General features: G+C 66.6%; 60 protein-coding genes and 1 pseudogene (2 of these 61 running past the window's edge). 27 read left to right on the forward strand and 34 right to left on the reverse strand.

The window, feature by feature from the left end; translation table 11 throughout:
- Positions 1 to 380, forward strand: partial view of a TolB family protein gene (locus FA90_RS02680; RefSeq protein ID WP_036165659.1) — the 3' end only. The gene continues 1,162 nt to the left of window position 1, outside the view; only the last 380 of its 1,542 coding nucleotides appear in the window; its start codon lies off the left edge, out of view; it ends in the stop codon at positions 378 to 380.
- 22 nt (positions 381 to 402) lie between these two features.
- Here FA90_RS02680 and FA90_RS02685 read toward each other — a convergent pair whose 3' ends face one another.
- Both FA90_RS02685 and FA90_RS02690 read right to left on the reverse strand, forming a co-directional pair.
- Entirely contained in the window at positions 403 to 1,467 is a 1,065-nt protein-coding gene (locus FA90_RS02685; RefSeq protein ID WP_081933594.1) for an acyltransferase, read from the reverse strand.
- 142 nt (positions 1,468 to 1,609) lie between these two features.
- Entirely contained in the window at positions 1,610 to 3,112 is a 1,503-nt protein-coding gene (locus tag FA90_RS02690) for an amidase (protein ID WP_036165666.1), read from the reverse strand.
- 94 nt (positions 3,113 to 3,206) lie between these two features.
- On the opposite strand from FA90_RS02690, the gene FA90_RS02695 reads away from it, so the two are divergent.
- The 3 genes from FA90_RS02695 to FA90_RS02705 all read left to right on the forward strand — a co-directional run bounded on the left by FA90_RS02695 (position 3,207) and on the right by FA90_RS02705 (position 5,867).
- Positions 3,207 to 3,938: a helix-turn-helix transcriptional regulator gene (locus tag FA90_RS02695; protein ID WP_036165670.1), complete on the forward strand. Its 732-nt coding sequence runs from the start codon at positions 3,207 to 3,209 to the stop codon at positions 3,936 to 3,938.
- 359 nt (positions 3,939 to 4,297) lie between these two features.
- Positions 4,298 to 5,359, forward strand: coding sequence for a porin (locus tag FA90_RS02700; protein ID WP_036165673.1), 1,062 nt, complete (start codon positions 4,298 to 4,300; stop codon positions 5,357 to 5,359).
- 70 nt (positions 5,360 to 5,429) lie between these two features.
- On the forward strand, positions 5,430 to 5,867 hold the full coding sequence (locus FA90_RS02705) for a hypothetical protein (RefSeq protein WP_036165675.1): 438 nt from the start codon (positions 5,430 to 5,432) through the stop codon (positions 5,865 to 5,867).
- Positions 5,868 to 6,025: 158 nt separating this feature from the next.
- On the opposite strand, the gene FA90_RS02710 is transcribed toward FA90_RS02705, so the two are convergent.
- The 3 genes from FA90_RS02710 to FA90_RS02720 form a co-directional block, all read right to left on the reverse strand.
- Entirely contained in the window at positions 6,026 to 7,063 is a 1,038-nt protein-coding gene (locus tag FA90_RS02710) for an SDR family oxidoreductase (RefSeq protein ID WP_036165677.1), read from the reverse strand.
- A gap of 21 nt (positions 7,064 to 7,084) precedes the next feature.
- Positions 7,085 to 8,119 (reverse strand): SDR family oxidoreductase, encoded by a 1,035-nt coding sequence (locus FA90_RS02715; RefSeq protein ID WP_036165681.1) that lies wholly within the window; start codon positions 8,117 to 8,119, stop codon positions 7,085 to 7,087.
- A 306-nt stretch (positions 8,120 to 8,425) separates the two neighbouring features.
- The gene (locus FA90_RS02720) at positions 8,426 to 8,638 is read right to left on the reverse strand and encodes a hypothetical protein (protein ID WP_036165684.1); all 213 of its coding nucleotides are present in this window, start codon (positions 8,636 to 8,638) and stop codon (positions 8,426 to 8,428) included.
- Positions 8,639 to 8,806: 168 nt separating this feature from the next.
- On the opposite strand from FA90_RS02720, the gene FA90_RS02725 reads away from it, so the two are divergent.
- From FA90_RS02725 to FA90_RS02735, 3 genes are read left to right on the forward strand one after another with little or no spacing between them, the layout of a single operon-like run.
- On the forward strand, positions 8,807 to 9,556 hold the full coding sequence (locus FA90_RS02725) for a phosphatase PAP2 family protein (protein ID WP_051971353.1): 750 nt from the start codon (positions 8,807 to 8,809) through the stop codon (positions 9,554 to 9,556).
- Positions 9,553 to 10,467 carry a diacylglycerol kinase family protein gene (locus tag FA90_RS02730; protein WP_036165690.1) on the forward strand — a complete coding sequence of 305 codons (915 nt, stop codon included), beginning with the start codon at positions 9,553 to 9,555 and terminating at the stop codon, positions 10,465 to 10,467. Before FA90_RS02725 ends, FA90_RS02730 begins: the two co-directional genes overlap by 4 nt.
- A 14-nt stretch (positions 10,468 to 10,481) precedes the next feature.
- Positions 10,482 to 11,321: a metallophosphoesterase gene (locus FA90_RS02735; protein WP_036165692.1), complete on the forward strand. Its 840-nt coding sequence runs from the start codon at positions 10,482 to 10,484 to the stop codon at positions 11,319 to 11,321.
- An 80-nt stretch (positions 11,322 to 11,401) separates the two neighbouring features.
- On the opposite strand, the gene cls is transcribed toward FA90_RS02735, so the two are convergent.
- The 8 genes from cls to FA90_RS02770 all read right to left on the reverse strand — a co-directional run bounded on the left by cls (position 11,402) and on the right by FA90_RS02770 (position 18,688).
- Positions 11,402 to 12,799, reverse strand: a complete 1,398-nt coding sequence (gene cls, locus FA90_RS02740) for a cardiolipin synthase (protein WP_081933595.1) — start codon at positions 12,797 to 12,799, stop codon at positions 11,402 to 11,404.
- Entirely contained in the window at positions 12,796 to 14,889 is a 2,094-nt protein-coding gene (locus FA90_RS02745; RefSeq protein WP_036165695.1) for a site-specific recombinase, read from the reverse strand. Before FA90_RS02745 ends, cls begins: the two co-directional genes overlap by 4 nt.
- A 155-nt stretch (positions 14,890 to 15,044) precedes the next feature.
- Positions 15,045 to 15,623: a DUF3617 domain-containing protein gene (locus tag FA90_RS02750; protein WP_051971354.1), complete on the reverse strand. Its 579-nt coding sequence runs from the start codon at positions 15,621 to 15,623 to the stop codon at positions 15,045 to 15,047.
- 43 nt (positions 15,624 to 15,666) lie between these two features.
- Positions 15,667 to 16,266, reverse strand: coding sequence for an NUDIX domain-containing protein (locus tag FA90_RS02755; protein WP_036165698.1), 600 nt, complete (start codon positions 16,264 to 16,266; stop codon positions 15,667 to 15,669).
- Between the two features lie 54 nt (positions 16,267 to 16,320).
- Complete coding sequence (locus tag FA90_RS02760) at positions 16,321 to 16,998, reverse strand: OmpA family protein (RefSeq protein WP_197065234.1); 678 nt, start codon at positions 16,996 to 16,998, stop codon at positions 16,321 to 16,323.
- Between the two features lie 193 nt (positions 16,999 to 17,191).
- Positions 17,192 to 17,338 (reverse strand): lmo0937 family membrane protein, encoded by a 147-nt coding sequence (locus tag FA90_RS26150; protein ID WP_156116556.1) that lies wholly within the window; start codon positions 17,336 to 17,338, stop codon positions 17,192 to 17,194.
- A 92-nt stretch (positions 17,339 to 17,430) separates the two neighbouring features.
- Positions 17,431 to 17,652 (reverse strand): hypothetical protein, encoded by a 222-nt coding sequence (locus tag FA90_RS02765; RefSeq protein WP_036165702.1) that lies wholly within the window; start codon positions 17,650 to 17,652, stop codon positions 17,431 to 17,433.
- A 142-nt stretch (positions 17,653 to 17,794) separates the two neighbouring features.
- Entirely contained in the window at positions 17,795 to 18,688 is an 894-nt protein-coding gene (locus tag FA90_RS02770; protein WP_036165705.1) for a glycine zipper 2TM domain-containing protein, read from the reverse strand.
- A gap of 237 nt (positions 18,689 to 18,925) precedes the next feature.
- Here FA90_RS02770 and FA90_RS02775 point away from each other — a divergent pair, with 237 nt between their 5' ends.
- Positions 18,926 to 19,657 (forward strand): Crp/Fnr family transcriptional regulator, encoded by a 732-nt coding sequence (locus FA90_RS02775; protein WP_036165708.1) that lies wholly within the window; start codon positions 18,926 to 18,928, stop codon positions 19,655 to 19,657.
- Positions 19,658 to 19,909: 252 nt separating this feature from the next.
- Here the strand turns inward: FA90_RS02775 and FA90_RS02780 are convergent, their stop codons facing one another.
- The 3 genes from FA90_RS02780 to FA90_RS02790 all read right to left on the reverse strand — a co-directional run bounded on the left by FA90_RS02780 (position 19,910) and on the right by FA90_RS02790 (position 22,633).
- Positions 19,910 to 20,131, reverse strand: coding sequence for a glycine zipper 2TM domain-containing protein (locus tag FA90_RS02780; protein WP_036165711.1), 222 nt, complete (start codon positions 20,129 to 20,131; stop codon positions 19,910 to 19,912).
- A 44-nt stretch (positions 20,132 to 20,175) separates the two neighbouring features.
- Entirely contained in the window at positions 20,176 to 20,496 is a 321-nt protein-coding gene (locus FA90_RS02785; RefSeq protein WP_036165714.1) for a BON domain-containing protein, read from the reverse strand.
- 106 nt (positions 20,497 to 20,602) lie between these two features.
- Positions 20,603 to 22,633 carry an AsmA family protein gene (locus FA90_RS02790; protein ID WP_036165717.1) on the reverse strand — a complete coding sequence of 677 codons (2,031 nt, stop codon included), beginning with the start codon at positions 22,631 to 22,633 and terminating at the stop codon, positions 20,603 to 20,605.
- A 225-nt stretch (positions 22,634 to 22,858) separates the two neighbouring features.
- Between FA90_RS02790 and FA90_RS02795 the strand changes: the two genes are divergently transcribed.
- Genes FA90_RS02795 through FA90_RS02820 form a run of 6 tightly spaced genes read left to right on the forward strand, consistent with a single transcriptional unit; the run spans position 22,859 to position 25,941 of the window.
- Positions 22,859 to 23,254, forward strand: a complete 396-nt coding sequence (locus FA90_RS02795; RefSeq protein WP_373994584.1) for a DUF4398 domain-containing protein — start codon at positions 22,859 to 22,861, stop codon at positions 23,252 to 23,254.
- Between the two features lie 10 nt (positions 23,255 to 23,264).
- Positions 23,265 to 24,194, forward strand: a complete 930-nt coding sequence (locus FA90_RS02800) for an OmpA family protein (protein ID WP_156116557.1) — start codon at positions 23,265 to 23,267, stop codon at positions 24,192 to 24,194.
- Between the two features lie 37 nt (positions 24,195 to 24,231).
- Positions 24,232 to 24,768, forward strand: a complete 537-nt coding sequence (locus FA90_RS02805; RefSeq protein ID WP_036165720.1) for a ferritin-like domain-containing protein — start codon at positions 24,232 to 24,234, stop codon at positions 24,766 to 24,768.
- Positions 24,769 to 24,818: 50 nt separating this feature from the next.
- Complete coding sequence (locus tag FA90_RS02810) at positions 24,819 to 25,157, forward strand: YqjD family protein (protein ID WP_081933597.1); 339 nt, start codon at positions 24,819 to 24,821, stop codon at positions 25,155 to 25,157.
- Between the two features lie 17 nt (positions 25,158 to 25,174).
- On the forward strand, positions 25,175 to 25,561 hold the full coding sequence (locus tag FA90_RS02815) for a phage holin family protein (RefSeq protein ID WP_036165724.1): 387 nt from the start codon (positions 25,175 to 25,177) through the stop codon (positions 25,559 to 25,561).
- A 26-nt stretch (positions 25,562 to 25,587) separates the two neighbouring features.
- A complete protein-coding gene (locus tag FA90_RS02820) occupies positions 25,588 to 25,941 on the forward strand; it encodes a hypothetical protein (protein WP_036165727.1) in 354 nt (117 codons plus the stop codon).
- Positions 25,942 to 26,225: 284 nt separating this feature from the next.
- Here FA90_RS02820 and FA90_RS02825 read toward each other — a convergent pair whose 3' ends face one another.
- Positions 26,226 to 26,687, reverse strand: coding sequence for a glycine zipper 2TM domain-containing protein (locus tag FA90_RS02825; protein ID WP_036165730.1), 462 nt, complete (start codon positions 26,685 to 26,687; stop codon positions 26,226 to 26,228).
- A gap of 199 nt (positions 26,688 to 26,886) precedes the next feature.
- On the opposite strand from FA90_RS02825, the gene FA90_RS02830 reads away from it, so the two are divergent.
- The 3 genes from FA90_RS02830 to FA90_RS02840 all read left to right on the forward strand — a co-directional run bounded on the left by FA90_RS02830 (position 26,887) and on the right by FA90_RS02840 (position 29,210).
- Positions 26,887 to 27,435, forward strand: a complete 549-nt coding sequence (locus FA90_RS02830) for a hypothetical protein (protein ID WP_036165733.1) — start codon at positions 26,887 to 26,889, stop codon at positions 27,433 to 27,435.
- 55 nt (positions 27,436 to 27,490) lie between these two features.
- Entirely contained in the window at positions 27,491 to 27,805 is a 315-nt protein-coding gene (locus FA90_RS02835) for a BON domain-containing protein (RefSeq protein ID WP_036165736.1), read from the forward strand.
- Between the two features lie 124 nt (positions 27,806 to 27,929).
- The gene (locus FA90_RS02840; protein ID WP_036165739.1) at positions 27,930 to 29,210 is read left to right on the forward strand and encodes an AI-2E family transporter; all 1,281 of its coding nucleotides are present in this window, start codon (positions 27,930 to 27,932) and stop codon (positions 29,208 to 29,210) included.
- A 77-nt stretch (positions 29,211 to 29,287) separates the two neighbouring features.
- Here FA90_RS02840 and FA90_RS02845 read toward each other — a convergent pair whose 3' ends face one another.
- Positions 29,288 to 30,253, reverse strand: a complete 966-nt coding sequence (locus tag FA90_RS02845) for a YihY/virulence factor BrkB family protein (protein ID WP_373994628.1) — start codon at positions 30,251 to 30,253, stop codon at positions 29,288 to 29,290.
- Positions 30,254 to 30,418: 165 nt separating this feature from the next.
- On the reverse strand, positions 30,419 to 31,453 hold the full coding sequence (locus tag FA90_RS02850; RefSeq protein WP_307170472.1) for an OmpA family protein: 1,035 nt from the start codon (positions 31,451 to 31,453) through the stop codon (positions 30,419 to 30,421).
- A gap of 632 nt (positions 31,454 to 32,085) precedes the next feature.
- On the opposite strand from FA90_RS02850, the gene FA90_RS02855 reads away from it, so the two are divergent.
- The 5 genes from FA90_RS02855 (at position 32,086) to phbB (ending at position 36,047) form a co-directional block, all read left to right on the forward strand.
- Complete coding sequence (locus FA90_RS02855) at positions 32,086 to 32,691, forward strand: winged helix-turn-helix domain-containing protein (protein ID WP_036165745.1); 606 nt, start codon at positions 32,086 to 32,088, stop codon at positions 32,689 to 32,691.
- Positions 32,692 to 32,833: 142 nt separating this feature from the next.
- A complete protein-coding gene (locus tag FA90_RS02860; RefSeq protein ID WP_036165747.1) occupies positions 32,834 to 33,583 on the forward strand; it encodes a glutathione peroxidase in 750 nt (249 codons plus the stop codon).
- Complete coding sequence (locus FA90_RS02865) at positions 33,583 to 34,458, forward strand: zinc-dependent peptidase (protein WP_036165750.1); 876 nt, start codon at positions 33,583 to 33,585, stop codon at positions 34,456 to 34,458. The genes FA90_RS02860 and FA90_RS02865 overlap by 1 nt, the downstream gene beginning before the upstream one ends.
- A gap of 102 nt (positions 34,459 to 34,560) precedes the next feature.
- Positions 34,561 to 35,115 (forward strand): hypothetical protein, encoded by a 555-nt coding sequence (locus tag FA90_RS02870; RefSeq protein WP_036173834.1) that lies wholly within the window; start codon positions 34,561 to 34,563, stop codon positions 35,113 to 35,115.
- Positions 35,116 to 35,300: 185 nt separating this feature from the next.
- Positions 35,301 to 36,047, forward strand: coding sequence for an acetoacetyl-CoA reductase (gene phbB / locus FA90_RS02875; RefSeq protein ID WP_081934031.1), 747 nt, complete (start codon positions 35,301 to 35,303; stop codon positions 36,045 to 36,047).
- A 3-nt stretch (positions 36,048 to 36,050) separates the two neighbouring features.
- Here phbB and FA90_RS02880 read toward each other — a convergent pair whose 3' ends face one another.
- From FA90_RS02880 to FA90_RS02915, 9 genes are all read right to left on the reverse strand, one after another.
- Complete coding sequence (locus FA90_RS02880; RefSeq protein ID WP_239700511.1) at positions 36,051 to 36,413, reverse strand: TraR/DksA family transcriptional regulator; 363 nt, start codon at positions 36,411 to 36,413, stop codon at positions 36,051 to 36,053.
- A 169-nt stretch (positions 36,414 to 36,582) separates the two neighbouring features.
- Entirely contained in the window at positions 36,583 to 37,131 is a 549-nt protein-coding gene (locus FA90_RS02885) for a hypothetical protein (RefSeq protein ID WP_156116558.1), read from the reverse strand.
- Between the two features lie 15 nt (positions 37,132 to 37,146).
- Positions 37,147 to 38,010 carry a hypothetical protein gene (locus FA90_RS02890; RefSeq protein ID WP_036165754.1) on the reverse strand — a complete coding sequence of 288 codons (864 nt, stop codon included), beginning with the start codon at positions 38,008 to 38,010 and terminating at the stop codon, positions 37,147 to 37,149.
- Between the two features lie 85 nt (positions 38,011 to 38,095).
- Positions 38,096 to 38,914: a 2-oxo-tetronate isomerase gene (gene otnI / locus FA90_RS02895; RefSeq protein ID WP_051971355.1), complete on the reverse strand. Its 819-nt coding sequence runs from the start codon at positions 38,912 to 38,914 to the stop codon at positions 38,096 to 38,098.
- A gap of 97 nt (positions 38,915 to 39,011) precedes the next feature.
- Positions 39,012 to 39,872 carry a hypothetical protein gene (locus FA90_RS02900; RefSeq protein ID WP_307170477.1) on the reverse strand — a complete coding sequence of 287 codons (861 nt, stop codon included), beginning with the start codon at positions 39,870 to 39,872 and terminating at the stop codon, positions 39,012 to 39,014.
- On the reverse strand, positions 39,866 to 40,381 hold the full coding sequence (locus FA90_RS27585; protein ID WP_307170479.1) for an MFS transporter: 516 nt from the start codon (positions 40,379 to 40,381) through the stop codon (positions 39,866 to 39,868). Before FA90_RS27585 ends, FA90_RS02900 begins: the two co-directional genes overlap by 7 nt.
- Before the next feature lie 18 nt (positions 40,382 to 40,399).
- Positions 40,400 to 40,831 (reverse strand): MarR family winged helix-turn-helix transcriptional regulator, encoded by a 432-nt coding sequence (locus tag FA90_RS02905; RefSeq protein ID WP_036165757.1) that lies wholly within the window; start codon positions 40,829 to 40,831, stop codon positions 40,400 to 40,402.
- A gap of 192 nt (positions 40,832 to 41,023) precedes the next feature.
- A complete protein-coding gene (locus tag FA90_RS02910) occupies positions 41,024 to 42,511 on the reverse strand; it encodes a DEAD/DEAH box helicase (protein WP_036165760.1) in 1,488 nt (495 codons plus the stop codon).
- 308 nt (positions 42,512 to 42,819) lie between these two features.
- Positions 42,820 to 43,602, reverse strand: coding sequence for an inositol monophosphatase family protein (locus FA90_RS02915; RefSeq protein ID WP_036165762.1), 783 nt, complete (start codon positions 43,600 to 43,602; stop codon positions 42,820 to 42,822).
- 177 nt (positions 43,603 to 43,779) lie between these two features.
- On the opposite strand from FA90_RS02915, the gene FA90_RS02920 reads away from it, so the two are divergent.
- Positions 43,780 to 44,535, forward strand: coding sequence for an RNA methyltransferase (locus tag FA90_RS02920; protein WP_036165764.1), 756 nt, complete (start codon positions 43,780 to 43,782; stop codon positions 44,533 to 44,535).
- Positions 44,536 to 44,546: 11 nt separating this feature from the next.
- Here FA90_RS02920 and FA90_RS02925 read toward each other — a convergent pair whose 3' ends face one another.
- Together FA90_RS02925 and FA90_RS02930 are read right to left on the reverse strand one after the other, a co-directional pair.
- Entirely contained in the window at positions 44,547 to 45,344 is a 798-nt protein-coding gene (locus FA90_RS02925; protein WP_036165765.1) for a YdcF family protein, read from the reverse strand.
- A 113-nt stretch (positions 45,345 to 45,457) separates the two neighbouring features.
- Positions 45,458 to 45,961, reverse strand: coding sequence for a hypothetical protein (locus FA90_RS02930; RefSeq protein WP_156116559.1), 504 nt, complete (start codon positions 45,959 to 45,961; stop codon positions 45,458 to 45,460).
- A 57-nt stretch (positions 45,962 to 46,018) separates the two neighbouring features.
- Here FA90_RS02930 and FA90_RS02935 point away from each other — a divergent pair, with 57 nt between their 5' ends.
- The 4 genes and pseudogenes from FA90_RS02935 (at position 46,019) to FA90_RS02950 (ending at position 48,432) form a co-directional block, all read left to right on the forward strand.
- The gene (locus tag FA90_RS02935; protein ID WP_036165771.1) at positions 46,019 to 46,222 is read left to right on the forward strand and encodes a hypothetical protein; all 204 of its coding nucleotides are present in this window, start codon (positions 46,019 to 46,021) and stop codon (positions 46,220 to 46,222) included.
- A complete protein-coding gene (locus tag FA90_RS02940) occupies positions 46,219 to 47,148 on the forward strand; it encodes a triacylglycerol lipase (protein WP_036165774.1) in 930 nt (309 codons plus the stop codon). The genes FA90_RS02935 and FA90_RS02940 overlap by 4 nt, the downstream gene beginning before the upstream one ends.
- A gap of 35 nt (positions 47,149 to 47,183) precedes the next feature.
- A complete protein-coding gene (locus FA90_RS02945) occupies positions 47,184 to 47,879 on the forward strand; it encodes a TetR/AcrR family transcriptional regulator (protein ID WP_036165777.1) in 696 nt (231 codons plus the stop codon).
- 14 nt (positions 47,880 to 47,893) lie between these two features.
- Positions 47,894 to 48,432 (forward strand): annotated as a pseudogene (locus FA90_RS02950) (TIGR00730 family Rossman fold protein).
- 3 nt (positions 48,433 to 48,435) lie between these two features.
- Here the strand turns inward: FA90_RS02950 and FA90_RS02955 are convergent.
- The 4 genes in view from FA90_RS02955 to FA90_RS02970 are tightly spaced (at most 14 nt apart) and all read right to left on the reverse strand, a layout consistent with a single transcriptional unit that may run on beyond the window.
- Positions 48,436 to 49,518: a diguanylate cyclase gene (locus tag FA90_RS02955; RefSeq protein WP_239700513.1), complete on the reverse strand. Its 1,083-nt coding sequence runs from the start codon at positions 49,516 to 49,518 to the stop codon at positions 48,436 to 48,438.
- Positions 49,519 to 49,532: 14 nt separating this feature from the next.
- Positions 49,533 to 52,277, reverse strand: coding sequence for an EAL domain-containing protein (locus FA90_RS02960; protein ID WP_036165783.1), 2,745 nt, complete (start codon positions 52,275 to 52,277; stop codon positions 49,533 to 49,535).
- Positions 52,274 to 52,720 carry a phosphate ABC transporter substrate-binding protein gene (locus tag FA90_RS02965; protein WP_036165787.1) on the reverse strand — a complete coding sequence of 149 codons (447 nt, stop codon included), beginning with the start codon at positions 52,718 to 52,720 and terminating at the stop codon, positions 52,274 to 52,276. The genes FA90_RS02960 and FA90_RS02965 overlap by 4 nt, the downstream gene beginning before the upstream one ends.
- Before the next feature lies 1 nt (position 52,721).
- Positions 52,722 to 53,675, reverse strand: the 3' portion of a protein-coding gene (locus tag FA90_RS02970; protein WP_036165789.1) for a porin. Its footprint extends 291 nt past the window's final position; the window shows 954 of its 1,245 coding nt (coding positions 292-1,245); its start codon lies off the right edge, out of view; its stop codon occupies positions 52,722 to 52,724.

Raw genomic sequence — 53,675 nt, forward strand, 5'->3', positions numbered from 1 at the left:
CGCCGGCGCTGGACGACGGCGCCGAATACAGCCCCGATGGCAAGCAGATCTATTTCAATTCGAACCGGACCGGCTTGATGCAGTTGTGGCGCATGGCCCCGGACGGCAAGAGCCAGGTGCAGCTGACCTTCGACAAGTTCAACAACTGGTTCCCGCACGTGTCGCCGGACGGGAAAAAGATCGTCTTCATTTCCTTCATGGACGACGTCGATCCTTACGAGCATCCTTTCTATCGCCAGGTGTATCTGCGCGAAATGCCGATCGAAGGCGGAACCCCGAAGGTGATCGCTTACCTGTATGGCGGGCAGGGCAGTTTCAACGTGCCGAGCTGGTCGCCGGATGGGTCGCACATCGCGTTCGTGAGCAATACGAAGCAGTAAGCGAAACAGCAGGCCGGATGGTTCAGGCCGGGCCTTGCGATGCGAAGCCCGGTTTGGACAGCGTCGCTGGCTTGGCGGCGCCGCGCCGGATCAGCGGCAGCTCGAAATACACATACGAATAATGCGCGAGCACGATCGCCGCCACCACGAATCCCCAGGCCGGCACCGGCGACGCGAAACCGTAATTCGACGTCGCCAGCTGCTGCCACAAATAAATGCCGTATGAAATCTGGCCGAGATGGGCCAGGTGCCGATTGCAAAACAGCGCGCCGATGCGCGGACGATGCGTCGGCGTGCCGAATACGGCGATGCAGATCAGGATCGGCAAGCCGAGGGGAAACACGATTTCGCTGACGATCGATGGCACAGCCATGGATGCGCTGGTCAACAGCAACAGCAAGGCGGCGCCCCAGATCGGCCAAGGGAGCTTGCAAAACAGCGGATGCAATCGCTCCCAATACAGCGCGCAGGCGCAGCCCGAAAGCATGCACAGGACGTAGCTGAAGCAGTTGTTGATCATCCGGTTGCCGGTGAAGTGCGTGATCGCGCAGCCGATGGCGAGCGCCAGGCACAGCACGCCGATGCGGCGCCGATGGACGGCCAGGAGCGAGACCGAAAACAGAATGGGAAACACCAGGTAAAACTGTTCTTCGTACGCCAGGCTCCAGGTGTGGCCCAGGGGCCAGGTGCAGTTTCCGACCGAATCGACGTTGCACAGGAATGCGGCGGATTGGAAAAACGGCGCCAGCGGCAGGTCGAATACGCCGGCTGCATTGAGCACGGCGACGACGCCGATATACAGCAACAGCGGCGGCAGGATGCGGAAAATGCGGCGGCGGTAGAAAGCGCGCATGTCCAGGCGCCCGCTGCTTTCCCATTCGCGCACCATGCCGCGGCAAATGACAAACCCGCTGATGCAAAAGAAGATTTTGACGCCGACCAGCCCGAGTATTTCGAGCCGCCAGACGAGACCGTCCGCCACGGTGGCGTACCAGGGGTGGCTGTATGCAATCAGATGAGAACCGAGTACAAGGCCGATCGCGATGAATCGCCACACGTCGACCTGATGCAACCTTGCGGTGTTCATGTCTGGACATTTTTTCGGGACGAGAATCGCAGACTACCTCGTCAAAAAATATTTATCCAGGTATTTACAATTGAAACCACAGGTTTATTTGTTGTGCGGAGCAGCAGTTACCGTAAGTAAATGATGTTTGCGTGTCGGCGCATCAGGCCGAGCCGCGCGCGAGCGCAGGCATCCTGTCGAACCATGGCTGCGCCGCCTCCAGCTGCGCCGCCAGCTGCAGCAGCCGGTCCTCGCTGCCGAACGGCCCGACGAACTGCACGCCCAGCGGCAGGCCGTCCGCGGTCCAGTGCAGCGGCACGCTCATCGATGGCGTGCCGGTCAGGTTCGACAGCTGGGTGAAGGGCACGTGGCGCAGGTTGTCCAGTGCTATGCGCTCGACCACCTTGTCGAGCAGGCCCAGGCGCGCCAGCCCGCCCAGCAGACCGCTCGCGTCCAGCAAGCCCATCAGCGCTTTTTCGGCCCGTGACGGATCGCCTTCGCCATGCCGGATCGGCGGCCCGGCCAGCGTCGGCGTCAGCAGCAGGTCGTACTGCGCGTGGAAGGCGCCGAGCGCGCGCGTGAACTCGTTCCAGCGGTTCAGCTGCGCGGTGAGCGTGGTGGCCGAGGTGGCGCCGCCGAGCGTGACCAGCACGCGGTTCATCAGTTCGATCTCGCTGCGCTTCGCACCCAGCGCCCGCGCGCGCGCGACCGAGGCCGGGATCTGGCCGAAGTACATGTGCAGGTAGCTCTGCGCCAGCGCGGTACCGTCGATGCGCGGCGCGGCCGGTTCGACCTCGTGTCCCAGGCGCTCCAGCAGCTTGACGGTCCGTTCGACCGCCAGCACGGCTTCCGGATGGACCCCGGTGCCGATCGGCGAAGCGGTGCTGTAGCCGATGCGCAGGCGCCCCGGATCGCGCCGCATCGCCTCGACGTAAGGCTCCAGAGGCGGCGCGATCGCGAACGGGTCGCCCGCTTCGAAGCCTTGCAGGATGTCCAGCCCGAGGGCCGAGTCGCGCACGCTGCGCGAGAGCACGCCCTCGCTGGAGGCGCCGAACCAGACCTCGCCGATGCCGGGCCCCGACGACACGCGCCCACGCGAGGGCCGCAGCGCGAACAGGCCGCAGCAGGCGGCCGGGATGCGCAGCGAACCGCCGCCATCGTTACCGGCCGCCATCGGCACGATGCCGGCGGCCACCGCCGCCGCCGCGCCGCCGCTCGAGCCGCCCGGCGTGCGCGCCAGGTCCCACGGGTTGTTGGCGCGGCCGAACAGTTCGGGATCGGTGACGGCGCGGGTCGCGAACTCGGGCAGGTTGGTCTTGCCGAACACGACCAGGCCGGCGTCGAGGTAGCGCCGCGTCACGTGCGCGTGCACCGGCGCCACCACGCGCGCCATCGAGCGGCTGCCGTAGCTGGTCGGCACGCCGGCGTAATCCTGGACGCCATCCTTGAGCAGGAAAGGCACGCCGGCCAGCGGCCCGGTCAGCGGCTTGGCGAGCTGGGCGCGCGCCTGCGTCTCCATCAGCCGGACCACGGCGTTGATGCTGCCGTTCACGCGCGCGTGTTGGGCCAGGGCCAGGTCGAGCAGCTCGCCGGGGCCGACCGCGCCCTCGGCCACGTGCCCGGCGAGGGCAGTGGCGTCGCAGGCGAGGTAGTCGTCGATGTCCATGGGTGGTTCACGCGTCGTGGTGTTGCAAAAGGGTAAAACCATCTTGTCATGGAAGCCCTGTTGCCGCAAGCTCGAGCATGCTAGCATCGTGACCATGTCCGAAGTCGACCAATTGCTCACCACCGTCAAGCGCCAGCTGAAATTGCAGGGCAAGACCTACCGCGACGTCGCCGCCGCGCTCGGCCTGTCGGAGGCCAGCGTCAAGCGCCTGCTGACCTCGAGCACGCTGGGCATCGACCGCATGGTCGAGATCGCGCGGCTGCTCGGCTTCACGCTGGCCGAGCTGGCCCAGGAAGCGGCGCTCGGCGCGGTCCGGCTGCGTACGCTGACGGTCGCCCAGGAGCGCGAGCTGGTGTCCGACACGCAGCTGCTGCTGGTCGCGGTGTGCGCGCTGAACCACTGGACCCTGGCCGACATGCTGGCCGTGTACCGCCTGAGCGAAGCCGAGTGCGTGCACAAGCTGTTGCTGCTGGACCGCCGGCAGCTGATCCATCTGCTGCCCGGCAACCGCATCCGCCTCAACGTCGCGCGCGACTTCGACTGGCTGCCGGACGGGCCGATCCGCGAATACTTCCGCACCGAAGGCCTCGACGATTTTCTCGGCAGCCGCTTCGAGGACGCCGGCCAGTCGCTGGCGTTCGCACACGGCATGCTGACCGAGAGCGCGCTGGCGACCTTGCAGGAAGAGCTGCGCCGCCTGCGCGCGCGCTTCGCCGAACTGCACGAGGAAAGCCTGGCCTCACCCTTGCCCAAGCGGCGCGGCAGCGGTCTGTTGCTGGCCTTGCGCGAGTGGGAACCGGCCGCATTCACGGCGCTGCGCCGCTGAGTGTTCCTGCCGGGTTTGCTGATTGACCGGGTGCAGACCTGTTGCATCGACGCCGCGCTTGTCTAAATGGCGCGTCGTCAAGCGCAAATACATACATGCAAAAACCCAGTGCGGATGTAGTCATACTACGGCTTATTGACTCGCAACTTACCAGCGCTACGTAGCTTAGCTACAAATGGCCTGATTTCGATTATAAATTGAAAACATAAGCTCCCTTTCCGATTGCCTGCAAGCATGTTTACGCGACGTAAGAATCCGCCCACAAAATAACAGGATGAATTCACCCTTGGTTTGTGCGATATTGGACAGATCAGTCAGCGAAACTAGCGGATAACGTAAGGCGTAGAGAGGGTTACGCCATGAAAAAGGCAATCGTTGCGTGTGTCGTGCTGGGAAGCTGCTCGACATTCGCCTGTGCGCAAGAACAAAAAGTTTCCACCCGTGCCGGTATCGACAGCGTGTCGACGCCCGGCGCCGATGCGGCTGCGTCGGGCGCCGCCGCGAAGGTCGACACCCGTGCGCTCGTCGGCGACGAGCCGGCGGGCAGCCACGACATCGCGGTGTTCACTGGCCACCCGGTCTTCGGCGACGGCTTCGACGTGCGCCAGGCGCCGCGCCGGACCTATGGCCGCATGGACCCGATCGGCCCTGGCCCGGGTTCGGACGGCTTCACGCTCGGACGCCAGATGAATTTCGAGTACCTGACGCGCGCCGACGTCGGCGATCCGTTCCATGCCGGGACGGCCGGCCGCGCCAGCAACCTGGTGTATCCGAGCGGTAAGCGGATCGACAGCGGGATCGGGTACTTCAGCAGCGCCAACGAGCGCGTGTCGAGCAATTCGTCATTCACCTACGACACGCTGGGCGGCGATCCGGTCGGCGACCGCGCATGGGGCTTGACGGTCGGCTACGACTACGGCGCACTGTCGCTGCGCGCGGCGCACCAGAACCGGCACGTGGCCGAGGTCCACCTGTACGACCTGGCCGGCAACACGATGGCGGCCAAGAACTCGATCGTCGCGGCCAACCTGCGCACGCGCTGGGGCACTGCCTATGCGGCGTACTCGGCCAACCGCGGCTGGGGCAGCTCGCCGCTGTACAACCCGGACAACCCCTATGCGGCCGGCGTGGCCAGCACGTCCTCGACCGACAGCCGCGATACGCTGGCCGGGGTGGCGGTCCCGATGAGCAGCGCCACGACCTTCCTGGCCTCCTTCATCCATCGCAACGACCGCGACCTGGCCAACCGCGACGCCAACATGATCGCGTTCGGCGCGAGCTACGTCCTGTCGCGCAAGACCGACTTCTACGCGGCGTTTTCGCACACGGTCAACACCAACGGTTCGGGCATCCTGGTCGACGGCGCCGCGCGGCCGACCGGCAGCTCCGCCGTCAACATCGGCATGCGCCACGCCTTTTAAGCTTGCGACAGTGTTTTGGAAAATTAGGTAGTCTTAACACTATGTTCACAGAATTGGATTGGGAGGCAATATGACTGGAGCGAGCACACTTGATCCGGATAACTTTCCGGGAGCACCAGACCGCAGTCTGGGCAAAGGCCACGGTGTCGATTCGCTCGGCCCGAGCGACGTGACCGACAGCGGCAGCGACATGGTCGGCGGGCCGGGCTTTGCGGCCAACCTCGACGACGACCAGAAACTCGACCTGGACACGGGCACCAACGAAGACCCGGAGGCCAGCTACGCGCACGACAGCGCTGGCGCCGACATGGGCGACGCCGACATGGAAAGCGACAGCGATTTCGGCGGCACCGGCGAACGCGCCGCGGCCGGTCGCGACGTCGTCGGCAAGGATGGACAGGACATCGATACCGACCACATCGAATCGATTCCGGACCTGCCCCTGACCGACGAAGACGTCGATTTCCTCGGCAGCGAACCGCCACGCGGACCGGCGCCGGGCAAGTAAGCGACATCGAGCGGGCTGCCTCGGGCAGCTCGGGCGCCCGCACGAAAAAGGCCGGACAGTTCCCTGTCCGGCCTTTTTTAATGCGGCATCGTCACGGGCGCGCGCGCGCCCGCGTGCGCTTCGGCGCCTACGCGCACGCGGGCGTCACGTGCGGAGACTTACGCCGGCCACACCTTGCGGCCCGGCTTGCGCGTAAAGGCCCAGGCCGCGGCCAGCAGGGCGCCGCCCAGCAGCACCGTCTTGGTCGCGCCGGAGTGAAATTGCAGCGAGGTGTACAGGTTGGTCTCGGCCGGATTGGGCGACAGGTTGCCGCGCTGGCGCAGTTCCTGTTCCGGCACCGGATCGTGCAGGGCGTCGCGCCGGTTCGGCGAGCTCGGCTTGTCGGACTGCTGCTGGCGGAACACGGTCGCGTTCATCAGCTTGTCCAGCACGCGCGGCATCAGCTGCGCACCCATCGACACCGCCTTGGCGCGTCCGCCCACGAACAAATCGCGCTCGGGGTTTTCGGCCGCGTACAGGATGGTCTTGGCCACCAGCTCCGGCGCGTAGACCGGCGGCGGCAGCGTCGGCTCCTGCTTCATGTAGTTCTTGGCGTGCTGCGCGAACGGCGTGTCGATGCCGGCCGGCTTGATCAGCGTGACGGAAATGGCCGCCTCGTCCTTCTCGACTTCCATGCGCAGCGATTCGGTGAAGGCCTTGACGGCGTGCTTGGAAGCCGAATACGTACCCTGAAGGGGAATCGAGCGGTCCGAGGCCTCGCTGCCGATGTTGATCAGCGCGCCGCCGCCGTGCGCCTTGAGCAGGCGCACCGCTTCTAGCGAGCCATTGACCACGCCCCAGAGGTTGGTCTGCATCACGCGCTGCATGTCTTCCAGCGCGACTTCCTCGTTCTTGCCGAACACGCTGACGCCGGCGTCGTTGATCCAGGTGTCGACCCGGCCGAACTTGTCGATCGCGGCCTTGCCGATGCGCGCAACGTCGGCCGGGTCGCCGACGTCGGCGGCCACGGTCGCGACGTCCGCGCCGCGCTGGCGCATTTCGTGGGCCAGGGTGTCGAGGGCGTCGCCGTCGCGCGCGGCCAGCACCAGCTTGGCGCCGGCTTCGGCGGCGGCGCGCGCGGTCGCCAGGCCGATGCCGCTGGTCGCGCCGGTCAGTACGATCACCTGTTCATTCAGTTTCTTGAGCTTGACGGACATGATGGTTCCTTTTTCGAATGTTCAGAAGGCGCTTTTCAGGCCGTTACGGCGCGAGAATTTCCAGGCGGCGAACAAGGCGCCGGCACCGAGCAGGGCGGGCACGATCTTGTTGGCGCGCAGGGTGACGGCGGTGTAGGCGGATTGCTCGGCCACGTGATGCGGCATGCCTTGCCGCTCGCGCAGCTCGGTGCGCTCGTCGGGGCCGTGCAGGGCGTCGCGCCGGTTCGGCGAGCTCGGCTGGTCGCTCTGCTGCTGCTTGAACATCGATTTTTCCATGAAGCGGTCCAGCGCCCGAGGCATCCACAGGTTCAGCGAGGACGCCGCCTTCGAGGCGCCGCCGACGAACACGTCGCGCTTGCGGTTCTGGGCGGCGTACAGGATCGACCGGGCCACGATGTCCGGCGCGTAGATCGGAGGCGGCAGCGCCGGTTCCTTGTCCATGTGGTTGCGCGCGTGAACGGCGAACATGGTGTCGATCGCCGCCGGGCGGATCAGCGTCACGGACATCGGCGCCTTGTCTTTTTCCAGCTCCATGCGCAGCGAGTCGGTGAAGGCCTTGATGGCGTGCTTGGAGGCGGCGTAGATGCCTTGCAGCGGGGTCGAGCGGTCGGAGACTTCGCTGCCCAGGTTGATCAGGGCGCCGCCGCCGCGCGTCTTCATGCGCTTGACCGCTTCGAGCGAGCCGTGCACCACGCCCCAGTAGTTGGTCTGGAACAGGCGCTGCATGTCTTCCAGCGGCACTTCCTCGTTCTTGCCGAAGATGCCGACGCCGGCATTGTTGACCCAGGTGTCGATGCGGCCGAAGCGGTCCATCGCGGCCTGGCCGATGCGTTCCACGTCGGCCGGGTTGCCGACGTCGGCGGTGACGGTCGCCACCTGGGTGCCTTTGCGGCGCAGCTCGCTGGCCAGCCCATCGAGGGCGTCGCCGCTGCGCGCCGCCAGCACCAGTTTGGCGCCTTGTTCGGCCGCCATGCGCGCGGTGGTCAGGCCGATGCCGCTGGTGGCCCCGGTAATCACCATCACCTGTTCGTCGATCTTGCGTAATTGCACTGCCATGACTTTGCTCCTTCTCGTTCGTTGACAAACGACGAGCGCGAGGCGCAAGAAGCCACCTCGGGGCCGCCGACATGATCAATAGAAAATCGTGGCCACCTGCGGAATTTCAAGTCATTTTTTACAAGAAGTCGTCGAACCCGGGTTCAGCTACCAGGCAAGGCGGCTGGAAATACAAGAAAAGATGGAACGGCGGCGGCGTCTCGCACGGCGCATGCGCCAGTTGTGCGCGATAAACGCCGCGTTCGCTGATAGCATCGGGGCCATGGGTCAATGACAGCCTGACAACCACGAGCCCCGGGCGTCGCTTCAGTGCGCCTTGGACAGGATCAGCAGCCAGCGGCGCAGCAGCAGGATTTCGACGTGGCCCGGCTCGATGCCCGTGTCGCATTCGAGGACCGGGTTGACCGGGTAGAAGCGCTTGCGGAAGTCGCGGGTGATGACGATCTCGCGGCGGCCGAAGCGGATGAGGAAAGGCTGCGGTGCGTATTTCTGGCCGAAGGAGCTGTTCAGAGTAGTCATGACGATCCCTTTTTGTCGAGTAGTGTTGGTCAAGTGGCTACAGAATACCATAACCACTGTATAAATCTACAGGTACTGTATAAAAACCCAGTCCGCATGGAAAATGTTGTATTTTCGCAAAACACGCTCCCGGCGCTTTCCCGGCCGGCGCCATTGAGGCTTGCTCCGATGCCAGTTCCCCTCGTTCCGCCGTCTTCCCAGGCCAGGCGCCCGGTGCAGACCTTCCTGGCCGCGCGCTTTTCGCCCGAAGGCGCGTTCGGGCTGCAGCTGACGCTCGGCGTCGCGCTGATCGTGCTGGCCGCCCTGGCGTTCGGCGTGGTGGCGGACGACGTGGTGCGCGGCGCCGCCATTACCCGCCTGGACGTCCAGCTGGCCGCGTGGTTCCATGCGCGCGCGACGCCCGGGTTCACGCGCGCGATGCTGCTGGTGACCCACTGGAACGGCCTGGCCGGTTCGAGCGCGATGGCGCTGCTGTTGGCGTTCTGGTTCGCGCGCCGCCGGCTGCATGCCTGGCTGTTGCTGACCGTGCTGGCGGTGCCGGGCGGGATGCTGCTCAACGCCGCGCTCAAGCACGTGTTCCGGCGTGCCCGGCCCAGCCTCGATCATCCGCTGCTCACGCTCGAGACCTACAGCTTCCCGAGCGGGCACACGGCCGCGGCGACGGTGTTCTACGGCTTGCTGGCCTGCTGGCTGTTCAAGCGCGTGCACGGCGCCCCGGCGCGCGCGCTGGTGCTGCTGGCGGCGGCCTTCATGATCGGCCTGGTGGCGCTGTCGCGCATGTATCTGGGCGTGCATTATTTGTCGGACGTGATCGCCGCCACGCTGGAAAGCCTGGCCTGGCTGACGCTGTGCGTGACGGCGGTGTCGGCGTACGAACGCCGGCGCGCGCTGGCGCACCGGGCAGGGGAGGCGCCATGAACGCACGGACCAAACCGGTCGTGGTGATCATCAACGCCGGCGCCGGCGCGGGCCACGACGACAAGGCCGCCGACAAGCTGCGCGGCCTGCTGCGCGACGCCGGGCTGGATGCCGAACTGGTGCTGGCCGACAGCGGCGAAGCGATGATCGACGCCGCGCAGCGCGCGCTCGACAACGGCGCGCGCCTGGTCGCGGCCGGCGGCGGCGACGGCACCATCAACGCGGTGGCGTCGAAAATGGTCGATACGAACGTCGACTTCGGCGTGCTGCCGATGGGGACGCTGAACCACTTCGCCAAGGACCTCGGCATCCCGCTCGAGCTGGAAGCGGCGGTGCGCAACCTGGCCGAGGGCAAGCCGCGCGCGGTCGACGTCGGCGAGGTCAATGGCCGCATCTTCCTGAACAACTCCGGCCTGGGCCTGTACCCGGACCTGGTGCGCGACCGCGAGAAGCAGCAGAATCGCCTGGGGCGCGGCAAGTGGCTGGCGGCGTTGTGGGCCGGCCTGGCCGCGCTGCGCCGCTTTCCCTTCCTGTCGATGCGCGTGACGGCCGACGGCCAGCGGCTTGCGCGGCGCACCCCTTTTGTTTTCATCGGCAATAACGCCTACACCATGCAGGGCCTGGCGATCGGCGAACGCGAGCGCCTCGACGGCGGTGTCCTGAGCCTGTACGTGGCCCAAAAGCCGACCCGCCTGGGCTTGCTGCGCTTCGCCTTCGATGCCTTGCGCGGCAAGCTCGGCGACGAGCGCGACTTCGACATCCTGCACACCGCCGCGATGGAGATCGACACGCGCCGGCGCATGCTGCGCGTCTCCACCGACGGCGAAGTCACGCTGATGCGCCCGCCGCTGCGCTACCGCGTCCGGCCCGGCGCCCTGCACGTCATCACGCCGCAAGGCGACCGACCCTAGAAGGAATCCACACCATGCGTACACTCGTCCATCTCTCCGACCTGCATTTCGGCCGCGTCGACCCGGCCTTGCTCGATCCGCTGCGCGCGCAGATCGAACGCCTCGATCCAGCCGTGGTCGTGGTCTCGGGCGACCTGACCCAGCGCGCCAAAAGCGACGAATTCGAGCAGGCCAAGGCTTATCTCGACACGCTGCCCGGCCCGCAGATCGTCGTGCCGGGCAACCACGACATCTCGCTGTACAACGTGTTCCGCCGCTTCCTGGCGCCGCTGGACCGCTACAAGCGCTACATCACCGAGGACCTGACCCCGAGCTACGTCGACGACGAGATCGCCGTGCTGGGCGTGAACTCCGCGCGCTCGCTGACCTTCAAGGACGGACGCGTCAACCAGGAGCAGATCGAGCGCATCCGCGCCACCCTGGACGCGCTCGACCCCAACATCACCAAGGTGGTGGTGACCCATCACCCGTTCGATCTGCCGGATGGCGGCAAGGAAGAGGACCTGCTGGGCCGCGCGCAAATGGCGATGGATGCGTTTGCCGAATGCGGCGTCGACCTCCTGATGGCCGGCCACCTGCACCAGAGCCACGCCGGCAACACCCAGGCGCGCTACAAGATCGCCGGCTTCGCGGCGCTGGTGGTGCAGGCCGGCACCGCGACCTCCACGCGCGAGCGCGGCGAAGTCAATTCCTTCAACGCGATCCGGATCGACGCGTCGCGCATCGAGGTCGAGCGCTGGGGCTGGGATGCGGTGCACGGCCAGTTCCAGCTGATCGGCACCGAGAAATTCATCCGCGGCGGGAACGTCTGGACCGAGCACAACGACGGCCTGATGGCCGCCGGCAGCTTATGAAGCCGGTGGGCTCATGAAGCCGGGGGGCTTATGAAGCCGGTGGCTTCATGAGCGAACATGCATCGCCTGTTGGCGGCTGCTCAAATCCAATACTCGCCCAGCCGCGACATCCACTCCTTGACCCGGTCCGACAGCGGCCGGTGCTGCCAGCGGTCCAGCGTCACTTCCTTCGAATCGCGCAGGTCTTCGTTGAAGGCGCTCTCCATCGCGGCGCCGAACTGCGGGTCGAGCACGACTACGTTCAGTTCGTAGTTGTGCAGGAAGCTGCGGCGGTCGATGTTGGCCGAGCCGATGGTCGACCAGGCGCTGTCGATCACCGCGGTCTTGGCGTGCAGCACCGCGACCTGCAGCTCGAACACGTGCACGCCGCCCTTGAGCAGCTGGTCGTAGAAGGCCTGGCCGGCGAAGCGGATCAAGCCATGGTCGGACACGCCCGGCAGCACCAGGCGCACGTCGACGCCACGCCTGGCGGCCGCCACCAGCGCGTCGACGATCTGCTGGTCCGGCACGAAATAGGCCGAGGTGATGTGGACCGACTTCCTGGACTCGCTGATCGCGGTGACCATCGCCTTGTAGATGTCGGAATCGCCGTCCGGGCTGGCGGCCAGCACGCGGATCATCTTGTCGCCGGCCGGAGCCAGCGCCGGGAAGTACTGGGCCTTGGGCAGTTCGCCGCCTTCCTGCTTGACCCACAGGTCGAGGAAGGAATACTGCAGCTGGGCCACGGCCGGGCCTTCGATCTGGACGTGGGTGTCGCGCCAGCCGACTTTCTTTTCCTCGACGGCCGCGGCCTTCTGGCGGCGGCGGAACAGCGAACTGTTGGCGTAGGTGTTGCTGATGTTGATGCCGCCGGTGAAGGCGATACGGCCGTCGACCACCATCAGCTTGCGGTGGTTGCGGTTGTTCAGGTCCCAGTTGCCGCGCGCCTTGGCCGGGTTGACCGGGTTGAAGGCGAGCACGTGGATGCCGGCCGCGCGCATGCGGTCGAAAAACGCCGCCGGCGTCGCCAGCGCGCCGACCGCGTCGTACATCACGTTGACCTGCACGCCCTGTTTCTGCTTGTCGATCAGCACGTCGGCGAACTCGAGGCCGATCGGGTCCTGGTCGAAGATGTAGGTTTCCAGGTTGATCGAGCTGGTAGCCGCTTTCGCCGCGTTGATCATCGCGCGCATCGTGGCCGGGCCGTCGAACAGCAGCACCACCTTGTTGCCGGCGATGAGCGGCTCGCCCGTCGCCTGCTCCTCCATCACCGCCAGCGATTTCAGGTCGGCGCTGGCATTGGCCCAGCGCTTGTTTACCAGCGCCGAGGCCTGGCGCGGCGCCAGCTCGCCCTTGGCGGTCGACACCGTCGGCGTCGACTTGACCGGCGGCCCCGGGTCGACGTTCGGCAGCGACTTGCACGAGGCCAGGGCCAGGCCGAGGCCCAGGGCCAGCAGGAAGCGCGGTAGGGCGGCATGCGCGAAGCGGGCGATCGTCATTTGAAACCTCGGTGGGTGGCGGGTTCGGGCGAAACGTCCGCTTCGCGCGGCCCGATGAAGAAGTCGAGCGGCGCCACGCGCAGGCGCCGGCCGAGGGCGCGCAGCAGGCGGATGCCGTGGTAGAAACGGGTCTTGCGGGCGCGCAGCGCCACCCACAGCGCCAGGCCGAAGCTGACCAGCAGGTTGACCAGGCCGATCAGCGCGATGCCCAGCGCCGTGATGCCGACCGTGCCGAGGTCGATCTGGTTGTCCAGGCCGGCCAGGCCGATCGCGAAGTTGGCCGACGAGAAGGTCACGTGGCGGATGTCGAGCGGCAGGCCGAGCAGGAAGCCGACCGTGGCGGTGCAGCCCATCAGCACGCCGAACACCAGGTTGCCCATGAGGCCGCCCAGGTTGTGCTCGACGTAGTTGGCAAAGCGCGGCAGGCGCTCGGCGCCGATCAGGCGGCGCAGCCAGCGCAGCTGCCCGACGCGCAGCGCCATGCGGGTGTACAGCGCCTTGTTGTCGTAGTAGCCCGACACCAGGCCCGACACGAACAGCCAGACCCCGGCGATGGCCGCGTGCAGCAGCGCCAGCGAATGCCAGGGATGGCTGTCCTCGATCAGGTGGTGCGCCTTGACCGGGTTGACCAGCGGATGGCCGAAGATGTAGGGCCAGGCGAACGCCAGCGCCCAGGCGATCGGGGTCACCGTGATCAGGTTGCCGAGCACCGCCACCACCTGGGTGCGGAACACCTTGTTGACCAGCGCCGCCATGTTGTCGACGTCGACCTGCTTGCGGTTGCTGCTGTGCAGGCCGGCGGCGATGCGCGCGGCGGTCATGGCCGGCTGCTTGGTGGCGATGGTGAAGTGCAGCACGTGCACCAGCATGAAGCCGAAGGCGTAGTTGACGCTGTAGAGCAGGGCTTCGATCAGCGGCGGGCTCTTCAGGTAGGACAGCAGGATCTTGATCACCGCCATGCAGGCGATGATGATGCCGGCGCCGGCCGAGGAGCGGAACATCGCGCCCATCTGGCTGCGCTCCTCGGCGATGTAGTGTTCGCCGGTGCGGCTGGCGTTCTCGGTGACGTTGCGCGCCAGCAGGTTGATGTTGTCGCGCACCAGGCCGCGCACCTGGTACTTGGTGTTGTGCGCTTCGATCAGCTCCTGGGCCAGGTCGAGCGCGGCCGCGCGGCGCAGCGAGGTCGGCGGCTCGGACGGGGCGGTGGCTTCCATCGCCAGCGCCTCGACGTCGACCGTGGGCGCGGACGGCAGCTCGCCGCTGGTGTCGACCAGGAACAGCAGCTTCCTCAGGCGGTCGATGCTCTGGCCGAGCGCGACCAGCAGGTAGGTCAGCGCCACGCTGGTGCCGGAATTGAGGGCGCCGCGGCGGATCTTCAGGACCACGTCCTCGCACTGGTCGAGCATCACCAGCAGGTGCTTGGCATCTTCGACCCGTTCCACCTCGCCTACCAGCAGGCGGCCGTATTCGTCGAGGTATTTGTTGGCCTCGATGTTCTGCATCAGGAAGGGCGAGTCGACTTCCTCGATCTCCATGTGGGCGTGGATCAGGCGCGGCTCCAGGCCGAGCGCGCAGACGCGGCAGGACAGCGTGCGGATCGCGTCGAGCAGGCCGCCGAGGGTGACTTCGCGCGCGCGGTCCGGGGCGGCATCGTCGGGCGGCGGGGCGTCGGCGACGGTGTCGAACAGCTCGAGCCAGTCGGCGTTGGGCACGCCGCGGATCCACTGGTAGTCGGCTTCGCGGCACAGCACGCGGTCGAGCGTGTCGGACAGGTACAGCTCGTCCAGCGCCGGCGGCAGGATGCGGTAGGCGATGCGGCGCTTGAGTTCGGTGAAAAAGCCGTCGTTGGACAGGATGCCGACGTCGGAATACAGGCTGGTGTGGCGGCGCGTCTCGAGCAGGCGCACCAGGTAGTGGCGCAGCGCCCAGGCCTGCGCCGGGTTCCCGCGCAGCAGCTGCGTGAGCGTGCGCACCTGCGCGCGCGCGTAGGCGTGGTCGCGCACGCGGCGCGGGCGGATCTTGTCGACCAGGTCGGCCAGAAGGTCGATACGGTCGCTGTCGGGGTCGAGGCGTTCAAGAATGTCGAGCATAATGAAAGCCAGTGTACCCGGGCCGGGCCGTACGCATTGTTCGGTGCCGAACTGAGCGGCGCGTGCGGTAACCCGGCGGGCCCGAATATCGGTCGAGCCGTGCGAACTGTAGCTGGCCTCCACCTCCACCTCAGCCGCCCGTGCGGCCGAGCGGCTTACTTCTTGCGCTTGGCGGCCGCAACCTCGCCGGCGGCCGTCGCCGGACGCACGCTGCCGCAATCGGCGCCGAGCCAGCGGCCGGCCACGTCCATGTTCACGACCTGGTTCGGCTGGTCCTGGTTATGGATGCGCATCTGCGCGCGGTAGGTGGTCGGGCTGTCGACCGTCATCTCGCCTTCGCCGCTGGCGTGCGGGCGCGTACAGGTGAAGCTGACCTGCAGCCGGTTGTCGCCGGCCGGCGTCATCTGCGTGCGGCAGTCGCCTTCCTGGATCGGCAGCTGCTTGCGCTCGATCATTTCGCGCGTGATGCACAGCTTGCTGCTCATGGCGCCGTTGGCCAGGTCCATCTGCACGCCGTTCTGCTGCATCATCTGCTGCACGTGCTGGCGCTGCTCGGGCGACAGGTTGGCGATCATTTTCTGGATGTCGCTCATGTTGGCCTGCACCTTGCCGTCCGAATAGGTGGCGTTGTTGGTCTGCTCCCACAGGCCCGGTTTCATGTCCTGGGCGAAGGCCGGCAGGGCGAGGGCGGTGCTCGAGGCCAGCAGGGCAATGAGGGTCGTGCGGATGTTCATGCGTAGTACTCCTGTGTTCTTCGTGTGTTTTATCGGTGTCGGGTCAGGACGCTTCGCCGTGCCGTCCGAGCACGGTGCGTTCCAGGTGGCGCAGCAGCAGCACGGTCTTGATGTCGAGGATGGCGCCGGTGTCGATCATCGCCAGCGCGTCGTCGAAGTCGAGCTCGACGACCTCGATCGATTCGCCTTCTTCATGCAGGCCGCCGCCGGCGCCGCTGCGCCGTGCGCGGTCGTATTCGGCGACGAACAGGTGCAGGCGTTCGGTCGTCACGCCCGGGCTGACCAGCAGTTCGAGCACCGGCTCGATATGCTCGACGTCGTAGCCGGTTTCCTCATGGGCCTCGATGCGGGCGCGCTCGGCGGGCGCGGCATCGTCGTCGAGCACGCCGGCCGCCGCTTCGAGCAGGAAGCCGTCGTGGCCGGCCAGGCGCGCGCCGATGCGGAACTGGCGCGTCAGCACGACCGAGCGGTGCTGGCGATTGTACAGCAGCACCGCGGCGCCGCCGGCGTTGGCATAGACTTCGCGGGTCAGGGTCTGCGCCTTGCCGTCGGGGCCGGTCTGTTCGTACGTGACTTTCTTGAGGGGGTAATAATTTTCCGAGATGATGTCTTCGCGGATGATGCGTACGGTGTCGTCAGCCATCGGTGATCCTGTGGAGCGTCATTGGATGCGGCACCCCAGCATACACCGGCGCGCTCAGCCCTGGCGCGCGGGCTCGCCGACGAAGATCTCGACCCGGCGGTTGCGCGCACGCCCGTCCGGCGTGTCGTTCGACGCCACCGGCTCGCGCGCCGCGCGTCCCTCGACCGCGATGCGCCCGGGCGCCACGCCGCGCGCGGTCAGGTAGTCGCGCGTGTGCGCGGCGCGGTCCAGCGAGAGCGGCCCGTTGATGGCGTTGCCGCCGGTGCTGTCGGTGTGGCCGATGATGGTCACGCTGGTGACCGGATTGTCCTGCAGCGTGGCGGCGAAGCGGTCCAGGATCTGGCGAAAGCCCGGCTGGATGTCGGCGCTGCCGGTGTTGAACGAGATGTCGCTCGGGATGTCGAGCTTGAGGCGGTTGTCGGCCGTCTGCGAGACCTGCACGCCGGTGCCGCGCGTGGTCTGTTCCATCTGCTGGCGCTGCTGTTCCATGTGGCGCGACCAGACGTTGCCGGCCACGGCGCCGGCTGCCGCGCCGATCAGCGCGCCGCCGGCCGCGCGGCCGCCGCCGCCATTGCCGGTGGTGGCGCCGAGCAGCGCGCCCAGGCCGGCGCCGACCCCGGCGCCGGTGGCGGTGCCACGCTGTGTCTGGTTCATGTCGGCGCATCCCTCCAGGGCCGCGGCCAGGGAGACGGCGGCCAGGATGGCGCGGATCGGGATCGGTGTTCTGGTCATGGCGGTTTCCTCCTCGTCAGGTGGCGCGAAGCCTCTCTTCTTGGACGGAGGAACGAGCAAAAAAAATCCGTTTCGGCGTCACGCCCTCGATTGGGCGCGACCACGAAACGGACCGCTCAGGGTATTGCAGTGATCGACTTGACGTTCAGTTTGACGTCGAGCTTTTAATGCGCAGCTGCTTATGATTCGAATTCTAGATGCCGCGGCCACTGATCAGGCGCACCAGGATCATGATGATCGCAACGACCAGCAGGACGTGGATGAAGCCGCCGATGGTGTAGGAAGTGACCAGGCCGAGCAGCCACAGGATGATGAGAATGACAGCGATAGTGTAGAGCATGATAATGTCCTCGTTTTGTTAGTGACGGCGTTTTGTTTGCCGTGAATCCAGTATCTACGTATTGATGGCTGCGCTCCGTTCGATGCCGTACATTACGCTAAGGATTTTTGTTCTTTTCGCAATCCCGGGACCCAACCCATGAAGCCCATCAGCCCGGTGCAGCCGATCAGGCAGGTGAGTAGGCCGCCGCTGATCAGGAAGATGACGTCCTGGGCCGCGACGTCGGTGCCGGGCTGCGGCGCAGCGTTCGCCAGACCGAAGCCGGTCACCACGAGTCCCCAGAGGATGATGCCGATCCATGCAAGGCTGTTCATGTGTGCTCCTTTCTGTTGAGTTCGGACGATTCTTGCCTGCATGCGACAGTATGTCCGTGCGCTAACGCACGTTGCGATTTAGAAATTAAAAACCGGGGTCAAAGCCCCGGTTCATCTAGTCTGCATCGAATCGCCGATGCACTCAGGCGGTGCGCAGCGTCCCCTTGACCACGCGCACGCGGTCACCCGCGCGCCATTGCGGCACGCTGTGCTGGTGGAAGGTACGCAGGGTGCCGTCGTCGAGGCGCACCCGGATTTCATAGCTGTGATTGGCGTGCATATTGCCCTCGACCTGGTTGCCTACCACCGCGCCGCCGACGGCGCCGGCCACCGTGGCCAGCGAACGGCCGTTGCCGCTGCCAATCTGGTTGCCGAGCAGGCCGCCCAGGATGGCGCCGGCGCCCGCGCCGACGCCGCTGCCGCGCGCGCGCGTCACGATCTCGCGGATCGATTCGACGTTGCCGCAGCTCGCACACCAGCGGCTGCCGTTGTCGGTATCGGCCAGGCGGGCCGGTTTTTGCGTGGACGGCGGGTTGGTGTCGCGTTCGGCCTGGGGCGATGCGTAGGCGGTGGACGGCGCGTTGTCATAGGCGACGCCGGAGCCGGTCGAGCCCTGGTTGCCGCTGTAGCCATACGCACTGCCGGCCGGCGCGGCCGCCGCAGCAGCGGCAGGGACGCCGGCAGGCGCGACCACCGGAGGCGTGTAGCCGTTGGCCGGCGCCAGGCTGGCGCCGTTCGCGGCGGCGGCGCCGTTGGCGGCATAGGCCGGGGCGGGCTGGCCCGGCAGGTCGGCGTTCGAGACCGGCTGGCCGGGCAGGGCGGCGGCAGCCTGCGGGGCGTTCGCCGGCTGCATGCCGGCCGCCAGCGTCGCGCGGTCGGCGTCGCTCAGGCCGTTGCGGTTGCTGCCGTGCGAAGACGGCAGCCAGCCCATGACGGCGGCGATGCCAACCGCGCAAAACAGGATCACGGCCAGCGCGGCGATCAGCAGCAGCGGATGCTGGCGCGGCCGGGCGTTCATCGGGGTCGGTGTGTTCATGGCGAATCCTTTCTTCTTGCTTGTTGGATGAGTGGGGCGCCTTTTATTTCCCCATAAGTTCGGTACTGGCATTGTCCTTGTCAACAACATCATGTTCCGTGCGTCACCGTACATACTTCCTCGTACACAGCAGCTACGCTGACCAAAAGTTGTCAGTAAAAGTCTCTGGGTGATGTAAATACCTGATTTTTAACGTGAATCTATAGTCAGTAACGAGAAGTCAAGCGCGAGGGCCAGATGAATTATCCTGCTGCACCGATGGTCGCCGAGCACAACGCCAACCTGCTGCTGGCCGCGCTCCCCCCTGGCGAGCTGGCGAGCATGTTGCCGGCGCTCGACCAGGTCCAGGTGGAGGCCGGCGCGGTGCTGTGCGAACCTGGCGACACGATCCGCCATATCTATTTTCCGCACGACTGCCTGATCTCGCTGATGGCCGTTGCCGAAGGCCGCATGACGCTCGAGGTCGGCCAGGTCGGACGCGAGGGCATGCTCGGCGCCACGGTCGCGCTCGGGCACGAGACGACGCAGGTGCGCGCCGTCGTGCAGCGCGCCGGCAGCGCCAGCCGCATCGACGCCGAGCGGCTGCGCGCCGAATTCGCGCGCAATCCCTCGCTGCAGCGCGTGCTGTACCGCTACACCGACGCACTGCTGGCCCAGGCCATCCAGATCGCCGTGTGCAGCCGCTACCACGTGCTCGAGGCGCGCCTGGCGCGTTCGCTGCTCGTCACGCGCGATCGCCTGCAGTCCGACAAGTTTCACCTCACCCACGAATTCCTGGCGCACGCATTGGGCGTACGCCGCGTCGGCGTGACCAAGGCGGCCAGCGCGCTGCAACAGCACGGGCTGATCAACTACAGCCGAGGCAACATCGAGATCCTCGACCCGGTCGGCCTGGCCGCCACCGCCTGCACCTGCTACCAGATCGTGCGCGAAGCCGGGGCCAGCTTCGCGGCGCCGGCGTTTGCCTGAATCGTTCTCCCTCGCGCGCGCATGATGCGCGTGCATGCGTGCATGCGGGCGGGCGCGCGACTCGACGACAGCCAATAAAAAGACGACAGCAATAAAAAAGCGCCGCCGGCGAAAGCCGGACGGCGCCTGGTGCCGTTCGCGCGACCATACCGGCGCCCGTTTCTAAACTGAACCCCAAAAGTTGGTCTCCAACGTTTGGGGTTCAGTTCGTTGCGGACGGCGCGTCGCGGACGGCGAGCCGCTCGATCGCGATCAGTGGGTGCTCTTGACCTGGTTGCCGATCACGCCGCCCACGGCTGCGCCGCCGACTGCACCGACTGCGCTGCCGCCGGTCAGCACGCTGCCGGCCACGGCGCCCACGCCTGCGCCCACGGCGGTGTTACGGTCCTGGGTCGACATGCCGGCGCAGCCGGTCAGGCCCAGGGCGGCGGTGGCGATCGATGCGGTCACGATGATGGATTTGATGGTTTTCATGATGATCTCCTTACGGTGGGTTTTATAGCTTGCTGCTTGATGACTCATTTGAGGCGCAGGTCATTCCTGACCGATTTCACGCCCGTTACTGTACGCGCAACCGCAGCGGCGGTTGCCACGTCGTCCGCCGAGCTGACATAGCCGCTCAGCTGGACGACACCGTTGACGGTGTCGACCTGGATCTCGCTGCCTTTCAGCACCGCTTCGCCGGCGATCGCGCTGCGAACCCCGGTGCTGACGGCGGCATCGGCAACCGGCCGTTCGGCCGCCGGGTTGGCGGCGCTCCTGGCGCTGCTCGCGCATCCTGTTGCCGTGCTCAGCATCAGGGCCGCCAGTAGCGCCGCCGTGCTTGCGCTGGTGTTCATTTCCGGTTCCTGTCGGTGCTTCAGACTGGCTCCAGATTACGTGCGCACGATTTGGCGGTCTGTGCGACGACTCACACTGCTGCACTCATCCATTCGAGCGCGCGGATCAGTGCTTCGCGCTCTTGCCCGGCGGCGGGGCGGTCGGCTTGACGTGCGCGTCGGCCAGCAGTTTCGCGCACGGGCTCTGCTCGCCCGGACCGGTGTTGATCAGCGGGAGCAGAGCGGCCACCGGCGCCGCGACCACGGCCAGCGCCGCCGCCGCGCCACCCTTGATCGCCAGCACCTTCTTGTCGAGCGCCAGGTCGGGCTTCTTGAAGGTGCCCTTGACGTAGAACGGCGTACGCAGCGTGAACAGGCGCAGGCCCTTGGTCTCCGGCTTGACGCGCAGGTTCATTTGCTCGGACGCCAGGTTCACCGAGCCATTGACGTCGACGATCGCTTCCTCGGTGTCGAGCACGAAGTAGCGCGTCTGCGCAGTGCCGTTGGTCACTTGCAGGTCCGAGGCCAGGCAGTTCAGCCTGACTTCCTTGTCGCCGAACAGCTTGGTGACGACGATGTTGGCGACGTTCAGGCCGGCCTCCTCGAGCAGCAGCTTGCTGACCACGCCCTGGCTGACCAGGCCCTTCACCTCCCCGTTGGCGCCGGCCAGCATGCCGGCGACCGAATCGCCGGTCGAGGTCAGCTTGACGTCGGCGTTGAGCTCGCCGACCGTGGCCTGCTGGATCTTCTGGATCTTCGGGAACAGCTGCTTGATCTGCACGTGACGCGCGGTGGCGTCGAGGGTGGCCTTGATGGCGTCCTTGCCGGTGCCGTTGCCACTGCCGTCGAGCTTGATGTTGGAATTGACCTGGCCGCCGGCCAGCACGAAGTTCAGTGGCTGCAGCGACAGCACGCCGTCGTTCATCACCAGGTGGGTCTGCAGCTTGGACAGCGGCAGGCCGGCATCCTTGACGATGCGGTCGGCCGAGAAGCGCACGTCGGCGTCCAGCTTCTTCCATTTCTCGGTGTGGAACTTCTCGACCGGCAGCGCCTTGTCTTCCGGCTGCACGGTGTCGACGCCTCTTGCGCGCTTTTCGGCGTTGGAGTCGGCGCCGACCAGCGGGCCGAGGTCGGCAAAGCGCAGCTGGTGCGAGACGATCTTGCCGGTCAGCTTGTCGCGCGGTTTGCCGGTGGTGAATTCCATGCCGCCCGCGATGTCGGATTCACCGACCTTGCCGGTGAAGTTCTCGTACTTCCACTGGCTCTTGTTCTCGCCCAGGCTGCCGGTCAGGTGACCCGCGGTCGAGTAGGCCGGGGTCTCGGGCAGCACCACGCCGGTGAAGGCGTACAGGCGCGCCATCGACGGGCCGGCCAGCTTGAGCTGCAGGTCGATGCCGGCCAGGTGGGCCGGGTTGGTGACGGTGCCCTCGACCGCGATGCGGCTGTTGGCCGAGTGCACGTCGGCCTGGACCGGGAACCGGATGTCCGATTCGGTCAGCGACAGCACGGTGCCGGTCTTGCCGCCGCCGCCGACCGGGCTGCCGTTGTAGCTGCCGCTCAGGGTCCAGGCCAGGCCGTAGGTCGGATCGTTCTGCAGCGTGTTGATGTTGGCGGTGACGTCGGCCTTGGTGACCGCGTCCTTGACGTGCACCACGCCCTGCGTCAGCACCAGGCGCTCGAGGTCGAGCTTCCACTTCGATTTTTTATCGTCGTGCTTGAAGGCCCAGTTGTAATGCTCGGCATCCAGGCGCAGCAGCTCGGCCTGCGGGCCGTCGAAGCGCAGCACCGGCACGTGGATGCGGTGGCCGAGCAGGGCGAACGGATCGAGCGAGAACGAGAACTGGCGCACGCTGGCCATGTCGCGCTGGGGCAGGTCGGCCGGATTGCCGACATGGACGTCGTCGGCGTACAGGTGCGGCCACGGAATATAGTCGCGCCAGCTGCGTTCGCCCTTCGGGATGCTCTTGGCCGGCACTTCCCAGTGCACGGCGAGGTTCCCGCGGATCGCGAACGGGCGGTCGATGGCGTCGCTGACCTTGGCGTTGAGCCAGGGCTTGGCGCGGTTCCAGTCGAACGTGAGCAGGATGACGATGGCGATGACGGGAATCGCCACCAGGATACCGACGATCCAGAGGGTAATCTTAAGCGGGCGCTTCATGTGCGTCGCCGCGTGCGGCTGAGGTTTTAGAGTCGTAGTCATGGCCGTCCTTCTGGCAGGAGATGGGTTGACAGCAGGTTAACGTAAAGTCCCCTCGACCAATGTGCGGTGTCGCACCGTGCGCCCCCTTACTGCTGGGTGTCGGCCTCTCAATGTGCGCCACCGAACTGATCTCGCCGGCCTGGAGGGTTATAACGTTACCAACACCGCACTTGACCGGAGAACATGATGGACACGAAATCGATTAATTGGTTGGCGCGCCTCGGCGCTGCCGCCGCAGTGCTGGCCCTGAGCGCCTGCGCCAGCCCGGAAAAGACCCCGGCCACGGCGGCCGTCGCGGTCTCGCACAATGCCGTCGATAACGCGGTCTCGTCCGGGGCGCCGGAGCTGGCGCCGGTCGAACTGACGTCGGCGCGCGACAAGATGATGCGCGCCAACCAGGCGCTGGCCGCCAAGGATTACAAGACCGCGCGCCAATTGGCGATGGAGGCCCAGGCCGACGCCAAGCTGGCCCAGAGCAAGGCCGATTCGGCCAAGTCGACCGCTGCCGCCAACCAGGTGGACGCCGACCTGCGCGCGCTGCGTCAGCAGGTCGACCGCGCCAACTCGGACCAGCAATAAAGGAGACGTGATGCAAACCAAGGCCATGAAACCAAGCTTCCTTGCGTCCCTCGTGCTCGCTTCCAGCCTGGTGCTGAGCGCCTGCAGCACGATGCCGACCACCACGCCGACGCTGGACGAGGCGCGCGCCGACTTCGTCGCCGCCAACAACAACCCGCAGGTGTCGAGCTACGCCGCGCTCGAGTTCAAGCAGGCCAGCGACGCGCTCGACGCCGCCAACCAGGCCGCGGCCAAGCGCGACAGTCTCGACAACATCGATCGCCTGGCCTACATCGCCAAGCAGCGCATCGCCAGCGCGCAGGAAGTGGCCAAGGCCAAGGCCGCGCAGGCCGAGATCGCCAACGCCGGCCGCGAACGCGACCGCGTGCAGGCCGAGGTGCGCGTGGCCGAGGCGGACCGCGCCAAACGCGACGCCCAGGCCCAGGCAGCCCAGGCCCAGGCCCAGGCCGCCGACGCCCAGATGCAGGCCCAGGCCGCGCAGCAGACCGCCGCCGCGCTGGCCGAGCGCTCGGCGCGGCTGGAAGCGCTGCTGGTCGAGCTGCACGCGCAGAAAACCGAGCGCGGCATGGTCGTCACGATCGGCGACGTCCTGTTCGCCACCGACCGCGCCGACCTGACCCCGGCCGGCATGCAGAGCGTGCGCAAGCTGGCCGACGTCATGATGCAGAACCCGGACCGCACGGTCTCGGTCGAAGGATTTACGGACAGTACTGGTAGCGCCGCACACAACCAGGACCTGTCCCAGCGCCGCGCCGCCGCGGTGGCCCAGGCCCTCGCCGGCATGGGCGTACCGGCCGCACGCGTGGCGACGCGCGGCTACGGCGAGGCCTATCCGGTCGCGTCGAACGACAGCGCCGCCAACCGCCAGCTGAACCGCCGCGTCGAGATCGTCCTGTCGAACGACAACGCACCGATCCCGCCGCGCGCAGCCCAGCGCTGAGCGGCATCTTCATACTTAAAACAAGGACACATTTAACATGGAACAACCGACCCGCAACCTGGCCCACGGCTTCGACGTCGAGGCGATCCGCCGCGCCGCCGCCAATCTCGAGGACGGCGCCGTCACCGAGGGCTACAAGGCCGACCGTGAATCGGTCATCGCCATGCTCAACGACGCACTGGCCACCGAACTGCTGTGCGTGCTGCGCTACAAGCGCCACTACTACACCGTCAGCGGCCCGGACACCGCCGCCGTCAAGGCCGAGTTCCTCGAGCACGCCCAGCAGGAGCAGGACCACGCCGACCGCATCGCCGAGCGCATCGTCCAGCTGAACGGCTCGCCGAACTTCAACCCGGCCACGCTGGCCGCGCGCAGCCACGCCGAGTACGACGATTCGGAAGACGTGCAGGCGATGATCCGCGCCGACCTGATCGCCGAGCGCGTGGCGATCGAATCGTATCGCCAGATGATCGAAGCGATCGGCGACAAGGACCCGACCACCAAGCAGATGCTGATCGAAATCATGGCCGTCGAAGAAGAGCACGCCGACGACATGCACGACTTCCTGGCTTGAAACCAGCTCGACAAATTACCCCACCACCCACCAATAACAAGGAGCACGACATGCTAGAAAACCTCAGCCGCAACGCCAGCGCCTCTTCGATCAACGACCGCGTCGACGACGCTTCCAGCGAAGTCAAGAACCTGGTCAAGGACGCGCAGGCGCTGCTGAACGCCGCCGCCGCCCTGACCGGCAAGAAAGCCGACGAACTGCGCGAGCGCGGCATGCAGCTGCTCGACGTGGCGCAAGGCAAGGCTGGCAAGTACCAGGATCAAGCCATGGTCAAGGGCAAGGAACTGGCGCAATCAGCCGATGTCTACGTTAAAGACAACCCGTGGCGCACCGTGGCCGTTGCAGCCGGCGTCGGCCTGCTGTTGGGCGTCGTGCTCGGTCGAAAATAACAAGGAGCGGGGCAGTCATGGATACCAAAGAAACCGTCGTGCACAGCCCCGGCCTCATGGGGGGAATCACGGGTCTGGCCAAGAACCTGTTCGGCCTGATCGTCTCGCGCGCGGAACTCGCCGCGCTCGAACTGACCGAAGTGCGCAACCATGCGATCGAGCTGATCGTCATCTTCGCGATGGCGGCGCTGGCCACCTGGTTCGCACTGGCCTACGGCACCGCGACCATCGTGATGCTGGCATGGGACGATCTGGGCTGGAAGATCCTGCTCATCATGTTCATCGTGTTCCTCCTCATCACCGCTGCGCTGGTCGCCAAGGGCTTGTCGATGCTGAAGCAGGGCAAGCTGGCCTTTCCGGAAACGATGAAGGAACTGCGCAACGACCGCGACATGCTGTTGTAATCCAACCAGATCGAAGGGGAGAAGCTATGAAGGACGCACACGTTGGATCGCATGAACAGCGCAAGCGCGCGCTGTTGCGCGATGCCGAGTTCTACCGCGCAGGCGTTGTCCATGCGCGCGCACAGATCAAGCACGATGCACAGCCGCAAGTGATCTTCCACTCGGTGGTCGATCACGCGACCTGGGTCTTGCGCGCGCGCGCGGACGCCCTGCTCAAGCCGACCGGCACCAGCATCTCGGTGCTGGCGCCGTACGCCATGACCGCGCTGGGCTTCATCCGCAAGCGCCGTCTCGGCAAGCAGGCGATCGGCGCGGCCGCGCTGCTCGGCGCACTCGGTTGGTATGTGCAGCGCAAACGCGCGCAACAAGTGGCATACTAAAGCCAAGCGGTTGAACACCGCGGCCCGAAACATTGCTTTATGCCCGGCAAGGGCGGATTGTACGGTATGACCGCGGACCCGAGTCCGCGGTCCACCGGACGAATATGGTGGGGCTTGAGCGGCGTCGCAATCTCTGATTGGACGCCGTCTTTTTATGTGCGGAGAGAAAACCCGACTTCGCGCTTGCATACGACAAAGTCGGCCATACGACAAAGCCGGCCATACGACAAAGCCAGCCCGAGGGCTGGCTTTGTCGTAGGCGGACACGCATCACTGCATGCGCATCAGTAGCGATACACGCGGCCGTCGACGATGCGCACACGGTTGCCGGAACGCAGGTCATACACGCTGTCCTGCACCACCGTGCGGTACTCGCCATTGTCCAGTCGCACGTTAATCGAGTACATCTGCTGGCCTTCGGTATCGCGGTTCTGCTCGACGCGGTTGCCGATCAGGGCGCCGCCGACGCCGCCGGCCACGGTCGCGGCCGTGCGTCCGCCGCCGCTGCCGACCTGGTTGCCTGCCAGCGCGCCGACAAGGCCGCCGACGATCGCGCCGGCGCCGCTGGTGCGGGCTTGGCCCGAGGTCGGCTGGATCGATTCGATCGTGCCGTAGCCGGCCGACGCCGTGTTGTTGTAGTTGCTTCGGTAGCCGTCATCCGCATACGAGCTCGGGTTGTTGCTGGCGCAGCCGCCGAGGATTGCGCTTGCCGCCAGCAGGGCGGCGAGGGTGCGTGTGGCTTTCATGGCGTGTTCTCCTTGCAAAGGTGTAAATCCAGGTTAAGCAGTCAGCCATTGGGGGTCTGTACGATGGCGCACGCTCCCCGTTGCGCCTGGACCATAGTTCTTCCTTCCTGATTTCTTGTGTTCGGCACCGTACAGAAAAGCCTCTTACAGCAGAGTAAAACGTAACCTGTAGCAAATAGAAAAACAAAAGGAAAAATAAATGCGATCACCTCATTCGATTCTGCTGATCGGTGCGGCGCTGCTGTGGGCCGCGAGCCATGTGCATGCCGCGACGCCGCAAGCCAAGCTGGCTTATCAGCAGGCGCGCGATGCGGCCGGCGCAAATTACAAGAGTGCGCGTGCGCAGTGCAATAGCGTGACCGGCAATCCGCGTGACCTGTGCATCGCCGAAGCCGAGGCCGCGCGCGTGCGCACCGAGGAAGAAGCGCGCGCCAAATACGAAGATACGCTCGACGCCTACACCCGGGCGCGCATGCGCATCGCCGACGCCAACTACGACCGCGACAAGACGCGCTGCGCGGCGCTGACCGGCAACGACAAGGATGTCTGCAAGGAGCAGGCCAAGGCCACGCTGATCGCGGCCCAGGCCGACGCCAAGGCCGACCAGAAGACCATCGAGGCGCGCAACGAAGCGCGCCAGGACAAGCTCGCCGCGGCCTACAAGGTCGCGATCGAAAAGTGCGACGCCTTCGCCGGCGCCGCCAAGGATCAATGCGTCTCGGCCGCCAAGACCGAGTTCGCACGATAGCTCACCTGAGCTCAACCAGCACCACCACCATTAACATCCACAACAGGAGTCCATCATGAACATGACCAAACGTATCGCTACCGCCATCCTGACCGCCAGCGTCGCCTTCACCGTCGTCGGCTGCGCGTCGAACGGCCAGCACGAAAGCACCGGCCAGTACGTCGACGACGCCGCCATCACCACCAAGGTGAAGGCTGCCATCTTCGCCGACCCGGGCGTGAAGTCGACCGAAGTCAACGTCGAGACCTACCAGGGCACCGTGCAGCTGTCGGGCTTCGTCTCGGATCCGGTCGCCGCCCAGAAAGCCGGCGAAGCCGCGCGCAGCGTCAAGGGCGTGACCTCGGTGAAAAACGATATCCGCGTAAAATAAGACCAGCCAGGACGGCGGCGGGCCCGGTCTCGCCCAGCGGGACATGGCTGCGCCGCCGGCTGGTTTGCACGGCGGCTCGGCGCGCGGGCGCCGCCTATCGATTGGCCTTCATCAGGAAGCTGTCATGCAACTCGCTCCATCCGGCCCGGCCAGCGCCGAGGCGTCCGATCCCGCCGTCGCCCCGGACACGGCCCCTGTCGAGCCTGCCGCACGGGCAGCCGGCCTGGTCGACCCCGCCGGCGCACCGACCGGCGAGGAGCTCGGCGCCCAGCATGGCACGCTGCGCCTGCCGATGCACGTCAATGCGCGCGGCATATCGCTCGGCATCATCGCCACCGTCGCTTTCGTATTCGCCCTGCAATGGGCCAAGAATTTCCTGGTGCCGCTTCTGCTCGGCATCTTCATCGCCTACACCCTCAGCCCGGTAGTCCGCTGGCTCGAGCGCTGGCACGTCAAGCGCGCCATCGGCGCTACCCTGGTCACCGGCCTGATCCTGGCCGGCATGGCATTCACGGTGCAGCGCGTGCAGGGCGAAATCTTCAACATCGTCGACGAACTGCCCACGCTCACGCACAAGGTCAGCAAGCTGATGGCCGAGGCCTCGGACGGCCAGCCCTCGACCATCCAGCAGGTGCAGGCCGCCGCCGCCGAGCTCGAGCAGGCCGCCGCCAATGCCGGCGCCGATGGGCGCCGCGCCGCCGCCCAGCATCGCCCGTTGCCGACCGCACCCGCCGTCACGTCCGCCGCGGGCGCCAGCAACTTCCGCGTGATGGACTGGCTGCTGGCCGGCTCGGTCGGCCTGGCCAGCTTCATCTCGCAGGCGACGATGGTGGTGTTCCTGGTGTTTTTCCTGCTGCTCGCGGGCGACACCTTCAAGCGCAAGCTGGTCAAGCTGACCCCGTCGCTGACCAAGAAAAAAGTCACGGTGCACATCCTCGAGGACATCAACACCTCGATCCAGAATTACATGTTCATGCTGCTGGTGACCAACGTCGTGCTGGCGGCGCTGATGTGGGTGGCGCTGCGCATGATCGGGCTGGAAAATCCGGGCGCATGGGCGATCTTCGCCGGCGTCGCGCACATCATGCCTTACTTCGGCCCGCTCCTGATCACCGCGGCGACCGGGCTGGTGGCCTTCATGCAGTTCGAGTCGCTGCGCATGGTGATCCTGGTCGGCGGCGCCTCGTTGGCGATCGCCACCCTGGTCGGCATGGTCGTCACCACCTGGATGACCGGCAAGATCGCCAAGATGAACCCGGCAGCCGTGTTCGTCAGCCTGCTGTTCTGGGGCTGGCTGTGGGGCATGTGGGGCTTGCTGCTCGGCGTGCCGGTGGTGGTCGTGATCAAGGTCGTGGCCGAGCGCGTCGAAGACATGGAGTTCGTGGCCGAGCTGCTGGGAGAATGACGGCCGCGAACGCCGCCTGACCCGGACCCTGCAGGACTTCCCGGCCACCGGCCCGGAAGTCCTTTTTCATTGCGCGATCAAGCCGTATGCTGGCCCGCCGCGCTGCTCCTGCGCTCCGGCGAACCGGCGCCGCCGCGGTTGGTCCATCCGGCGCTGCGGCGTTCGCGCACGCGGCGCTCCTGCGCGCCGCCCCAGCCCTGGGCACCGCCGGTGGGCGCCGGTTTATGTTTCAGGCTGCCCAGCTGGATCGCATACTGGCGCGCGAATTCCGCGCCCAGGAAAAAGATCTGCGCCGAGTAGTACACCCACAGCAGAAGCGCAATCAGCGAACCGGCCGCGCCGAAGCTGTTGGCGGTGCCGCTGCTGCCGATGTACAGGCCGATGCCGAATTTGCCCAGCGTGAACAGCAAGGCGGTGCCGAGTGCGCCGATGGTCACGTCGTGCCAGGACAGCTTGATGCGCGGCAGCAGCTTGAAGATGGCCGCGAACATGGTCGCGATCACCAGGAAGCCGAAACCCGACGCCACCCAGCCGAGGATGACGGTGGCCGACTGCCACATCCCGCCGATGAATTTTTCGGCGATGGTCAGCGCGGCCGACACCACCAGCGAGGTCATCAAGAGCAGGCCGAGGGTCAGGATCACGCCGAACGACAGCAAACGCGTGCGGATCGTGTCCCACCAGCTGGCGTCGGCCGGCGCCGGCACGTCCCAGATCTCGTCCAGGCTGTCCTTCAGTTCCGAAAAGGCACTGGTCGCGCCGACGATCAGCAGCACCGTGGCCACGATGGTGGCGATCACGCCGCTGTCCTTGTTGCGCGCGCCGACCAGGATGGCCTGGATGGTTTGCGCGCCGGATTCGCCGACCAGGCGGCGCAATTCGTTCAGCATCTGACCCTGGGCCGCTTCCTGGCCATAGAACATGCCGGCGATGGCGATCACCAGCACCAGGATCGGCGCCAGCGAGAACAGCGAGTAAAAGGCGAGGGCGGCGCCCTTGCTGGCCGCGCGGTGGGCCAGCCATTCGGTCACGGCGCAGCGCATCACCTTGAAGATGTCGCGCAACGAGGGTAGTCGTTTCAAGATTTCCATGAGGGCTTCCTCCAAAGAAAAACGCGCCCGAAGGCGCGTTCACGGGCCTACGCCCTGGAGCGTCGGTGACGCTCCGATTTTCGCGTCGTGGGACCGGATGGTCCCACATCGGCAGGATTACTGCACGCGGCGTTCGATGGTGATCTGCTCGACTTCCACGCGGCGGTTCGGCGCCAGGCAGGCGATCAGGTCTGCACGCTTCTTCTGGTGGCAGTCGGTCACGACCGGGTTCTCTTCGCCCTTGCCGTGGGTCTGCAGGCGGCTGGCGTCGACACCCTTGCCAACCAGGTAGGCCTTGACGGCGTCGGCGCGGCGCTGCGACAGCTTGTGGTTGTACTTGCTCGAACCCAGGCGGTCGGTGTAGCCGGTGATGTCCACGTCGGTGATCGAGGTGTCGGCCTGCATTGCGGCGGCGATGTCGTCCAGCTTCGGCTGCGGCATCGACAGGGTGGCGCTATCGAAGCCGAACAGGTCGGTCGACGACAGGGTCACCTTCTCGAAGCGTGCCGGCGGCGGCGGCGGCGGAGCGACTGGTTCCGGAGCCGGCGGCGGGGTTTCAGCAACCGGCGGTGCCGGCGGTGCCGGCGGGATCGGGCGCGGCGGCGGGCTGAACGCGTAGTTCAGGCCCACGGTGACGTAGCGGGTGTTGGCTTTGGAGAAGCCGAACTTGTCGTCGTCGCGCAGGTTGCTGCGCACTTCGCGCACGTCGGCCTGCAGCGACCACTGGTCGGTCAGGCTCGCCTGGAAGCCGACGCCGGCGGTGTAGTAGGGAGACCAGCCGTTAGCGTGGCGAATCGGATTGCGCTCGTGGTCGTACTCGCCGCCCACGCCGACCAGCAGGTACGGACGGAAGGCTTTGCGCGACAGCATCAGCAGCGCGTCGACGCCGACCAGGCCCTGGCCGTACTTGTAGTCGCCGTTGTTGGCTTCAGCATAGGTGGCGCCAGCCTGGATGTCCCACAGCGGGTGCACGGCCTTGCCGAACTTGATGCCGCCACCGGCTTGCTTCTTGTCGATCACGAAATCGTGGTCGGGCTTGATGCCGACGACGGTCGGAGCAACGTACCACGACGGGTTCACGATATCCGTATCCTGGGCCATTGCCGAACCGGCAGAGCACAAGAAGGCGGCAGCCAGAGCGATCTTCTTCATATTATTCACAGGTAACTCCCATAAGTTGTAAAGGTACTGACATCGCATGTCTGAACAGAGATGTTGATGCCAAGCTTACAAGTCAGCAGTTCCGTAGGTCAGTGCGGTACCGCACCTACGAACCGTCTGCCGTGGTAATTCTACAACGTGTGCAGAAATACCACAGTCCGCGCATGTTTCCGATTGTTACCAATATCGCTCGGGATTGTTGTATTAGCCCCATTTGCAGCGTACTTGCGCTAACCAAGAGATATGGAAATTGCGCAAACACGGAGAGAATTGTCATAATTGCACCGTCTCATGTCATTGAAACGCCACACGGCACGACACGCGAAATGTTGCCCGCATTTGTATCATTTCTGCGTATTTACGTAAAAAGAGTCCGCGTTTCATATTCAACAGTGTTTCTAGCTCATCAATCGATTTCGATGTGCTTGCCTCTGAGCGGGCTGATGGTTTAATAACTTTCAGAAATTTTTAGCAATGTGGTCTGGCGCACAGACCAGGGGGTGGTGCGACAGGCAATCTTGTAACCAGTTAAGCGGAACCGAAGTGTTGTCCAACGGTCATACGAAGCACACGACGGTCCGGGCCATACCAGAACACAGTCTTTATTTACGGAGCAAACCAATATGCATGCAGCGACTCACCACAATGCGGTGCAAGGCGACCTCAACGCAGTGCACACTTCCAGCAACTCTGCATTGATCGAACGTGTCCCGCCGCAGCCGACCGAACGCGCCCCCATTTCACTGGCGCCGATCGAACGCGTGCGGTCGACGTCGGCGACCCAGCGCCGCATCGAGAACATGCAGAAGCTGATTGGCGAGCTGCAAACCCACGAGATGCTGGCCGACGAGATCGCCTGGTTCCTCAAGTTTTCGCCGTCGGGCGCCCGCAAGTACATCCGTGACCTGCGCGAAGCCGGCGTGATCGAACTGGCGCGCTACATCGAAGGCACCGCAACCTACCTCGGCAAGGCCGTGTACCGCATTTCGCCGGATCCCGATCGCGTCAAGGCCTTCCTGGGCGCGATCTGCCAGCCGAAGCGCGAAGGCGCCGCCCCGCGCAAGGAGCGTCCGGGCCTGCGCGAGCAGAGCATGGCCGGCACCGGCCGCCACTTCCACATCCTGGCCGATGACACCCACTATGCGATCCGCGTGAACCGCAGCCCGGTCGCCCGCGATCCGCTGGTCGCCGCGCTGTTCGGCCCCGCTCCGGGCCAGACCGCCAAGTAATTCGCGCCACCCAAATCCGCGCCCAGCCGGGCGCCGACGCCACCCCGCCAACCGGCCGGGTGGCGTTTTTTCTTGAAAAAGCAGTCATCTTGAAAAACCGATAAGCGAGCCAATATGGCAAGCAAATCAACAAGGAGAGAGCATGTTACCGAGCGCCGCATCGCTGGAAGGAAAACCCGTTCCCCGCGCCGTGTTCAAGGTGCGCACCGACAACGCATGGCGCGACGTCACGACCGACGAGCTGTTCAACGGCAAGACCGTGGTCGTGTTCGCGCTGCCCGGCGCTTATACGCCGACCTGCTCGTCGTCGCACCTTCCGCGCTATAACGAATTGGCCGGCGTGCTGCGCGAGAACGGCGTCGACGAGATCGTCTGCATCGCCGTCAACGACGCCTTCGTGATGAATGCCTGGAAGGGCGGCCAGGAAGCCGACCATATCACCATGATCCCGGATGGCAACGCCGACTTCACCGAGGGCATGGGCATGCTGGTCGACAAGCGCGAACTCGGCTTCGGCAAGCGCTCCTGGCGTTATTCGATGCTGGTGCGCGACGGCGTCATCGAAAAAATCTTCATCGAGCCCGACAAGGAAGGCGATCCGTTCGAGGTGTCGGACGCCGACACCATGCTCAAGCACGTCAACCCGGACGCCGTGCCGCCCGAGCCGGTCGTGATGTTTTCCAAACCGGGCTGTCCGTTCTGTGCGCGCGCAAAAGCATTGCTCAAGGCGCGCGGCATCGCGTTTACCGATATTCCGCAAGACCACAAGATCAATACCAGCGTATTGCGGGCGGTCTCGGGCGGGACTACCTGGCCCCAGGTGTTCATGGGTGGCCGGCTGATCGGCGGCCTGGATGCCGTGGAAGCGCATTTCGCACCCACCAGCTTCTGATGGAAGCCGCTTTGGCCTATGTCGTGCTGGCCGGCGCCTTGCTGCTGGCCTGGTGGCTGCCACGCCGCCGCCTGAACGCGGCCCTGGCGCGGCCGCTGGACCCGAGCGAACTGGCCATCATCGAGCGCAACGTCGCGCAATACCTCGGCATGCCCGAGGCCCTGCGTGGGCAGCTGCAGCGTCTGGTCAAGCAGTTCCTGCACCAGAAGCGTTTCGTCGGCTGCGCCGGGCTGGAGCTTACGCAGGAAATGCGCGTGACGATCGCCGCCCAGGCTTGCCTGCTGCTGGTCGGACGCACAGGCCGGGACGCGCGGGTCTATCCCGAACTGCGCACGATCCTGGTCTATCCGGGCGCCTTCCTGGTGCCGCGCCGCCAGCAGGACGAGGCCGGCGTGGTGAGCGAAACGCGCCACGATCTGCTGGGCGAGTCGTGGAGCGATGGCCGCGTGATCCTGTCCTGGGAGCACGTGCGCCGCGCCGGCTTGCCGCCCGAGGGCACGCACAACGTGGTGCTGCACGAATTCGCGCACCAGCTCGACAGCGAGTCGGGCAGCAACAATGGCGCGCCGTATCTCGGCAGCGCGGAACGCTACCGCAGCTGGTCCCAGACGCTGTCGCGCGATTTCGAGCTGCTGCGCCGCGATACCTATTTCGGCTACCGCGACGTGCTCGATCCCTACGGCGCCACCAGCCCCGCGGAATTCTTCGCGGTCGCTACCGAAACCTTTTTCGAGCAGCCGCACGCGCTGGCCGAGCGCCACCCCGAGCTGTACCACGAATTCCAGAAATACTACCGGGTCGACCCGCGCGCGTGGATGATGGCGCCGCGCCAGGAACCCGCGTATGCCGGCGTGGTCTATGGACAGTGGCAGTAAGGACCTTGCCGGTGGCATGGCTGAGCTGCGTGCGTTTGCGAACAGAGTCAATGTCGATCCGGGCGCATGCTGCGGATACTTTCGATGCAGGAGGAGTTCAACATGTCCACGATCATCGCAGGGCACTTCCAGCTTCAGGATGAAGTCGACCAGGCGCGCCGTGCGCTGGTGGACGCCGGTTTTTCGAGCGACCGCATCAGCGGTTTCTACCTGAGCCAACCCGGCCAGCACGACCTGACCCCGATCGGCGGCGACCATATCGAATCGCCCGGCGCCAAGGAAACCGGCGCCGGCGTGGCCCAGGGTGCGACCGGCGGCGCCGCGATCGGCGTGGCGGCCGGCGCGGCTACTTCACCCATCACCGGCCCGCTCGGGCCCATCGTCGGCGGCCTGGTCGGCGCCCACGTCGGTTCGCTGTTCAGCTTCAGCAAGATGAAGGAAGCCGGCGAATCCGAGCAGGGCGGCCACGCGCCGGTGGAAAACCGCATGGCCGGCATGCTGGTGGCGGTCGCCTTCGACGACGCCGGCCAGGAAGGGCAGGCGGTCGAAGTGCTGCGCCGCCTCGGCGCCCAGCAGATCGAACGCGCCACGGGCAATATCGTCGACGGCGACTGGGCCGATTTCGATCCGTCCAGCGCCCCTGACATCATCCATTGAGTTTTCGCCCGATCGCGCGCCGCCGCAGACGCGGACCGGGCGACGGTGGCGTTGTTGCGCCATCGGCACGCGTTCCCCGAGCTCGCTGGAGGTTTGAGTTAGCTCAAAAGTTCCCCTTGTCGCCGTCCTAGACTCAGTGCTTCATGTCGCGCATCCCGCGCGGCTTCGATCACAGGACGACGACCATGCACGACAAACGAGTGGCCTTGGTAACCGGCGGAATGGGCGGACTGGGGACGGCAATCTGCAGGCGCCTGCATGACGCGGGCTTCAAGGTGGCGGCAAGCTTCTCGCCCGACAATGCCGCGCCCGAGGCGTGGCTGGCGGCCCAGCGCGACGAAGGCTACCGCTTCGCCGCCTACAAGGTCGACGTCACCGACTATGGCGACTGCGAATGGATGATGCAGAAGCTGCTTGCCGAGCAGGGCCGTCTCGACGTGCTGGTCAACAACGCCGGCATCACGCGCGATCGCAGCCTGCGCAAGATGGAAGCCGCCGACTGGCACGCGGTGCTGCGCGCCGATCTCGACAGCGTCTTCAACATGAGCAAGCAGGCGGTCGAGCCGATGATGGCACAGCACTGGGGCCGCATCGTCAACGTGTCGTCGGTCAACGCCCAGCAGGGCGCCTTCGGCCAGGTCAATTACGCCGCCGCCAAGGCGGGCATGCACGGCTTCACCAAGTCGCTGGCGCTCGAAATGGCGCGTCACGGCGTGACCGTCAACACGGTGTCGCCGGGCTATCTGCGCACCCGGATGGTCGAGGCGATGTCGCCCCAGGTCTTGAAGGACAGGATCCTGCCGCAAATTCCGGTCGGACGCCTGGGCGAGCCGGACGAAGTCGCGGCGCTGGTCGCCTTCCTGGTGTCCGCGGACGCGGGTTTCATGACCGGGGCCAACATCGCCATCAATGGCGGCCAGCACATGTATTGAGCCTCAGCGTCGCTCGGCGCGCATCTGGCAGGCGATGCACAGGCGCGCTTCGGGCCGGGCCAGCAGGCGCGAGGCGCCGATCGGCTGACCGCATTCCTCGCACTCGCCGTAGCAGCCGTCCTCGATCCGCGCCAAGGCCTGGCGCAGCACCTGCGCTTCTTTCGCACGCTGGGCGGCCGCTTCGCGCGTCAAGTCATTCAATAAACGCACCGTCGCGCGGTCGAGCGGCGAGGTCTCGACCTCGGACACCGGCAGTTCGCCGGCAGGCGTCGACGCCACCGGCGGCCCGGCGTGCGCGAGCGCATCCAGGCGTTGTTCCAGCATCGATTTGAGCAGGCCAAGCTGCTCGGGACTCAGCGTTTCCACGGCGGCTCCATCAACCGCGCGCGCATGGACACACGCTGCCGCAATGGGCGTGTGCAATGGGCATCATGGGACTCTCCCTGGGACGTTCCGGCCTGGCCGGATGTCCGTCCCGGGGCCAGTGTAGCGCGGAACCCGGGGCTTGGGTATCGCCAGCCGAAGCGCACGCGGCTCAGGCGCCGGCATCCGGCGCCGGGACGGGAGCAGGGGGCGAATTGTGCAGCTTGATCACGTCCAGCTGGCCCTTGAGCGCGGCGAGCGCGGTCAGGATCGGCGCGACCTGGCCGGTTGCGGCGGCGGCGGCCAGGCCGAGCAGGCGTGCGACCAGGCCGATGCCATCGCCGATGCGGGTGATGCCCTGGATCTTGGCGGCGGCATCGGCGGTGAGCTGGATCACGTGCTGCTGCGGCTGGCCCAGCGAACTGACGATGCGGGCCGCGGCGTCCGCATACAGCCGGTTGGCGCGCTGGCGCAGTTCCTGCTCGGCCTCGAGCAGGGTGCGGGCGACGGTTTGTTCAGCGTCCGGCACGTCGCCCGGATAACGCCGGATGTCGCGCATCACGCGGTCGTGGAGGCTGTCGGCGCAGGCGGACAGGCGGTCGGCCAGTTCCTCGACCTGGCGCGCGCTCGACAGCGCTTCGGCCGGGGTGGCCGGCGCCGGCTTGGCGGCCACCCCGGCCGGCTCGGTGATGGTGCTGGTTTTGCTGACAGGGTCTGCCATGGCGGCTCCTTCGGCTCAGTCGGACAGCGCTTCGCGGATCGACAGCAGGTCGCGGCCGTAGCCGGCCAGCATCCTGCGCACGTCTTCACTCGACAGCCGGTTGAGGTTTTCGCGCAGTTTCTGGTGGCCGGCGGCGACTTTCTTCAAGCCGTCCAGCGCCAGGTCGTAGCGCTTGTCGATCAGCTTGTATTCGGTCGCCTTGTTCAGGTAATGCACCTTGGCCAGCGTGACCAGCATGCGGTCCGAGTTCCTGGTCGAAAACGGGATCTCGACGTCGAACACCCCGAGCACTGTCTTCTTCTCATTCTCGTTGGTCTTGGCGTACATCCTGGTGAGCACGATCATGGCCTCGAGCAGGACCTGGATGTCGGCGTCGCCGTCGCGGACCATGGTTTCGACGCTGCGGTTCTGGTAATTCGAGGCGATCACGCGCGTGAGCAGGCGCGTGACGCTGGTGTAGGCGGCGACGTGGCGCTGCTCGACGCCGGCATCGACGTTGGCCTGCAAGCCCGCGCCGAGGTCGTCGACCTGGGCCGACAGATCGTAGCGGGTGGCGCCGGCCAGCACGCCCAGCGTCTGCATGTACAGCACCACGGCTTTCTGGATGCTGACGAAATCGGCGTACACGGCCTTGCGGCGGGCATCGTTCTCCTTGGCGATCTTGTCGACCGCAGGCGACAGGTAGGGCTGTTCGCGCGCGTAGGTGTCGCGGTAGCGTTTCGACAGTTCGCCATAGCCGCCGAGCTTGGCGGACGCATCGGCGAACTGGCGCACTTCCGACAGGCTGACGGTCTCGGGGCTGGCGCAGCCGGCCAGCGCCAGGCCGAGCGACAGGCTCAGCGCGAAGATGAACGGTGTGAAGAAGCGGCGAAGTTCCATGGGTCCTTTCTCGACGGCGCCAGGCCGTGGCGGAAAAGTCCCATTTTTTCAAAAATGCTGCCGAGCTATATTGCTAATAGTCAAGTTAGCCGACGTCGGCGATGGCGCCGATAGGCGTGGCCGGGCGCGCGGTCTCGACTCCGCGCCAGCCCAGGCCGGCCACGGTGTCGCCGCCGGGAATGTATTCGCAGCCGACCCAGCCTTCATAGCCGAGCTCGTCGAGCAGGCGCAACAGGAAGGGGTAGTTGATTTCGCCGCTGCCCGGCTCATGGCGGCCCGGCACGTCGGCGATCTGGATGTGGCGGATGATCGGCATCCGTTCGCGCAGTGTATTGGCGAGGTCGCCTTCCATGCGCTGCATGTGATAGACGTCGTACTGCAGGAACAGGTTGTCGACCGCGCACTCGGCGATGATGGCGGCGGCCTGGGCGCTCCGGGTCAGGAAGTAGCCGGGCATGTCGCGATTGTTGATGGGCTCGATCAGCAGGCGGATGCCGTGCGGCGCCAGCTGGCCGGCGGCAAAGCGCAGGTTGTCGACGAAGGTCGCGTGGGCGCGCGCCTGCGAGACCTTGGGCGGGGTGCGGCCTGCCATGCAGTGCAATTGCTTGACGCCCAGGTCGAGCGCGTATTCCAACGCCAGGCCGACGCTGTCCTGGAATTCGCCGATGCGGCGCGGATCGCAGGCCATGCCGCGGTCGCCCGCACCCCAGTCTCCCGGCGGCATGTTGTGCAGCACGAGCTCGAGGTCGTAACGGTGCAGGCGGGCTTCGATCTGTTCCGGCTCGAAAGCGTAAGGAAACAGGAATTCGACCGCGTCGAAGCCGGCCGAGCGTGCCGCGGCGAAGCGGTCGAGGAAAGGCAGCTCGTTGAACAGCAGGCTCAGGTTGGCGGCAAACTTCGGCATGCGGACGGTCTCCAATCGTAATAAGACCGCCATGCTAAACCATCGCGGCCCCCAGCGTGGCCGCGCACGCTTGGCCGCGCTGTCGGACTGGAGCTCGTCAGTTTGTCGGCGCGGCCGGCAGCGGTTGGTCGCTCAGGCGCCGCATCGGCGTGAACAGCCAGGCCAGCAGCGCGGCGCCGCTCAGGAACAGCCCGGCGCCGACGAACAGGGCCCCGAGCGCGACCCGTCCGGCGATCCAGCCGCCCGCCGCCGCGGCCAGCGGCGCCAGGCCCATGACCACGAACATGAAGATGCTCATCGTGCGTCCGAGCATGGCCTTCGGCACGCGCTGCTGGACCCAGCTGAACACCGTCACGTTGACGAAGCCGCCCAGCGCCCCGATCGCCATCAGGAGCAGCATGCCTTGCCACAGCGCCGTGATCGCGCCCATCAGCGGCACCATCAGCCCGATGCTCCCGTCGAGCAGCAGCAGCGTGATGCCGAGGTTGCCGATCCGGCGCTTGCCGACGAGGCCCGCCAGCGCCATGCCGGCCAGCGCACCGGCGCCTTGCGCTCCGGCCAGCAGGCCCAGCGCCGACGCACCCTGTAGACGCGTGCTGGCCAGCAGCGGCAGCGCCACCTGCAGGACGCCGCCCACCACGCACGAGCACAGGCCCCAGTACAGGAACGCCGTGCGCAGGGTGGCGTCGCGCCAGACCGCGGCGATGCCGGCGCCGACCTCCTGCAGCAACAGGCCTGGCCGCGCCGGCGTGGCCGGGGCCGCCATCGCCATCGGCAGCGGACGCACCTTGGCCAGCGTCCACGCCGACAGCGCGAAACTGAAGGCGTCGAAGCCGAACGCCAGCGCCAGTCCGCGCGCATCGCGCATGCCGGCGCTGCCGTAGCCGGCCAGTGCGAACAGCAGGCCGGCCAGCAGCGGCCCGGCCAGCATCGTCACCTGGCGGATCGCCATCAACATGCCGTTGGCCGCCTGCAGGCCGGCGCCACCACGTGGGGCAGCATCGAGGTGCCGGCCGGGATGCTGAAGGCCGAGGCCAGGCTCAGGCCCAGCGCCAGCGCGATCGCCAGCGTCAGGGTGACGCCGCCGCTGTACACCAGGATCGCCAGCACGGCCAGCAGCACCGTGTTGACGTACTTGGTCAGCATTAATATCGCCTTGGGCGAATGGCGGTCGACCACGGCGCCGCCGAACAGGATCAGCACGGCGCGCGGCGCCCCCATCAACGCCAGCACCAGGCCGAGCGTGGCGGGGTCGTGCGAAAGTTTGAGCACCAGCCATGGCAGGGCGATCAAGGTGAACTGGTCGCCGAGGGCGGAAATCACGCCGCCGCCCGTCAGCCAGGCAAAGTTACGGTCACGCAGCACGTTACGTGGGGACGCCGACATCGCTTTCTCCTTCTTCTTGGTGGGTCGATCGGACACCGCCGGCGCGCGCGCGTACGCCTGCGCGCGAGCCGGATCATTCATTCACCGCTCATTTGCCGCTCATTTGCCGATCAGCTGGGCCAGCAGCCCCGAGCTCGCCTCGATCTGGTCGCGCGCCGGCCCACCCAGCGCCATACGGCTGACGTTGTCGACGACGACGGTGGCGTTGGTTACCAGTTCGTCGCCGGCCGGCGTGATCAGCGCGTAACCGACACGGGCGTCGCGCGGATCGCTCTGGCGCGTGACCAGGCCGATCTTTTCCAGCGGCAGCAGGGAGCGCGTGACGCCGGACGCGGTCAGGCCGAGCTGCTCGGCCAGGTCGACGCGGCGCAGGCGGCCGCCCGGGGCGCGCTGCAATTGCAGCAGCAGCTGGTAGTCGGAAAAGCTGATGCCGTGATGGCTGCCGAGGGCGCTGTCCAGGCGGCGCGACAGCGTCGCCCAGGCGCGCGACAGGCGCAGGCAGAATTCGGTGGTGAGGGTGTCGGTCGACATGAAAGCTCCTTGGTTGGCGGGATACCGGAGAGATACTTGATTACGCAAATATATGTGTCTTTATGTAGGTTGACAACTACTTGAGTAATCAAGTGTTGTTGAAAGGCGAAAAAAATCCGGGCTGGGTGACTTTGGCAGTCATCAGCCCGGATCGGGTCGATTCAGGCGGCGCGGGGGAGCGCCGCCCTGGCATCAGCGGTCGCCGCCCGAGCGCGCGCTCGAGGCCGGGCGCGGACCGCGGTTCTGCGAACGGCCGCCGTTGCCGCCGCCGTTACCACCACCGTTGCCGCCGCCGCTGCCACCGCCATTGCCGCGGTTGCCCGGCTGGCCGCCGCGGTTGCCGTTCGGCTGGCCACTGCGGCCGCCGTTGCCGTTGCCCGAGGCGCTGCGCGGTGCGCCAGCAGGCTGGCCTGCGCTGCGCGCCTGGCCGCCGCGGTTGCCATTGCCGTTGCCGCCCGGACGGCCGCCACGGCCCGAATGGCCCGGGGCGCCGCTGCGCAGCTGGATCGGCTGCGCCTTGGCGGTCGGGTCCGGCTCGAAGCCCGGGATCACGTCGCGCGGCAGGGTCTGCTTGATCAGCTTTTCGATGTCTTTCAGCATCTGGTGCTCGTCGACACAGACCAGCGACACGGCTTCGCCGGTGGCGCCGGCACGGCCGGTGCGGCCGATGCGGTGCACGTAATCTTCCGGCACGTTCGGCAGGTCGTAGTTCACGACGTGCGGCAGCTGGTCGATGTCGATGCCGCGCGCGGCGATGTCGGTCGCGATCAGTGCGGTCAGGCTGCCGTCCTTGAACTCGGCCAGCGCCTTGGTGCGCGCCGACTGGCTCTTGTTGCCGTGGATCGCCATCGCGCCGATGCCATCCTTGCCCAGCTGCTCGACCAGTTTATTGGCGCCGTGCTTGGTGCGGGTGAATACCAGCACCTGCTTCCAGTTGTTGGTCTTGATCAGGTGCGCCAGCATCGGGTGCTTCTTGTCGCGGTCGACCGGGTGGATCTTTTGCGAGATCACTTCCACGGTCGAGTTGCGGCGCGCGACTTCGATCATCCCCGGGTTGTTCAGCAGCTTGTCGGCCAGCGCCTTGATCTCGTCCGAGAAGGTGGCCGAGAACAGCAGGTTCTGGCGCTTCGGCGGCAGCACCGCCAGTACTTTCTTGATGTCGTGGATGAAGCCCATGTCGAGCATGCGGTCGGCTTCGTCCAGGATCAGGATTTCGATCTTGTCGAGCTTGATCGTGCCCTGGCCGACGTGGTCGAGCAGGCGGCCAGGAGTGGCGACCAGGATGTCGACGCCGTTGGCCAGCAGCTTGATCTGCGGGTTGATGCCGACGCCGCCGAAGATCACGGCCGAGTTCAAATTGGTGTACTTGGCATAGGTGCGCACGTTTTCCTCGACCTGGGCGGCCAGTTCGCGGGTCGGGGTCAGCACCAGCGCACGGATCGGGCGCTTCGAGGTTTTATTGGTCAGCGCCAGGCCGGCCTTGTCGGTCGACAGGCGGTGCAGCACCGGCAGGGTAAAGCCGGCGGTCTTGCCGGTGCCGGTCTGCGCGCCCGCGAGCAGGTCGCCGCCGCCAAGCACGGCGGGGATCGCCTGGGCCTGGATCGGGGTCGGAGCGGTGTAGCCTGCTTCAGTAACGGCGCGCACGATGGCGTCGGTCAAACCGAGAGTAGAAAATGACATAGTTATTCAGTAGTGATCGGCCCGCCGCACGTCTTTCGACGCCGCGCCAGTCCAGCCGACCGAGACAAAGAAATCCAGGGCGGCCGGGACTGGACGCCGGCTCGCCGAGATGTGGCCATACATTAGCCACATGGCATTATAGTGAAAAAAGTTTCGCTAGGGAAATTTAGCGCAGCCCGGAGGCTGGTGGAAGCAGGGGAGGTGCGGCGCCAGGGGCTGAACCAGGAAGGCGCCGGATGCAACTTACACAGGGCGTATTTTACGCCAAAGCCCGGATCCTCGCAGGAGCCGGGCGTGAACTGCAGAAATCAGTTATGAAAGGGGTTCAACAAAGCGACCATGCCGGCGAAGACTTTCGGACCGGCCGCGATCACGTCACCCTTGTTCAGGTACTGCGATTCGCCGTTGAATTCGCCGACGATGCCGCCGGCTTCGGTCACCAGCAGCGAGCCGGCCGCGATGTCCCAGATCTTCAGGCCTTTTTCGAAAAAGCCGTCGACGCGGCCGGCGGCCACGTTGGCCAGCTCCATCGCCGCCGAGCCGCTCGAACGCACGCCGTGGCAGCGCGCGGCCACGACTTCGTACATGCGCAGGTATTCGGCCAGCGCGCGCGGATCGGCGCCGTGGCCGGAACCGACCAGGGCCTTGTTGATGCGGTCCGGGTTGCGCACGCGGATGCGCTTGTCGTTCATGTAGGCGCCGGCGCCCTTGGTGGCGGTGAACAGGTCGTTGCGGACCGGGTCGTAGACCACGGCCTGGGTGATCACGCCGCGCTGCTGCAGCGCGATCGAGATGCAGTAGTTCGGGTAGCCGTGCAGGAAGTTGGTGGTGCCGTCGATCGGATCGATGATCCAGACGTACTCGCTCTCGTCGTTCATGTTGCTCGATGCGCCCGATTCTTCGGCCAGGATCGCGTGGTCGGGATAGGCTTTCAGCAGCGTCTCGACGATCGCCTGTTCCGATGCCTGGTCGACGTCCGTGACGAAGTTGTTATGGCTCTTTTCGCTGACGGTGATGCGATCGAGATCAAAGGATGCGCGATTGATGACGGTCGCGGCGCGACGGGCGGCCTTGATGGCCGTGTTGAGCATGGGGTGCATAAAGCTTCCGTGAAAAAGGCTGACGCCACCGCGCGGGAGCGCCGTGAACGAACATGAACGATGAGAATTAAAGAGCAAAGCGGTGGCGAAATCGTTAAAATCCCGGCCGGGCAACAAGCCAGGGCCAAGATTCTTGTTCTACGTCACCGCGAGATACCGCTATTCTAAATGAACCCGACCGAAACTGACATACCTCTTTTCAAACGGCTACGCTTTGTGTTAGTGGAAACCAGCCGTGCAGGCAACGTCGGCTCGGTTGCGCGCGCCATGAAGACGATGGGCTTTAGCGACCTGGTGCTGGTCGCGCCGCGCTGCGACGACCTCTTGCACGACGCGGAAGCGGTGGCGTTTGCCAGCGGCGCCATCGACGTGCTGCAGGGGGCGCGCATCGTGCCGACCATCGGCGAGGCGCTCGAAGGTTGCAATTTCGCCGCCGCGGTGTCGGCGCGGCTGCGCGAGTTCTCGCCGCCGGTGTGGTCGCCGCGCGAGTTGTCGAACCACGTCGCGGGCGACGCCAGCCTGTATCCGGCCCTGATCCTCGGCAACGAGCGCGTCGGCTTGCCGAATGCGATCGTCGAGTCGAGCAACGTGCTGATCAACATCCCGGCCAATCCCGACTATTCGTCGCTGAACCTGTCGCAGGCGGCCCAGGTGCTGGCCTACGAATGCCGGCTGGCGGCGCAAGGCGAGAATCGGACGCAGGAGGGCGTCGGCTTCCACGGCGAAGCGGCCAGCCTGGCCCAGATCGAGGGCATGTACGCGCACCTGGAAGACGCGCTGGTGGCGATCGGCTTTCTCAACGCCGACAACCCGAAAAAGCTGATGCCGCGCCTGAAACGCCTGTTCGCGCGCACGCAGCTGGAAACCGAGGAAGTCAACATCCTGCGCGGCATCGCGCGCCAGATGATGCGCGGACGCGAGTAGGCCCGGCCGGTTCAGCCGGCGTGCGCGCGCAGCTCGTACCAGGCGTTGCCGATCAATTCGTAGATCGCATACCAGGAGCGGCGCATGCCCTCGGGGCTCGGCACCCAGGCTTGCAGCGGCACTTTCTGGTTGCTGAAGAAGACGGTCGGGGCGTCGACCACCTCCAGGCCGGCGCGCTGGAACACGGCGCGCGCGCGCACCATGTGCATCGCATCGGTCACCAGCAGGATGCGCTTGACGCCGTCCTTGCGCAGCAGCGCGGCGCTGTAGCCGGCGTTTTCCGCGGTGTTGTTCGAGCGCCCTTCGATCCACCTGACCGGCACGCCGAAGTCCTCGCGCAGCGCGTCCGCCATCGCCTGCGCATAGGTGTAGCCGGGTTCGCCGTGATCCGAGTTGCTGCTGCTGCCGCCGCCGCTGACCAGCACCGGCAGTCTGGTGATGCGCTGCAGGTGCGCCGCATAGCGCACGCGCGCCAGGGCGACGTAATCGGGGACGTCGCGCCCGCCGTACTCCGGCGCCCGCTGCAGCCGTCCCGCCGCCAGCACGACGATCGCCTGGGCGCCGGCGCGCTCGGGTGCGCGCAGCGGGGTGGTCTCACGTTCGAGCGGCGCGATGAACAGGTGCGCGCCGCCATTGGTCGACAGGAAGGTCAGCGCCGCCAGCCCGGTCCCGGCGACGATGCGCCCGGCGCGCGGCCAGCGCCGCCAGATCGCCAGGCCGATGAAGATCACCAGGAACAGGTTGGCGGGCGGCAGGATGAGGTCGCGGGAAATACCGTTGATCAGGTCGAGGAGCGGCGTGAAGGTCATGTGGCGCAGTAATGGATGAGTGCGCGAGAGTAGACCTCAGCCGCGGCCGCGCCGTCAAGTTCGCATCGAGCGCGCCACGGCCGGCCGGACGCGCTGCGCGCCATGCCGGCGGCTCAGGGATGGTCGCGCACGAATTGCTCTTCCTCGTAAGCGGACATCGCCTGCCGGTCGGTGACGATGTGGTTGGTGCGCAGGATCTTGCCGTCTTTGGCGTACACGAGGTAGGCCTCGCCAACCCCGTTTTCCTTCGGCAGCTGCCAGTACGCCGGACGGCAGCCGAGCGGGAGGTAGACGCGGTTGTGGAGGGTCAGTTCCAGCGCCTGCCCGCGCGGATATTGGCCTTTGATCTCGTCGGTGGCCACGAACTGCGCCAGATACACCCGGCCCGGCGATTTTTCGTCGGTGTCGCGCTGGTAGTCGAGCTTGGTGATGTGGCCGACGAAGATCAGGTCGGCATCGGCCATCAGTTTGCTGGTCGCCTCCTTGAATTCGTCGACGATCTTGCGGCTGCGTTCGAGGTCTTTGTCCTGCGGCAGGATGGCGCAGGCCATGGCGGCCGCGGGCAGCACGCAGGACAGCAGGACGAGCGAGCGGAATAGATGCCGGGAAGGAGCCATGGAGCCGCCTGGAAAATGGATGAGTGTGCGCTCAGTATAGGCCGCGATTCTTGTCATATGCTCACCGAATGTCACTGGTGTGGCCTGGACGAATCGCTCCAGCACGGCCTGCTGCGGCATCCGGCGTTTCGCGTACACTACGACAAACACAAGAGCGAGCGCATGGAGACCAACCGCAGATCCTTCCCCGAGACCGGCCCGCTCGGCGCGGCGCTGCTGGCCGGCGCCGGTGCGAGCCGCGTAAGGCGTACCAGGCGATGAGCGCACGCCGCCTGCTTCGACTCGTGCTGCTGGTGCAGTGCGCGGCCGCGCTGCTGGTCGCCTGGGCGCTGCTCGGGCACGGAACGCCGGGGTGGCTGGCGCTCCCGGCCGGCGTTGGCGCGGTGGCCCTGGTGCGCCTGCTGATCAACATGAACAACTTCGTGCTCTCGGCCTTGTTTGCCAGCCCGACGCCGTCCGCCCATCGCCTGGGCCTGGGCGCGCGCGTGCGCATGCTGGCGCTTGAATACCGCGCCAGCATGGTGATGACCAGCTGGCTGATGGCGCGCGCCAGCGCCGCCACCCGCATCTATCCGGACAGCGCGCAGGTGCCGGTGCTGCTGCTGCACGGCTACGGCGCCAACAGCGGTTACTGGGCGCACCTCACGCCGCTGCTCGACGCGGCGCGCACCAGCCACGCGACGGTCGACCTGGAGCCGGTGGCGGCCGGCATCGACGACTACGCGCCGCTGGTCGAGCGCCACGTCCAGGCCCTGTGCGCCGCGACCGGGGCGAGCCGGGTGGCGATCGTCGCGCACAGCATGGGCGGCCTGGTCGCGCGCGCGTGGCTGCGCGCGTACGGGCGCGCCGCGATTGCACGCGTGGCGCGGGTCGTCACGCTCGGCACGCCGCACCACGGCACCGCGATGGCGCGCTTTGGCCTGGGCCTGAACGCCGCGCAGATGCGCCCCGGCGGCGAGTGGCTGCGCGCCCTGGCCGCCGGCGAGGACGCCGCCACGCGCGCGCTGATCATCTCGATCTACAGCCACCACGACAACATCGTCGCGCCGCAGACCTCGAGCATGCTGCCGGGCGCGCGCAACGTCGAACTGGGCGGCGTCGGCCACGTGGCGCTGGGGCGCGACCCGCGCGTGCTGGCCGCGATCATGCGCGAATTGTCGCTTCTATCCGTCGCGGCCGGTCGGTGATATGCTGTCGGGTGAGTGCAACTACGCTGTCATCCATGCAACAAAAAGCCCCGCGCCGGACCCGCGAACGCATCCTCGAGCTCTCGCTCAGGCTGTTCAACGAGTTCGGCGAGCCGAACATCACGACGACCGTCATCGCGGAAGAGATGAACATCTCGCCCGGGAACCTGTATTACCATTTCCGCAACAAGGATGACATCGTCAACTCGATCTTCGCCCAGTTCGAGGCGGAGATCGAGCGCATCCTGACGGTGCCGGCGGGACGGCGTTCGAACATGCAGGACGTCTGGCTGTACCTGCACCACATGTTCGAGCTGATCTGGCGCTTCCGCTTTTTCTACCGCGACCTGAACGACCTGCTCTCGCGCAACCGCAAGCTGGAACTGCACTTCAAGGCCATCCTCGCGCACAAGATCAAGGTCGCGCGCCAGCTGTGCGAAGACCTGCGCAGCGAAGGCTCGCTCGAAGCCGGCGACGCCCAGATCGGCGCGATGGCGACCAACATGGTGGTGGTGGCGACCTACTGGCTCTCGTACGAGTACGTGCGCAACCCGCGCAAGTACAGCGAGCAGCAGGCCATCGCCGATGCGCTCGCGCGCGGCTGCTACCAGGTGCTGTCGATGGTCGGCCCTTACCTGCGCGGCGACACCCACGCGCTGTTCCAGCGGCTGTCCGACGACTACCTGGCCAAGCTGCCGCCCGAGGCGCAAGCCGCGTCGGAAATGAAATAAACCGAAGGGATTCAATGAAAGCCATCGCAGTCTATTGCGGCGCCAACAGCGGCGCCGATCCCGCGTTTGCCATTGCCGCGCGCGGCCTGGCGCGCGTGCTGGTCGAGCACAACATCGGACTGGTCTATGGCGGCGGCAAGGTCGGCCTGATGGGCGTGATCGCCGACGAGGTGCTGCGCCTCGGCGGCGAAGCCACCGGCGTGATCCCCAAGGCGCTGATGGAGCGCGAAGTCGGCCACGCCGGCCTGACGCGCCTGTTCGTCGTGAAGGACATGCACGAGCGCAAAGCGATGATGTCGGAGCTCGCGTCCGGGTTCATCCCATGCCGGGCGGGATGGGCACGCTGGAAGAGCTGTTCGAGATGGTGACCTGGGCCCAGCTCGGGATCCACGCCAAGCCGATCGGCCTGCTCAACGTGAACGGCTTCTGGGATACCTTGTCGGCCTTCGTCGGCCACATGGTGGCGCAGGGCTTCGTGCGGCCGGCGCATGCCGATCTGCTGATGGTCGAGTCGGACCCGCAGGCGCTGGTGCGGCGGCTGCAGGCCGCCTGAGAATCAGGCCTGCACCACCCGGTCGCGTCCGCCCGACTTGGCCTGGTACAGCGCCTTGTCGGCGCGGTTGACGGTCGCCGACAGCGGCTCGCCGCCGGCACGCGCGGTCAGGCCGCCGGAAAAGCTCAGCGCGCGTTCGAACGCGACCTCGGGCAGCGTCAGGCGCGCCACGCGCGCGCGCAGGCGCGCCAGCACCGCCAGCGCGTCGCCTGGCGCGGTATCCGGCAGCATCAGCAGGAATTCCTCGCCGCCCCAGCGCGCCAGCACGTCGCGCGCGCGCAGTTCGGCGCGCGCGGCGGCGGCGAACTGGCGCAGCACCTCGTCGCCGGCGGCGTGGCCGTGGCGGTCGTTGATTTGCTTGAAGAAGTCGATGTCGAGCAGGGCGATGCAGGTCGGCAGCCCGGGCGCGCTCGCGCGCCGCTCCTCGTCCGCCAGCACCGCGTGCATGTGGCGCCGGTTGGCCAGCGCGGTCAGTTCGTCGACGGTGGCCAGCACGCGGATCGTCTCGAGCGCGGCCGTCAGTTCCGCGCGCTGCGCCTTGAGCCGCATGCGCATCGTGCTCATCACGCCGGTGAGGAAGGCCACCGCCACCGTCGACAGCGCCATCAGCAGGAAGGTCACGCCCTCGACCGTGGCCGGGTAGTGGACCGGGTCGCGCACATGCTGCCAGACCATCGTGCCGCCCATGCCGACCAGGCCGGTGAAAGTGAGAATCAGGTTCTGGCGCGGCCGCATCGCGAAGGTGCAGAACACCACCACCACCATCAGCCCCATCAGCGTGGCGCCGCGCATCGGACCGGCGATCGAATAGATCCACATGTTGCAGCTGATGCCGAACAGCGCCTGCAGCGCCGCCAGCGTGGTCGGCTTCAAGCCCAGGCGCGGACTGAAACGCACCAGCGCGAAGAACAGCACGATCCCGAGTTCGGCATAGCGTTCGAGCGCGCGCATCGAACCCGCGTCGATCAGGCCGAGCGCGGCGCAGTGCCCGAGCAGGCTCAAAAACAGGAAGTAGAGCAGCGCGGTCGCGCTCCAGTACTGCGTCATGCGGCGCAGGCGCGGTTCGGCGCCGAACAGGATGCCCATGCTCCCGCCCATGCTCAACCCACCAGCTTGAGGCGGCCGCGCTTGCGCGCCTGGTCCTGCAGCAGCGCGCCGATGTGCTCGGGCGGCACCGGTGGGCTGAACAGGTAGCCCTGCATTTCGTCGCACTCGTTCTGGCGCAGGAATTCGCGCTGCTCCTCGGTCTCGACGCCTTCCGCGATGACACGCAGGTGCAGGCGGTGGCCGAGCGAGATCACCGCCAGCGCGATCGCCTGGTCGTCCGAGCTGGAGGCCAGGTCGCGCACGAACGACTTGTCGATCTTCAGGGTGCTGATCGGGAACGACTTCAGCGCCGACAGGCTCGAGTAGCCGGTGCCGAAGTCGTCGATCGACAGCGACACGCCCATCGCCTTGAGCTCGCCCATGCGTTCCACGGCCTGGTTCAGGTCGCGCATCAGGAGGCTCTCGGTCACTTCCAGTTCCAGCGACGACGGCGGCAGCCCGCTATCGGCCAGCGCCGCGGCGACGCGTTCGACCAGGCGCCGTTCCTCGAACTGGCGCGCCGAGACGTTCACCGACACCGTCAGCGCATCCAGTCCGGCAGCGCGCCAGGCCTGGGCCTGGCGGCAGGCGCTGCGCACCACCCATTCGCCGAGCGCGACGATCATGCCGGATTCCTCGGCCAGGCCGATGAAGCGCGGCGGCGCGACCAGGCCGTGCTCCGGATGGCGCCAGCGGATCAGCGCCTCGACGCCGAAGATCTGGCCGGTGTGCAGGTCGACCTTGGGCTGGTACAGCAGGTGGAAGCGGCCTGCAGGCGCCTCGATGCCGGCATGGCCCTCGTCCGCCGCCATGGTCGCGTCGAGCGCCTTGCGCAGGCCTTCGAGCAGCATCAGCTTTTCCTCGACGCTGGCGTTCATCTCGCGCGTGTAGAACTGGAAGTTGTTGCTGCCCAGTTCCTTGGCGCGGTACATCGCGGCGTCGGCGTTCATCATCAGCGTCTTCGGATCGGCGCCGTCGCGCGGGTAGGTGACCACGCCCATGCTGCAGCTGACCTGCACCGCCTGGTCGCCGATCAGCACCGGTTCCGTCACCGCCTGGCGGATCTTTTCCAGCACCGGCGTCACCGCCAGCGGATTGTCGATCACGTCCGGCAGCAGGATCACGAATTCGTCGCCGCCCAGGCGGCCCAGGGTGTCGGTGCGGCGCAGGCAGTCCTGCATGCGCTTGCCGACCACCTTCAGCAGCTCGTCGCCGGCACTGTGGCCGAGGCCGTCGTTGACCAGCTTGAAGCCATCGAGGTCGACGAAGGCCAGCGCCAGGTTGCCGCCGTTGCGCTGGGCGTTGTGCACGGCCTGCTCGAGGCGGTCGCGGATCAGGCTGCGGTTGGGCAGGCCGGTCAGCTCGTCGTGGTGCGCCATGTGGCGGATGCGCTCCTCGGCCACCTTGCGTTCGGTGATGTCGCGCACCGTGGCCACGGCGCCGCCCTCGACCGGCACGATCTGGCGCTGCAGCCAGCGTCCGGCGGTGGGCCAGGTCGCGGCTTGCCATTCGGTCTCGATGGCCACGCCTTCGCTGACCACCTTGAGCAATTCGTCGTACATGCCGTTTACGCGGTAGAACGGCAGCAGCTCGCCCAGCGTGTGGCCGCGCATCTCGTCCTGCGCGATGCCGGTGAGCTGGGCGGCGCGCGAATTGGTTTCCTCGAGCACGAAGTCGGCCACCGCGCCCTTGGCGTCGTAGACGCAGCGCATCACGAAGAAGGCGTCCAGGCTGGCCTCGGAGGCGGCGGCGTAGGTGGCCTGGGCGTGCCGCTCGCGCCGGCGCGCCTTGGCCAGCTGCCACGACCAGGCGCTGATCATCGCCACCAGCACGACCAGCAGCGCGCTGGCGAGCCAGGCGCCGGCCAGGTAGTTGGTGCGGTGCTGTTCGAACTGGGCCATCTGCTCGCGGTCGGCCAGGCCGATCACGGCCGCCAGCGGGAAGCCGTGCAGGCGGCGCACGCTGGTGTAGCGTTCGACGCCGTCGGCGGCCAGCGCCAGCGGGATCACGGTGTCGGCGCCCAGGCCGTCGAGCGCGATGCGCTGGCCCCAGCTGACCTTGTCGCCCACGCGCAGCGCGCGCGCGACGCCATCCTCGCCGATCAGGCCGAGCAGGCCGAGGTCGCCCTCGCGCGAGCGCTCGTAGGCGCTGGTGAAGTAGGCCGGATCGACTTCGACGATGGCGATGCCGGCGAAGCCGCCGGCCGGATCGTTGATGCGGCGCGTGAAGTGCAGATGCGGATCGGCCTTGAAGTGGTCGCCGATGGTCTGGCTGACGAAGGGCGCGTTGCCGGCGCCGTCGCGCGGCACCGTGAAGAAAGGCTGGTCGGCCACGTTCAGGTGCGGCATCGGCGTGCTGCTGGCGACGATGTCGCCGCCGCGGTCGGCGACGCTGACCACGAACACCAGGCTCGGCGGCAGCAGGCCCTGGCGGCGCAGCGCCGGCAGCGCGCCGCGTGTGCCGTTGGTCTCGACCGCGTACTTGAGCACTTTCAGGGTCTGGTCGATGGCGGTCAGGTTGCGCACCATCTGCGCTTCGTAGGTGTCGACCTGTTCGCGTGCGGCGTCGCGCGCGGCGGCGGTCGCGCTCTTGCGCTCGACGTCGATGAAGTGGAAGGTCGCGATCCAGATCGCCGCCAGCGGCAGCAGGGCGAACAGCGGCAGCGCGACGTGGGTCTCGAGCACGCGAGCGAGCCAGCCCTTGACGCCGCGGGTGAGGCGGGAGCGCCGGCCGCGCGTGCCATTCACGCGCGCGGTCATTGCAGCACCAGTACCGGACGCACGCTGGCGTCGAGTGCGCTGCGGTCGATGTAGCCGATCAGCTCCGGGTCCTCGGCCACGCGGCGGCGCACGGCGGCGCTGTCGGCGACTTCGGCGGGCGGCTGGCCGCGGCCGGTGAACACCATCTTCGACCAATAGGCCTTGAGCAGCGCCGGCGTCTTGCCCGCTACGCGCGCGTAGAAATCGTCGCGCAGCGACGAACCGAGGCGCTGGTCGAGCGGAACCGCCTCGACGCCGTCGGGGAAGCGCGGGCTCTGGCCGAGGAAGATCGCGGCGACCTGGTCGGCGCGCAGGGCGAGGACCGGGCTCCTGGCCGAGACCACCACCACCAGTTCGGAAGCGCGGGCGGCGCCTGCGGTGGCCAGCAGGCCTGCGGCGAACAGCGTTGCGGCCAGGCGGCGCATGAAGGGAAGTGTGCGCATCCTAGTACACGAAATCGAAGGCGAGGCTGACCACATCGGCCGGATGGTCCGAGCGGAAGCCCGGCTGGGTGTTGATCAGCGTGCCGCGCGAGCCGTCATGCGGGGTAACGCGGTCGTACTGCAGCTTGAGCGCGGTGTTGGTGTGCACGTCCCAGCGCAGGCCGGCGCTGGCGCTGGTCTGCTGCGGGATCGTCGCCAGCACGAGGTTCAGGCCGGCGTTGAGCAAGCCGGCCTGGCCGCGGGAAGGCGCCGGCAACGCGTCCAGCGGCAGGCCGGGGTCGTGCGTGGCGTCGGCGGCGCGCACGCGCGACCAGGTCAGGTAGGGCGTGAACGGCCCGATGCGCCAGCCGGCGCTGGCGTACAGGCTGCGCGTCGCACCGAGCAGCGAGTTGGTGTGCGTGCGGCCGGCTTCGGCCATCACGAACCATTGGCCCGGGTCGTAGTTGGCGCCGATGCTGACCACGTCGACGTGCTTGTGGTCGACCGCAAAGCGGCGCGAGATGTCCTGGCCGGCCGGTCCGAAGGCGTCGAAGGCGTTGAACAAGGGCTGCACGAGGTCGAGCGTCAGCTCGGCTTTGACGACGTTGGCGCGCACGCTGAGCGCACCCCAGTCGCTGGTGTTGGAAAAGCCCACCATCCCGCTCGCGCGGCCGTGCACCGTGTCGCCCAGCGGCAGCTTGGCCTGCCCGTAGAAAACCTGCGAGGTGTTGCGCACCGGTCCGGCGTCCCAGCGCCAGGTGGCATCGACGCCGTCGCTGCTGGTGATCGGCACGGTGCCGTAGGTTTCGACCGGCGGGCGCACCCATGGGTAGGCGTAGCCGATCTTGCGGTAGTCGGCGGTCAGGAACATCGGCAGCGCGATGCGGCCGACGCGCAGCGCAAGTTCCGGGGTCGCCTGGTATTTGATGTTGGCCCATTCGACGCGCGGGCGGTAGGTGTCGTACAGGCCCTGCTC

It is taken from the genome of Massilia sp. 9096 (genome assembly GCF_000745265.1).
Taxonomy (GTDB): domain Bacteria; phylum Pseudomonadota; class Gammaproteobacteria; order Burkholderiales; family Burkholderiaceae_D; genus Telluria.

Excerpts from the sequence above, each read along its gene's own strand:
- FA90_RS02685 (WP_081933594.1), bottom strand. The coding sequence starts at position 1,467 with ATGAACACCGCAAGGTTGCATCAGGTCGACGTGTGGCGATTCATCGCG.
- FA90_RS02690 (WP_036165666.1), bottom strand. The coding sequence starts at position 3,112 with ATGGACATCGACGACTACCTCGCCTGCGACGCCACTGCCCTCGCCGGG.
- FA90_RS02695 (WP_036165670.1), top strand. The coding sequence starts at position 3,207 with ATGTCCGAAGTCGACCAATTGCTCACCACCGTCAAGCGCCAGCTGAAA.
- FA90_RS02700 (WP_036165673.1), top strand. The coding sequence starts at position 4,298 with ATGAAAAAGGCAATCGTTGCGTGTGTCGTGCTGGGAAGCTGCTCGACA.
- FA90_RS02705 (WP_036165675.1), top strand. The coding sequence starts at position 5,430 with ATGACTGGAGCGAGCACACTTGATCCGGATAACTTTCCGGGAGCACCA.
- FA90_RS02710 (WP_036165677.1), bottom strand. The coding sequence starts at position 7,063 with ATGTCCGTCAAGCTCAAGAAACTGAATGAACAGGTGATCGTACTGACC.
- FA90_RS02715 (WP_036165681.1), bottom strand. The coding sequence starts at position 8,119 with ATGGCAGTGCAATTACGCAAGATCGACGAACAGGTGATGGTGATTACC.
- FA90_RS02720 (WP_036165684.1), bottom strand. The coding sequence starts at position 8,638 with ATGACTACTCTGAACAGCTCCTTCGGCCAGAAATACGCACCGCAGCCT.
- FA90_RS02725 (WP_051971353.1), top strand. The coding sequence starts at position 8,807 with ATGCCAGTTCCCCTCGTTCCGCCGTCTTCCCAGGCCAGGCGCCCGGTG.
- FA90_RS02730 (WP_036165690.1), top strand. The coding sequence starts at position 9,553 with ATGAACGCACGGACCAAACCGGTCGTGGTGATCATCAACGCCGGCGCC.
- FA90_RS02735 (WP_036165692.1), top strand. The coding sequence starts at position 10,482 with ATGCGTACACTCGTCCATCTCTCCGACCTGCATTTCGGCCGCGTCGAC.
- cls (WP_081933595.1), bottom strand. The coding sequence starts at position 12,799 with ATGACGATCGCCCGCTTCGCGCATGCCGCCCTACCGCGCTTCCTGCTG.
- FA90_RS02745 (WP_036165695.1), bottom strand. The coding sequence starts at position 14,889 with ATGCTCGACATTCTTGAACGCCTCGACCCCGACAGCGACCGTATCGAC.
- FA90_RS02750 (WP_051971354.1), bottom strand. The coding sequence starts at position 15,623 with ATGAACATCCGCACGACCCTCATTGCCCTGCTGGCCTCGAGCACCGCC.
- FA90_RS02755 (WP_036165698.1), bottom strand. The coding sequence starts at position 16,266 with ATGGCTGACGACACCGTACGCATCATCCGCGAAGACATCATCTCGGAA.
- FA90_RS02760 (WP_197065234.1), bottom strand. The coding sequence starts at position 16,998 with ATGACCAGAACACCGATCCCGATCCGCGCCATCCTGGCCGCCGTCTCC.
- FA90_RS26150 (WP_156116556.1), bottom strand. The coding sequence starts at position 17,338 with ATGCTCTACACTATCGCTGTCATTCTCATCATCCTGTGGCTGCTCGGC.
- FA90_RS02765 (WP_036165702.1), bottom strand. The coding sequence starts at position 17,652 with ATGAACAGCCTTGCATGGATCGGCATCATCCTCTGGGGACTCGTGGTG.
- FA90_RS02770 (WP_036165705.1), bottom strand. The coding sequence starts at position 18,688 with ATGAACACACCGACCCCGATGAACGCCCGGCCGCGCCAGCATCCGCTG.
- FA90_RS02775 (WP_036165708.1), top strand. The coding sequence starts at position 18,926 with ATGAATTATCCTGCTGCACCGATGGTCGCCGAGCACAACGCCAACCTG.
- FA90_RS02780 (WP_036165711.1), bottom strand. The coding sequence starts at position 20,131 with ATGAAAACCATCAAATCCATCATCGTGACCGCATCGATCGCCACCGCC.
- FA90_RS02785 (WP_036165714.1), bottom strand. The coding sequence starts at position 20,496 with ATGAACACCAGCGCAAGCACGGCGGCGCTACTGGCGGCCCTGATGCTG.
- FA90_RS02790 (WP_036165717.1), bottom strand. The coding sequence starts at position 22,633 with ATGAAGCGCCCGCTTAAGATTACCCTCTGGATCGTCGGTATCCTGGTG.
- FA90_RS02795 (WP_373994584.1), top strand. The coding sequence starts at position 22,859 with ATGATGGACACGAAATCGATTAATTGGTTGGCGCGCCTCGGCGCTGCC.
- FA90_RS02800 (WP_156116557.1), top strand. The coding sequence starts at position 23,265 with ATGCAAACCAAGGCCATGAAACCAAGCTTCCTTGCGTCCCTCGTGCTC.
- FA90_RS02805 (WP_036165720.1), top strand. The coding sequence starts at position 24,232 with ATGGAACAACCGACCCGCAACCTGGCCCACGGCTTCGACGTCGAGGCG.
- FA90_RS02810 (WP_081933597.1), top strand. The coding sequence starts at position 24,819 with ATGCTAGAAAACCTCAGCCGCAACGCCAGCGCCTCTTCGATCAACGAC.
- FA90_RS02815 (WP_036165724.1), top strand. The coding sequence starts at position 25,175 with ATGGATACCAAAGAAACCGTCGTGCACAGCCCCGGCCTCATGGGGGGA.
- FA90_RS02820 (WP_036165727.1), top strand. The coding sequence starts at position 25,588 with ATGAAGGACGCACACGTTGGATCGCATGAACAGCGCAAGCGCGCGCTG.
- FA90_RS02825 (WP_036165730.1), bottom strand. The coding sequence starts at position 26,687 with ATGAAAGCCACACGCACCCTCGCCGCCCTGCTGGCGGCAAGCGCAATC.
- FA90_RS02830 (WP_036165733.1), top strand. The coding sequence starts at position 26,887 with ATGCGATCACCTCATTCGATTCTGCTGATCGGTGCGGCGCTGCTGTGG.
- FA90_RS02835 (WP_036165736.1), top strand. The coding sequence starts at position 27,491 with ATGAACATGACCAAACGTATCGCTACCGCCATCCTGACCGCCAGCGTC.
- FA90_RS02840 (WP_036165739.1), top strand. The coding sequence starts at position 27,930 with ATGCAACTCGCTCCATCCGGCCCGGCCAGCGCCGAGGCGTCCGATCCC.
- FA90_RS02845 (WP_373994628.1), bottom strand. The coding sequence starts at position 30,253 with ATGCGCTGCGCCGTGACCGAATGGCTGGCCCACCGCGCGGCCAGCAAG.
- FA90_RS02850 (WP_307170472.1), bottom strand. The coding sequence starts at position 31,453 with ATGAAGAAGATCGCTCTGGCTGCCGCCTTCTTGTGCTCTGCCGGTTCG.
- FA90_RS02855 (WP_036165745.1), top strand. The coding sequence starts at position 32,086 with ATGCATGCAGCGACTCACCACAATGCGGTGCAAGGCGACCTCAACGCA.
- FA90_RS02860 (WP_036165747.1), top strand. The coding sequence starts at position 32,834 with ATGTTACCGAGCGCCGCATCGCTGGAAGGAAAACCCGTTCCCCGCGCC.
- FA90_RS02865 (WP_036165750.1), top strand. The coding sequence starts at position 33,583 with ATGGAAGCCGCTTTGGCCTATGTCGTGCTGGCCGGCGCCTTGCTGCTG.
- FA90_RS02870 (WP_036173834.1), top strand. The coding sequence starts at position 34,561 with ATGTCCACGATCATCGCAGGGCACTTCCAGCTTCAGGATGAAGTCGAC.
- phbB (WP_081934031.1), top strand. The coding sequence starts at position 35,301 with ATGCACGACAAACGAGTGGCCTTGGTAACCGGCGGAATGGGCGGACTG.
- FA90_RS02885 (WP_156116558.1), bottom strand. The coding sequence starts at position 37,131 with ATGGCAGACCCTGTCAGCAAAACCAGCACCATCACCGAGCCGGCCGGG.
- FA90_RS02890 (WP_036165754.1), bottom strand. The coding sequence starts at position 38,010 with ATGGAACTTCGCCGCTTCTTCACACCGTTCATCTTCGCGCTGAGCCTG.
- otnI (WP_051971355.1), bottom strand. The coding sequence starts at position 38,914 with ATGCCGAAGTTTGCCGCCAACCTGAGCCTGCTGTTCAACGAGCTGCCT.
- FA90_RS02900 (WP_307170477.1), bottom strand. The coding sequence starts at position 39,872 with ATGTTGATGGCGATCCGCCAGGTGACGATGCTGGCCGGGCCGCTGCTG.
- FA90_RS27585 (WP_307170479.1), bottom strand. The coding sequence starts at position 40,381 with ATGAATGATCCGGCTCGCGCGCAGGCGTACGCGCGCGCGCCGGCGGTG.
- FA90_RS02905 (WP_036165757.1), bottom strand. The coding sequence starts at position 40,831 with ATGTCGACCGACACCCTCACCACCGAATTCTGCCTGCGCCTGTCGCGC.
- FA90_RS02910 (WP_036165760.1), bottom strand. The coding sequence starts at position 42,511 with ATGTCATTTTCTACTCTCGGTTTGACCGACGCCATCGTGCGCGCCGTT.
- FA90_RS02915 (WP_036165762.1), bottom strand. The coding sequence starts at position 43,602 with ATGCTCAACACGGCCATCAAGGCCGCCCGTCGCGCCGCGACCGTCATC.
- FA90_RS02920 (WP_036165764.1), top strand. The coding sequence starts at position 43,780 with ATGAACCCGACCGAAACTGACATACCTCTTTTCAAACGGCTACGCTTT.
- FA90_RS02925 (WP_036165765.1), bottom strand. The coding sequence starts at position 45,344 with ATGACCTTCACGCCGCTCCTCGACCTGATCAACGGTATTTCCCGCGAC.
- FA90_RS02930 (WP_156116559.1), bottom strand. The coding sequence starts at position 45,961 with ATGGCTCCTTCCCGGCATCTATTCCGCTCGCTCGTCCTGCTGTCCTGC.
- FA90_RS02935 (WP_036165771.1), top strand. The coding sequence starts at position 46,019 with ATGCTCACCGAATGTCACTGGTGTGGCCTGGACGAATCGCTCCAGCAC.
- FA90_RS02940 (WP_036165774.1), top strand. The coding sequence starts at position 46,219 with ATGAGCGCACGCCGCCTGCTTCGACTCGTGCTGCTGGTGCAGTGCGCG.
- FA90_RS02945 (WP_036165777.1), top strand. The coding sequence starts at position 47,184 with ATGCAACAAAAAGCCCCGCGCCGGACCCGCGAACGCATCCTCGAGCTC.
- FA90_RS02955 (WP_239700513.1), bottom strand. The coding sequence starts at position 49,518 with ATGGGCATCCTGTTCGGCGCCGAACCGCGCCTGCGCCGCATGACGCAG.
- FA90_RS02960 (WP_036165783.1), bottom strand. The coding sequence starts at position 52,277 with ATGACCGCGCGCGTGAATGGCACGCGCGGCCGGCGCTCCCGCCTCACC.
- FA90_RS02965 (WP_036165787.1), bottom strand. The coding sequence starts at position 52,720 with ATGCGCACACTTCCCTTCATGCGCCGCCTGGCCGCAACGCTGTTCGCC.